The organism is Kribbella sp. NPDC050459 (genome assembly GCF_040655315.1).
Classification (GTDB): Bacteria; Actinomycetota; Actinomycetes; order Propionibacteriales; family Kribbellaceae; genus Kribbella.
In genome coordinates this window covers 1-57,671 of sequence record NZ_JBFAJQ010000007.1, presented here as the reverse complement: position 1 = coordinate 57,671, position 57,671 = coordinate 1, and the positions used below count along the sequence as shown (strand labels likewise).

Genomic DNA, 57,671 nt, shown 5'->3' with positions numbered 1-57,671 from the left:
AGTATTGGCCCACCATTGGCCGCGTCGAAGACGTGTGCCCCGAGTGTTCGGTCCGCCTCCAGCACCAGCAGCGCCGCCGCCAGGATCGGGAACGCGATCAGCACGAGGATCGAGGTGACCAGGATGTTCCAGGTGAAGATCGGCATCCGGAACATCGTCATACCGGGCGCACGCATGGTGATGATCGTGGTGATGAAGTTGACCGCACCGAGGATCGTGCCCAGACCGGCCATCCACAGGCCCATGATCCACAGGTCACCGCCGATCCCCGGCGATCGGACCGCGTTCGACAGCGGGGCGTAGGCGAACCAGCCGAAGTCGGCCGCGCCGCCGGGGGTGAAGAAGCCGCTGATCGTGATCAGGCCGCCGAACAGGAACAGCCAATAGCTGAACATGTTCAGCCGTGGGAACGCGACGTCCGGGGCGCCGATCTGGATCGGCATGATCTCGTTCGCGAAGCCGACGAACAGCGGGGTCGCGAACAGCAGCAGCATGATCGTGCCGTGCATGGTGAAGAGCTGGTTGTAGACCTCTTCGTTCACGATCTGCAGACCCGGCTTGGCCAGCTCCGCCCGGATCAGCAGCGCCATCACGCCGCCGATCAGGAAGAACGCGAAGGACGTGACCAGGTACATGTGCCCGATCAGCTTGTGGTCGGTGGTGGTCAGGTACTTGACCAGCAGCTCGCCCTTGGTGCGCCGCCGGGGCAGCGTGGTGGTGCTGCCGATGGCGCCGGTGCGCTCGGCGAAGTCCGTCACTTCTCGCCCCCTGTGCCGGGAATGGTGGTGGCGTCGCCGCCACCGGTTGCGGCGCCGGTCTGGCCCTTGGCGGCCAGCTCGCGCAGGTGTGCGTCGTACTCGTCGCGGTTGACCACCTTGACGCTGAAGATCATCCGGCTGTGGTAGAGGCCGCAGAGCTCAGCGCACTTGCCGGCGAAGGTACCGGTCTTGGTCGGGGTCAGCTCGAACTTGTTCGTCTTGCCCGGGATGACGTCGAGCTTGAAGTAGAACGACGGGACCCAGAAGGAGTGGATGACGTCCGGCGAGGTCAGGTCGAAGTGCACCGACTCGTTCACCGGGAGCCACAGCGTCGCGGGCTTGTCCAGCGTGCCGGTCTCCCAGACGCCCTCCTGCCCGTCGACGGTGTCCTTGTAGTTGAAGGTCCACTGCCACTGCTGGCCCACCACGTTCACGGTGTGCTGCGCGTCGGCGCTCATCTTCGTGACCTGGTTGCCGTGCTCGACGGTGTAGAAGAAGAGCACGCCGATGATCGCGAACGGCGCCAGGGTGTAGAGCACCTCGAGCGGCAGGTTGTAGCGCACCTGCCGGGGTGCGTCGTCGTTGCGCTTGCGGTACCGCACAACGACCCACAGGATCAGGCCCCAGACCATCACGCCGACGATCAGGGCGGCGATCCAGGCCCCGATCCAGAGGCTGCGGATGGCCTCGGTCCGGTCCGATGCGCCCTCGGGCAGGCCGAGTCGTTTCCACTGCTCAGTGGTCGCCGTCGAGCAACCGGTCAGCAGCAGGGTGCCCAGCACCACTGCACTGCCGACCAGCAGGCGACGCTTCGCCGGCCGTGTGGCGCCGGCAAAACCTGCCGGTCGCTCCTCCACTCCGGGCGTGCCGTTCGAACCCACGGGGCGCCTTTCCCTTCCCAAGTGAGACTGACGACCAAACACTACTGGACACCATTCGCCGTCCTGCGCATAGGTAGGGCTTAGCGTTTCCCGTGTGAGCGAGCGTACGTATCTGGACGCCGCGTCGGCCGAGCCGATGCACCCCGCGGCACGGGAGATGTTGCTCTCGGCAGTGGATTCCGGATGGGCCGATCCGGTGCGTCTGCACCACGAGGGCCGGACCGCGAGATTGCTGCTGGACAACGCCCGGGCGGCGCTCGCCGAGGCGATCGGCGTACGTCCGGACGAGCTGTACCTGACCACCTCGGGCACGGCGGCGATCCAGGCCGGTCTGACCGCTCTCCAGGCCGCCCGCCGCCGCGTCGGGACCACGGTTGTCTACACGGCCGTCGAACATTCAGCGGTCCTGCACAGTGTCGGCGCCGACGGCATCGAGGTCGGGGTGGACGTTCAGGGCCGGGTGGATCAGGAGGCGTTCAAGGACGCGGTACGGCGGCCCGGCGTGGCGGTGGCCGCGGTCCAGTCCGCCAACCACGAGGTGGGTACCAGGCAGCCGATCGCCGCGATCGCGCAGGACTGTGGCAGCGTGCCGCTGTTCGTGGACGCCTCGGCGTCGGTGGGGCACGACGCGCTGCCGGACGGGTGGTCGGCGCTGGCCGCCAGTGCGCACAAGTGGGGCGGACCGGCCGGTGTGGGGTTGCTCGCTGTGAAGAAGGGCACGCGGATCGCGCCGGCGTGGCCGCTGGACGAGCGGGAGGACGGCCTCTCCCCCGGGTTCCCGAACGTACCCAACGCGCTGGCCGCCGCCGCTGCGCTCCAGGCCCGGCTGGCCGAGGCCGAAGAGCTCGACAAGCAGCACAGGGCCTGGATCGACGAGGTACGGCGTCGTGTCGCGGCCGACATCCCCGACGTGGAGGTCGTGGGTGACCCGGCAGACCGCCTGCCGCACATCCTCACGTTCTCCTGTCTCTACGTGGACGGCGAGGCCCTGGTGACCGCACTGGATGCCGAGGGGTTCGCCGTCTCCAGCGGTTCGGCCTGTACGTCGAGCACGCTCCGGCCCTCTCACGTACTCGCGGCGATGGGCGTCCTCACCCACGGCAACGTCCGGGTCTCTCTCGGGCGCGACACCAGCTACGACGACGTCCAACGGTTCTGTGCGGTCCTGCCGGCGATCGTGCGGCGGATCCGGGCGGAGGTGGGGATGTGAACGTGGACCTGGACTGCACCGGCCTGCTCTGCCCACTCCCGGTGATCAAACTGGCCAAGACGCTACCGACCGTTGCCGTCGGCGACACGGTCACCGTGCTGGCCGACGACCCGGCCGCGGCGACCGACATCCCGGCCTGGTGCCGGATGCGGTCCCAGGAGCTGGTGTCTGCCGGGGAAAACCAGTACGTCGTCCGGCGGGTCAGCTGACACACTGCGCCGCGTGACCGACTTCGCGCACAAGCCGACGCTGACCGGGGACCTGGTCGTCCTACGACCTGTGGACGAGGGTGACTACGAAGCACTCGCCGTCGCGATGGCGGACCCGGACGTCGTCCGTCTGACGGGCAGCCACGGCGAGATCGGCGAGGAGAAGGCCCGTGAGTGGTACCGCACCCGCCAGGACCAGACCGATCGGCTGGACCTCGCCATCGTCGACAAGGCCGCAGGGGTCGTCGTGGGCGAGGCCGTGCTCAACGAGTGGGACCCTGACAACCAGAGCTGCAACTTCCGGATCCTGATCGGGCCGTCCGGCCAGGGCCGCGGCCTCGGGACCGAGGCGACCCGGCTGATCGTCGGCTACGGCATCGAGCAGTTGAGGCTGCACCGGATCAGTCTCGGCGTCTACGCCTTCAACCCGCGCGCCCAGCGCGCCTACGAGAAGGCCGGCTTCACCACTGAGGGCGTACTCCGGGACGCCCTGCTCTGGGACGGCGAGTGGGTCGACGAGGTCGTGATGTCCGTCCTGGCCCAGGACTGGGTACCTTCGGAGGGTGATCCGAGCTGACCGCATCGCTGTGCTGACCGGGGCCGGGATCTCGACGGCGTCGGGGATCCCGGACTTTCGGGGACCGCAGGGGGTGTGGACTAAGGACCCGGCGGCGGAGGCGATGTTCGACATCGACGAGTACGCCGCCAGTCGCGAGGTCCGCGTGGCGACCTGGAAACACCGGCTCTCGGTGCCGGCCTGGACCGTGCAGCCGAACCCGGGCCACCTCGCTCTGGTCGAGCTGGAGCGGCAGGGCCGCCTGACCGGCCTGATCACGCAGAACGTCGACGGGCTGCACCAGAAGGCCGGCTCGTCGCCGGAGCTGGTCCACGAGCTGCACGGCACGGTCTGGTACGTCGACTGTCTTCAGTGCGACCGGCGGATCCCGATGGCCGACCTACTCCCCCGGCTCGAGTCAGGCGACGAGGATCCGGCGTGTCAGGTCTGTGGCGGCATCTTGAAGTCCGCGACGGTCTCGTTCGGCCAGTCACTCGACAGGGTCGTCCTGGACCGAGCCGTCGCGGCCGCCGAGGCAGCAGACCTGTTCCTGGCCATCGGCACGTCGCTGCAGGTCTACCCGGCCGCCGGCCTGTGTGACCTCGCACTGAACGCCGGGAAGCCGCTGGTGATCCTGAACGCCCAGCCAACGCCGTACGACGAGCACGCGACGACAGTGCTGCGCACACCGATCGAGACCACGCTGCCGGACCTCGTGACCTTACCGTGATCTTCGAGCCCTCCTCACGGTAAAGAGCGGCGGCTAGCGTCCCCGGCAGATCAGTTGGCGGGGAGGGGACCGTGATGCGCGGGTTCAGGCGTTGGACGGCAGGTTTCACGGCGGCCGCGGTCGTCGTACTCGGACTGGGTACGGCTGCACCGGCTCCGGCACAAGTGGCTGCGGACCGGGTGATCACCGTGGCGGGCTCGCTGCAGAGTGAGCTCGGGTGCGCGGCCGACTGGGATCCGGGCTGTGACGCGACCAGTCTGGGCGCGAGTGCGCCGTACACGAAGGTGTTCGACGTACCGGCGGGCTCGTACGAGTTCAAAGTCACGGTCAACAAGAGCTGGGACGAGAACTACGGCGCCGGCGGTGTCCTCAACGGCCAGAACATCCCGCTACGGATCGAGGGTCCGGCCAAGCTGGAGTTCAGCTACGACGACACGAGCCACGTCGTCACGGTGAAGCCGGTGAGTCTCGCCGGACCGGCCGTGACAGCCGCGGACCGGGCACTCGCGACGCCGAGCCTGCGGCCGGACCTCACCAAGGAGCGGTTCTACTTCCTGATGGCGGACCGGTTCGCCAACGGCGACAAGTCCAACGACAACGGCGGGCTCACCGGCGACCGGCTGACGACCGGGCTGGACCCGACGGACAAGGGCTTCTACCACGGCGGCGACCTGACCGGTGTGATCCAGAAGCTCGACTACATCAAGTCCCTGGGGACGACGTCGATCTGGCTGACCCCGTCGTTCAAGAACCGCCCGGTGCAGGGCTCCGGCGCCGACGTCAGCGCCGGGTACCACGGCTACTGGATCACCGACTTCACCCAGATCGATCCGCACCTGGGCACGAACGCGGACATGAAGCGGCTGATCGACCTCGCGCACCGCAAGGGCATGAAGGTCTTCTTCGACATCATCACCAACCACACCGCGGACGTGATCGCGTACCAGTCCGGCCAGTACGGCTACATCCCGAAGTCCACCTCGCCGTACAAGGATGCGCAGGGCAACGCCTTCGACGACAAGCAGTACGCCGGCGGCGACACCTTCCCGCAGCTCGACCCCGCCACCAGCTTCCCGAACGTCCCGGTCTTCAGGACGCCGGCCGACGCGTCCGTGAAGGTGCCGGCCTGGCTGAACGACCCGACCCTGTACCACAACCGCGGCGACTCGACGTTCGCCGGCGAGAGCGCGGAGTACGGCGACTTCGTCGGGCTGGACGACCTGTTCACCGAGCAGCCGCGGGTCCGCGACGGGATGATCGACGTCTACAAGACGTGGGCCGAGTTCGGCATCGACGGGTTCCGGATCGACACCGTCAAGCACGTGAACATCGAGTTCTGGCAGAAGTTCTCGCCGCAGATCCTGGCCGCCGCGCAGTCGGCCGGGTCGAAGGACTTCTTCATGTTCGGCGAGGTCTTCGACGCCAACCCGCAGTTCATGTCGACCTACACGACCAAGGGCGCGCTGCAGGCCACGCTGGACTTCGGGTTCCAGCAGAACGCGGTCGCGTACGCGAAGGGCGACCCGAGCACCAAGCTGCAGGACTTCTACGCCGACGACGACTACTACACCGACACGGACTCCAACGCGTACGAGCTGCCGACGTTCCTCGGCAACCACGACATGGGCCGCGTGGGCACGTTCTTGAAGCAGGGCGGCGCGTCCGGCGCCGAGTTGCTGGCACGAGACGAGCTGGCGCACTCGCTCATGTACCTGACGCGCGGCCAGCCGGTCGTGTACTACGGGGACGAGCAGGGCTTCACCGGCCCCGGCGGTGACAAGGACGCACGGCAGGACATGTTCGCGACCCGGACCTCCGACTACGCGGACGACGAGGTCGTCGACGGCAGCGGTACGACGACGATCGGCAGCAAGGACCGGTACGACGTCAACGCCCCGATGTACAAGCACATCGCCGGGCTGGCGAAGCTGCGCGCCACGTACCCGGCACTGTCCGACGGGCGGCAGGTGCATCGGTACTCGTCCAAGTTCAACGGGCTGTACGCGTTCAGCCGCCTCGGCAGCGACAACGTCGAGTACCTGGTCGTCGCGAACAACTCAACGACGGCCGCCTCGGCGACGGTGCCGACGTACGGCTCGAACACCTCGCTGAAGCCCGTCTACGGCGGCTCCAAGGCGGTGAAGACCGACCGTGAGGGCAGGGTCGTCGTCAGCCAGGCCCCGCTGTCCGTGACGGTGTACCAGGCCCAGAACAAACTCCCGGCGCGTACCAAGGCTCCCAGCGTCTACATGAGCTCGCCCGAGCTCGGTGCGACGGTCGGTGGGCGCGCTGAGATCGCTGCGGCGGTTCCCGCGAACACCCCGGCGACTGTGACATTCGGGTACCGGCCCGTGGGTACGACGGCGTGGCAGCGGCTCGGCGCGGACGACAACGCGCCGTACCGCGTCTTCCAGGACGTGTCCGGGCTGCCGAAGGGGACGCTGCTCGAGTACCGCGCTGTCCTGCGGGACGTCTCGGGCAACTACTCCGTCTCCGGCTCGTACGGCGTGGTGGGTGACGCGGCCGCACCTGGGGGCGGCGGTGGCGGCACTGGTCCCGTCGTCCAGCCGGCGAACGTGTCTGTGCCAGGTGACCACAACAGCGAGATGGGCTGTCCTGCCGACTGGTCGCCGGACTGCGACCAGGCCCAGCTGACGCTGGACCCGAAGGACAAGGTCTGGAAGGGCACCTACACGCTCCCGGCCGGTGAGCACGCGTACAAGGCGGCCATCAACAAGACCTGGGACGAGAACTACGGCGCCGGTGGCGTCAAGAACGGTGCGAACATCTCGTACACCGCACCGACCGGGCCCGTCAGCTTCTACTACGAGCACGGCCGCCACTTCGTCACGTCCACTGCGCAGGGGCCGATCATCACGGCACCCGGGTCGTTCCAGACCGAGCTGGGCTGCCCGGCCGACTGGGACCCGTCCTGCATGCGACCCTGGTTGACCGACGAGGACGGCGACGGGACCTACACCTGGTCCACCAGCGAGCTGAAGGCGGGCACCTATGAGGCGAAGGTCGCGCACAACCTGTCCTGGGACGAGAGCTACCCGGCGAACAACGTGCCGGTCTCGGTGCCGAGTGACGGTCTGGTCGTCACGTTCTCGTACGTGCTCGCGACCCACCAGTTCACGGTGACGACGGCCAAGCCCGGTGCACAGCCGGACCTCAGCCAGGCGAAGGCGTACTGGATCGACCGCGACACCCTCGCCGTACCCGCGGTCGCGCACCCGGAGCGGTACCGGTGGCGGCTGCACTGGTCGGACACCGGCTCGCTGAAGATCGACGCGAACGACATCGGCGGCTCGTCGGCCGCCCTGCGCTACGACACCGCCGAGGTGAAGCCCGGCTACACGACGCTGCGCCTCGACCAGGCCGACGTCCAGAAGATCCTCACCGGCCAGCTGGGCCTCGCGCAGTACGACGACACCGGCCGCCTCCTCGACGCGACCGGCGTCCAGATCCCCGGCGTCCTCGACGACGTCTACGGCGGAGCGACCGGCCGCTCGTACGGCGTCACGTGGCAAGGCGCCGCACCGGCCTTCACGCTGTGGGCCCCGACGGCTCAGGACGTGAAGCTGCTGATCGGGTCTTCGGCGATCCGCATGCGGCGCAGCGACGACGGCGCCTGGTCCGTCGTCGGGCGGCCGTCGTGGAAGAACGCGCCGTACCGCTATCAGGTGACGGTGTACGCACCCAGCACCGGCAAGGTGGAGACGAACGTCGTCACAGACCCGTACTCGGCCGCGCTGACCACCGACTCGACGTACTCCGTCGCAGTCAACCTCAACGACCCGGCAGGCAAGCCGGCGCTCTGGACGTCCACCCCGTCGCCGAAGCTCGCCCGCGGTGTCGACTCCACCATCTATGAGCTGCACGTCCGCGACTTCTCCATCAACGACAGCACAGTGCCGGCAGCGCACAGAGGCACCTACCTGGCCTTCGCCGACGAAGGCGACGGCACCAAGCACCTGCGCACCCTCAAGGCAGCAGGGCTGAACACCGTGCACCTCCTGCCGACCTTCGACATCGCCTCGATCCCCGAGACCGGCCAGCAGACACCCGCGTGTGATCTGAAAGCACTACCGCCCGACTCCGACCAGCAGCAGGCCTGCGTGACGGCAGTGGCTGCCAAGGACGGCTTCAACTGGGGCTACGACCCGTTCCACTGGCTGGCGCCGGAAGGCTCGTACGCCACCCAGAAGGACGGCCTGACCCGGGTCTCCGAGTTCCGCACGATGGTCGGCGGGCTGCACAAGTCCGGTCTGCGCGTCGTACTCGACCAGGTCTTCAACCACACCCCGGCCGCCGGCCAGGCCCCGACGTCGGTGCTGGACCGCATCGTGCCCGGGTACTACCAGCGGCTGAACGCGACCGGGAAGGTGGAGACCTCGACCTGCTGCAGCAACATCGCGACCGAGCACGCGATGGCCGAGAAGATCATGGTCGACGGCACGGTGAGCTGGGCGCGCAACTACCACGTGGACGGCTTCCGGTACGACCTGATGGGTCACCACTCCAAGGCGAACATGCTGAAGGTCCGGGCCGCCCTGGACAAGCTGACGCTCGCCAAGGACGGCGTGGACGGCAAGTCGATCTACCTGTACGGCGAGGGCTGGAACTTCGGCGAGGTCGCGGACGACGCGCTGTTCGTCCAGGCCCGGCAGGGTAACCTCGGCGGCACCGGGATCGGCACGTTCTCCGACCGGCTGCGCGACGCGGTCCGCGGCGGCGGCCCCTTCGACGACAACCCGCGGATCCAGGGCTTCGGCTCCGGCGAGGCGAGCGACCCCAACGGCGACCCGGTGAACGGTACGCCGGCCGAGCGCGCCAAGCGGCTCGCTCACGACACCGACCTGGTCCAGCTCGGGCTGGCCGCCAACCTCCGGTCGTTCAGCTTCACGTCGGCGGAGTCCGGACAGGCCGTCCGCGGTGACCAGGTCGACTACAACGGCCAGCCGGCCGGGTACGCCGACCAGCCGGACGAGGTGATCACGTACGTCGACGCGCACGACAACGAGACGCTGTGGGACACGCTGACGTACAAGCTGCCGACCGACCTGCCGATGCCGGACCGGATCCGGATGAACACGTTGTCGCTGGCCACGACCGCACTGGCGCAGACGCCGTCGTTCTGGCACGCCGGCGCGGACATGCTGCGCAGCAAGTCGCTGGACCGCAACTCGTACGACTCCGGCGACTGGTTCAACACGCTCGACTGGACCGGCGCCGACAACGGCTTCGGCCACGGGCTGCCGCCGAAGCCCGACAACGAGGCCAAGTGGCCCTACATGAAGCCGCTGCTGGCCAACCCCGCGCTGAAGCCGTCAGCGACCGACGTGGCCACGGCCTCGGCCGCGGCAGCCGACCTGCTGAAGCTCCGGTTCTCGACGCCGCTGTTCCGGCTCGGTTCGGCCGCGCTGATCAACCAGAAGCTGAGCTTCCCGCTGAGCGGTACGACGCCCGGTGTCATCACCATGCGCATCGACGACACGGTGGGGGCTGACGTCGACCCGTCGCTGAAGGGCGTCGTGGTCGTCTTCAACTCCACCAACGCCGCGGTCACCCAGCAGGTCCCGGGCCTGACCGGCGCCAACCTGTCCCTGTCCCCCGTCCAAGCAGCCGGCTCCGACCCGGTCGTCAAACAAACCACGTGGTCGTCCGCGACGGGCACAGCGACCGTCCCGGCCCGGACGGTCGCCGTACTGGTGCAGCGTTAGGGCACGCGGACGACGAGGGCCGCCGGGTCGACCTCAGCGGTCAGCGACGTGCCCTCGTCGATCGCGTCGCCGTCGAGCTGACGGCGTACCACCCGGTCGGCGCGCAGCTGGATGCGCCAGCCGGTGAAGCGCTCGACGTGACGCTCGCGCCAGGACTTCACGACCAGGCCGAGCGCGAGCCGCGGCCAGTGCGTGATCCGGCGCGGCGCGAGGACGACCACGTCGATCGTGCCGTCGTCGGGTACGGCGTCCGGCAGCAGCGGGATGTTCGCCTGGAGCGTGCCGACGTTGCCGATCACCACGGTGCGCGCCCGCCGGCGGACCGGCGGCTGGTCGTCGACGGTGATCGTGACCCGGACCGACGGATGGTTCAGGTTCTTCAGCGTCGACACGACGTACGCCGCCCAGCCCACCCGTTTCTTCAGGTCGTCGGGCGCGTCCTCGATGATCGCGGCGTCCAGTCCGAGCCCGGCCATCACGACGAACCGGTCGGTGGTCAGCTGGTCCCCTTCGACCAGCACGCTGTCGATCCGCCGCTCGGAGCCGTCCAGGAGCTCGGTCAGCGCGACGTCGAGGTCGAGCGAGATGCCGAGGTTGCGGGCGAGCAGGTTCCCGGTGCCGCCGGGCAGGACGGCGACCGGGATCGCGGTGCGGGCCAGTTCGGCGCACACCACCCGGACCGTGCCGTCGCCGCCGGCGACCAGCACCAGGTCGACCTGCTCGTCGATCGCGCGCCGGGCCATGGTGACGCCGGCGTCGTCCTCGGTCGTCTCCAGCCACAACGGCTCGTCGAGGCCCCGTTCGGACAGGGCCGTCTCGACGATCCGGCGGAACTTGTCGCCGTCGACCTTCACCGGGTTCACGATCACGGCTGCCCGCTTGGCAGAACTCACCTGATATTTGTCCGTTTCTGGAGATAGCGTCTTGGGTGTGAGCAGACTTCCACGGAGTACCCCAGAAGCCCAGGGCTTGATCACCGCAGCACTCGACAGTTTCGTCGCGGCGCTGGACGCGGCCGAGCCGGAGATCCAGACTGTCATGCTGCTGCGGCACGGCCAGGTCGTGCTGGAGGAGGCCTGGGCGCCGTACCGGCTCGACGACCGGCACCTGCTGTTCTCGGTGTCGAAGAGTTTCACGTCGACGGGCGTCGGGCTGGCGATCGACGCAGGGCTGCTCTCGCTCGACGACCAGGTCATCTCGTTCTTCGACGCGGACGAACTGCCGGAGACGGTCAGCGACAACCTGGCCGCGATGAAGGTCCGGCACCTGCTGACGATGACGACCGGGCACTCGAAGGACACCGTGGACGCGCTCAGCCGGGACCGCCGGATGGTGAAGATCTTCCTCGGCCTCGACGTGGAGCACGAGCCCGGCACGGTGTTCGTCTACAACAGCGGCGCGACCTACATGCTGTCGGCGATCCTGCAGCGGCTCACCGGCGAGCGCCTGCTCGACTACCTCCGGCCGCGGCTGTTCGAGCCGCTCGGTGCGACCGAGGCGACCTGGCAGGTGTCGAGGGAAGGCATCACGGTCGGCGGCTGGGGCCTGAGCATCAACACGGAGTCGCTGGCCGCCTTCGGGCAGTTGCTGCTGCGGCACGGTGAATGGCAGGGCAAGCAGCTTGTCCCGGCCGAGTGGTTCGAGGCGGCAACGTCGAAGCAGGTCCCGAACGACACCGAGGAGAACCCGGACTGGAAGCAGGGCTACGGTTTCCAGTTCTGGCGCGGCCGCCACAACACGTATCGCGGTGACGGCGCGTTCGGGCAGTTCTGCCTGGTGTTGCCGGACTACGACGCGGCGCTGATCATCACGAGTTCGACGACCGACATGCAGGGGATCCTGAACACGGTGTGGGAGCACCTGCTGCCCGCGCTCGAGGGCAAGGAGGTGCCGGTCGTCCCCCGGCCCGAGCAGCTGCGGCTGGTGCCACCGACGGGTGCCGCACCGACCGCCGGGGACGGCCGGACGTACCGTTTCGCGGCGGCCAACCCAGCCGGCCTCACCTCGGTCCGACTCGACGCGGACGGGTCGGGCACCTTCACGTTCAGCGACCTGGGCGACGGCAGAACTCACGAGATCCGGTGCGCGGCCGGTGACTGGCAGGAGCAGGCAGCGCCGGGCACGGTCGACGACGCCGCTCCGGAAGCCGGCGAGCGCGTCCTGACCAGCGCGTACGGCGACGGCGACGCGTTCGTGGCGACCTTGCGCTGGGTGGAGACCCCGTTCGTCGCAACCCTCACGTGCCGCGTGGACGGCGGCACGATGACGGTCGACGGCAAGCTCAACGTCTCCTTCGGCCCGACCGAATTCCGGCTTTCTTCGGAGCCGATGTCACAGGACTGACGCGGCGCGTGTCCTCTGGGTCGTAATCACGGACGACGGAGGATGACATGAAGATTTTGGTGGCAGGAGCGACCGGCGGACTGGGCCGGTCACTGGTGCCGCAGCTGCTCGCGGCCGGGCACGAGGTGACCGGGATGACCCGGTCCGAGTCCGGCGCGGCCGGCGTGCGGTCGTTCGGCGCGGACGCCGTGCTCGCGGACGGGCTGGACGCCGCCGCGGTGCGCGCGGCCGTGGAGTCGGTCCGGCCCGAGGTCGTCGTACACCAGATGACCGCACTCAAGGGCGGGATCGACTTCAAGCACTTCGACGACAGCTTCGCGACGACGAACCAGCTGCGAACGGTCGGCACGGACAACCTCCTGGCCGCCGCCAAGGCTGCCGGCGTACGACGGTTCGTCGTCCAGTCGTACGCCGGCTGGAACCTGCAGCACGGCGGATCCGCGGCGAAGACCGAGGCGGACCCGCTCGACCCGGACCCGGTACCCGCCCAGCGGCAGACGATGGCGGCCATCAAGTACGTCGAGTCGGCGGCGGTGAACACCGAAGGGATCGAGGGCGTCGCGCTGCGGTACGCGAACTTCTACGGCCCGACCGCCGACCTCGGCAAGGGCGGCTCGATGGTGGAGCTGATCCAGAAGCGCCGGCTGCCGATCATCGGCGACGGCACCGGGGTCTGGTCGTTCATCCACTACGACGACGCCGCCGCGGCAACGGTGAAGGCGGTCGAGAGCGAGGCGACCGGGGTGTTCCAGATCGCCGACGACGACCCCGCACAGGCGGCGGTCTGGCTGCCCGAGCTCGCCAAGATCCTCGGCGCCAAGGCCCCGCGGCGCATCCCGGCGTGGCTCGGACGGCTCGCGGTCGGCGACGTCGGCGTGGCGGCGTTCACCGAGATCCGCGGCGTCGACAACTCCCTCGCCAAGGGGACCTTCGAGTGGCAGCCCGGGTACGCGTCCTGGCGCGACGGGTTCCGCCAGGGGCTGTGATCTCCGCTCGCTCACAGCCGCGCGAGCCGGTGAGAGGATTCCTTTACTTCCGCGTTACATGCGATGACGACCGCTGAAACCGGCGGGTCCTGAACTGGAAAGGACCCGCCGGTACGGCGGGGCGCCCCTAGGGTTCCGCTGCTGGTCGAGCCGATGGCAGGTCTGGTCCGAGAGGGGAGGCGGTGCTGTCGCCGGCGTTGTGCGGCGGCACCGTTCCACGGCGGGACAAAAGTCCGGGAGGCCTTGAAGGCCCCGGGTTGCCGTGTGCGCATTCCGGGCCCGATCCAGCGGAGGCCGGACATGTCAGCACCCCCCGAAACCCTGACCACCGATGAACTGGGAGCGCGCGACCTCGGCCGCTTCGGCTACTCCCAGCAGCTCTCGCGCCGCGTCGGCAGCTACGCGTCGTTCGCGGCCGGTTTCTCGTTCGTCTCGATCCTCACCACCGTCTTCCAGCTGTTCGGTCTGGGCTTCGGCTTCGGCGGTACGGCGTTCTTCTGGACCTGGCCGGCCGTCCTCGCCGGTCAGCTGATGGTGGCGTTGTGCTTCGCCGAACTCGCCGCGCGGTACCCGCTGTCCGGCGCGATCTACCAATGGGCCCGCCGCCTCGGCGGCGCGGTCGCCGGGTGGTTCGCGGGCTGGACGATGGTGATCGCGCAGATCATCACGCTGGCCACGGCCGCGATCGCGCTGCAGGTCGTGCTGCCCGCGGTCTGGCCCGGGTTCCAGCTGGTCGGCACGGATCCGGCGCTGGCGTCGCGGGACGGCGCCGCGAACGCCGTGGTGCTCGGGTGCCTGCTGCTCGTCGCGACGACGGTGCTCAACGCGACGAGTGTGCGGATCACCGCGATCGTCAACTCGGTCGGCGTGACCTGCGAACTGGTCGGCGTCGTGCTGATCGTCGTCCTGCTGACCAGCAAGGCGGAGCGCGGGCCGTCCGTCGTCCTGCACACGACGAATCTCGACAGCACGACCGGGTACGTCGTACCGCTGCTGGTCTCGGCGCTGATGGCGGCTTATGTGCTGGTCGGGTTCGACAGTGCGGGCGAGTTGTCGGAGGAGACGCACAAGCCGCGCGCGACGACGCCGCGGACGATCCTCCGGGCGGTCATCGCGTCCGGGATCGGCGGCGCGTTCCTGATCGTCGCGGCGTTGATGGCCGCGCCGTCGGTGACTGACGGGGATCTCGCCACGCAAGGGCTTCCCTACGTGCTGACGAGCCGGCTGGGTACGACGCCCGGCAAGCTGCTGCTGCTCGACGTCGCGCTCGCGGTGTGCGTGTGCACGCTGGCGATCCAGACCGCCGCGGCGCGGATGATCTTCTCGATGGCGCGCGACAACGTGCTGCCGGGATCGCGTCAGCTCCGCGAGGTGTCGCCGCGGACCGGTACGCCGGTCGCCGCGACCGTGGTGCCCGGCGTGCTGGCCGGTGTCTGCCTGGTCGTCAACGTAGGGAACGCAGGCCTGTTCCTGGGGCTGGCGAGCGTCTGCATCATGCTGCTCTACGTCGCGTACCTGATGGTCACCGCGCCGTTGCTGGTACGGCGCCTGACCGGGCGCGGGTTGTCCGCCGGGGTGGACGAGAACGGGCGGCCGCTGTTCTCGCTCGGCCGGTTCGGCGTGCCCGTCAACTTCGTTGCCGTCGGCTACGGACTCGCGATGGCGATCAACCTCGGCTGGCCGCGCGCCGAGGTCTACGACCCGGCAGGTGAGGGCTGGTACCTGCACTACCTTCCGCTGATCACCCTTGCCGTCGTCGCCGTCGGCGGCCTTCTCGCGTTCCGGGCTCAGCGGAGCGCCTACTACGCCTCGATCGGCCTGCCGCTGCGCACTGCCGCACCGGTTGTCGAGGTCGAAGGAGCCGGCGCATGACACATACCCACGACATGCCTGGTGACGCGGCGTGGTCCGCGCCGGTGCGGGCCGGACGCGTCATCACGCTGACCGCGCTAAACGACGGCGCGAACGCGTCGGTGCTGATCATCGGCGCCGACCGTCTCGATCGGCTGAACATCCCCGACACGCTCAAGGCGCAGATGTCGGCGCGCATCAAGCCCGGCATGGTGCTGATGTCGGACCGCGGGCTGGCGCTGGCGACGGTTCTGGCCTCGAGCCTCGACTGGCACGACTGCCTGACCGGCGCGGCGCCCGACCGGTTGCTGCTGCTCGAACTCGTCAAGCACGGTTTCGGTGCGGTCGATCTGCACGGCTGCATCAACTTCTTCAGCAAGGTCGGCGTCGCGGACGACGCCCGCGTGTCGCTGGCCTTCGTCCCCGGCCATGCTCGCGCGGGTGACACCGTCACGCTCCGCGCGGACCAGGACCTGCTGGTCTTCGTGTCGACCGCGGCTCATGCGCTGTCCGATCTGCCCGCGGTCGGTGTCGCCGTACAGATCGAGACGCCGGAACACACCGAGGATCCCGACCTGCGGGAGGAAGCGGTCCGCGCACTGCGTCTGACCCGGGAGTTGATCGCATGACCGTGACCCAGACGACAACTGGCCTCGACACCGTCGTAGCTGCGGGCGACGGCGCCCTCGTGACCGTTCCGGCCGGCGGGCGCCTGCGGATCGTGGACCTGCACGGGAACCAGGCCGTCGACACGTTGTTCTACGACGCCCACGACATCGAGAACCGCTACTCCGCCTTCGACACGATCCGTGAGCAGCGAGCGGTGTTCCTGACCACCGGGTCACGGCTGCTGTCGACCCGGCTCGACGAGCTCGCGGTGATCACCGACGACACCTGCGGCCGGCACGACACCGTCGGCGGCGCGTGCTCACAGGAGAGCAACGTCATCCGGTACGGCGAGTTCACACGGCACCAGCATGCCTGCCGGCAGACCTTCCTGCGGTACGGCGCCGCGGCCGGCATCGGTCAGCGTCAGCTCACGCACAACATCAACTTCTTCATGAACGTGCCGGTGACGGCGAGCGGAGGGCTGACGTTCGAGGACGGTCTGTCGGCGCCGGGCAAGTACGTCGAGGTCACCGCGAGCCGTGACCTGTTCGCGCTGATCAGCAATTGTCCGCAGGTCAACAATCCATGCAACGGCTGGAACCCGACGCCGATCCAACTGCTGGGCCGGTGGTGACCGGTGGCCGTGATCATTGTCAACAATCCTGGTGTCCAAACGACGGTGCAGGATCTCGCCGGGCGGCCGGGGCTGTGGGACGTCGGCGTGCCGCCATCCGGCGCCGCTGACGAGCTGACGTTCGCCCTGCTGAACGCTGCGGTCGGCAATCCGGACACGGCGGCCGGCCTGGAGTGTGTGCTCGCCGGGCCCGTGCTGACGTGCGACGAGGACCGGCTGATCTGCGTCGGCGGCGCGGTTCGCCGTGCGACTGTCGACAATCTGCCGATCAGGCCGGGGATGGTCGTGCTCTGGCCGGCCGGCTCCGTGCTGGATGTCGGCCCGCTCGACGGTCCCGGGATGCGGGGCTATGTGGCGGTCCAGGGCGGACTGGACGTGCCGCGCGTGCTCGGGAGCCGGTCCACGTTCATCCTCGGCGGGTTCGGCGGTCACGACGGTCGCCCGCTGGCGGAGGGCGACCGGATTCCGCTGGGCCGGCAGGAGAACCTGCTGACCCCGTTGTCGGTGGAGCTGCCGTCGATGTCCGGCTCGTGGCAGATCCGCGTCATCCCTGGGCCGCACGGTGCGCCGGAGCATCTCACCGCGGACGGTGTCGACGCGTTCTTCGCCAACAACTGGATTGTCGACCATCGCTCCGATCGCACCGGGGTCCGGTTGCTCGGTCCGACTCCCGGCTGGGCCCGCACCGACGGCGGCGAGGCAGGCCTGCATCCGTCGAACGTCCACGATTCGGCGTACCCGGTCGGCGGCATCATGCTGTCCGGCGACACCCCGGTCATCGTCGGCAAGGACGGCCCGTCGCTCGGCGGTTTCGTCGTACCGGCCGTGGTGATCGAGGCCGACCGGTGGATGCTCGGCCAGCTGCGCGCAGGCGATTCCGTGCAATTGGTCCCGGTGACGCAGGAAACGGCAACCGAAGCGATCCGGTCCCGCCGCCGCTGGCTGACCGACCTACGCCAGGAGCCGACCGCGGTCGCCGTGTCGGCCGCTGCACCCGAACGCCCGAACACACTGCACCGAGGCGATCCGGCCGGCACTACGCCGGCGTACACGATCAGATGCGCCGGCGAACGGCACCTGCTGGTCGAAGCCGGGCCGGCCGAACTGGATCTCACCGTCCGGGTGTGGATCCACCTGCTGGCCCAAGCCCTCCGGGACGACCGCCCGGCCGGCGTGACGGAGATCGTCGAGGGCGTGCGGTCGCTGCTGGTCGCGGTCGACTCGGCCCGGATCGCCCTGACCTCGCTCGCGCAACAGCTCGCGTTCCTGGCGGCCGGACTGGCTGATCCCGAGACCGTGGTGCTGCCGATCGCGTTCGACCATCCCGAGGCGCACGAGGCGATGCGCCGGTACGCGACGTCGGTGCGCCCGGACGCGCCGTGGTGCCCGGACAACGTCGAGTTCATCCGGCGGGTGAACGATCTCGGCGCGCGCGACGACGTGTTCGAGATCGTGCAGGCCGCGACGTACCTGGTGGTCGGTCTCGGCGACGTGTACCTCGGCGCCCCGGTCGCCGTACCGGTCGATCCGCGGCACCGCCTCGTCACGACGAAGTACAACCCGGCCCGGACCTGGACGCCGCAGAACGCGGTCGGGATCGGCGGGATCTACCTGTGTGTGTACGGGATGGAAGGCCCGGGCGGGTACCAGCTGGTCGGACGCACCGTCCCCGTCTGGCGGCTGTCCCCCGCCGACGAGCAGCCCTGGCTCCTGCGGCAGTTCGACCTGATCAGATTCACCCCGGTGAGCGCGGAGCAACTCGCCCACGAGCGGGCCGAGATCGCTGCCGGGCGAGCCGATCTCAAGACCGCGCCGGCGACGTTCTCGCTCGCCGACGTCCGCAAGATCGAGCAGGAGGCACCTGTGGAAATCGCGACCGTGCGGGCCGGACGCCGCGCCGCGTTCGAGGCCGAGAGGGCACGGTGGGGAGCATGAACAACGAGTGGATCACCCGGGTCGACCCGATCGTGCCGCTCCCCGGAGTCCTGAGCGGGCTGACGATGGCGCTGAAGGACAACATCGATCTCGCCGGGGTGCCGACGACGGCCGGCGACCCGCGCAACGCACGGCCCGCGGAGCGCAACGCCTTCGTCGTCGACCAGCTGATCGCGGCCGGCGCCGTACCGCTGGGGAAGACGAACCTCGACCAGTACGCGACCGGGCTGGTCGGCACGCGATCGCCGTACGGCGCGTGCCACTCGGTCTTCTCCGACCGGCATGTGTCCGGCGGTTCGAGCTCGGGCAGTGCCGTCGCCGTCGCGAGTGGTCAGGTCGACTTCGCGCTCGGCACCGACACGGCCGGCAGCGGACGGGTACCGGCTGCCTTCAATCGGATTGTCGGCATCAAACCGAGCCGCGGGCTGGTCTCGGCGCGCGGCGTCGTACCGGCCTGCCGGTCGCTCGACTGCGTGACCGTCATGGCGAGGACCGTGGCGACCGCGCGGGCGGCGTACGAGGCGATGGCCGCGTACGACCCGGACGACGCATGGTCGCGGCGCGCCTCCGACCTGCCCCGGCGGCGGCGGCCCGCCTCCGGCGGCGTGATCGGCGTACCGGACATCGGGCTCGATCTGGATCCGCTGCACGAGGCGGCCTGGCAGGAGACGCTCGCCGAGGCGCACCGGCTCGGCGAGGTCGTGAAGGTGGATGTTCGGCCGCTGCTCGAGGCCGCGGACCTGCTGTACTCCGGACCGTGGCTGGCCGAGCGCTGGCTCGCCTTCGGGGACAAGCTGGACGACGATCCGGCAGTCGACCCGACTGTGCGGACGATCGTGCGGGGCGGTGCGTCGCTGACCGCGGCCGCTGCATTCGCGGGCTTCGACCGGCTCGCGACCCTGGCCCGCGCGAGCGAACACCTGTGGACGAAGCTTGATGCGCTGCTGTTGCCGGTGACGCCCGCGCATCCCACGTTGGCGGAGGTCGCGGCCGATCCGATCGGCGCGAACAGCCGCCTCGGCCGGTTCACGAACATGGTCAACCTCCTTGATCTGTGCGCGGTGGCGTTCCCGGGACCGGATCGCGCCGACGGGCTGCCGTTCGGGATCCAGCTGCTGGCGCCGGCCGGGCATGATCTCGAGCTCATCGACTTGGCGGCTGCGTGGACCGGCGAGGACGTGCCGGCGTCGGGCGGCGACGTGCTCCTCGCGGTCGCGGGCGCGCATCTGTCCGGCCAGCCGCTCAACGACCAGCTGGTACGGCGTGGTGCGCGGCTGGCGTTCGCCGCGCGGACCGCGTCGTCGTACCGGATGTACCTCGTCGACGGGCCGCGTCCGGGACTCACCCGGACACTGACGGGTGCGGACGGTCCGGGCATCGAGGTCGAGGTGTGGAGGCTGCCCGCGGCCGAGCTCGGTGGTTTCGCGACGACCATCGATCCGCCGCTGGCGATCGGGCCTGTGGAACTGTCGGACGGGCAGCAGGTGCTCGGGTTCGTCTGTACGGCGGATGCCGCGGACCCGGCGCGGGACATCACGGCCGCGGGCGGCTGGCGGGCGTACCTGGCCGGGAGCTGACCCTATGGTTGGTGGGCATGAGCCTGACGCCCGCCGAACAGACAGTGCTGGACCGGATCGACGAGGACCTGCTGGTCCGGGTGACGCAGGACCTGCTCCGGGCACCCGGCCAGAATCCGCCCGGCGAGGAGAGCGCCACCGTGGCCGCTCTCGCCGCGGCGGCGCGCGAACTCGGCCTCGACGTCCGGACGACACCCGTCGAGCGTGACCGGGACAACGTCTCGGTCACGCTTGCCGGAGGCAACGGTCCCGGCCTGTTGCTGCTCGGGCACACCGATGTGGTTCCGGTCGGCGACGGCTGGACGGTCGACCCTTTCGGCGGTCTCCTGCGCGACGGCCGGATCTACGGCCGCGGCGCCTCCGACATGAAAGGCGGCCTCGCCGCAGCCCTAGTCGCGCTGGCCGCCCTCCGAGGCACCACTCTCAGCGGCGCGGTCGAGCTACTCGCCGTCGTAGACGAAGAAGAAACCGGCAAGGGCATCCGCGCCTACGTCGAAGCCACCCAGCCTGCGCCTGTGGATAACCCAGCCGTGCCCGGCCCGCCGTTCGATAGACTTGAAGCGGAAAGGACAGGGGCGAGACACAACCCACCAGCACCCGGTCCCGTCGGTATCTCGGCTGCATCACCGCCGAGCCCACCGACCTGCAGACGATCATCGCGGCGCGCGGCGACTCGTACCTGCAGGTCTCGGTGCACGGTCGCGCCTCGCATGCCGGCAACCCCGACGGCGGGGCGAACGCGATCTACGGCGCGGCCGCGGTGGTCGCCGAAATCGAACGCCTGCATCACGAACTCGCCGCCGCACCGCATCCTTTGCTCGGCCCAGCGACCTGGAGCGTCGGCCAGATCAACGGCGGCACCGGCGGCTCGATCGTCCCCGCCGAGTGCGTGGTCGTCGCCGACCGCCGGCTCCTGCCGGGCGAATCCCCCGCCGACGTCCTCGTCGACCTCGGCCGCCGCATCGCCGCCCTGCACCTGGAGGATCGCGGCCTCACGGTCGAGCTCGCGATGCCGATGGAGATGCCCGCCTTCGAGACCCCCGAGGAGCACGAGTTGGTCCGGGTCACCGAGGCGGCCCGGTTCGACGCCGGCGGACCACCGCTCCCCCTGGCCGGCTGGACCGCGGCCTGCGACGGCGGGTACGTCGCCCGCGACCTCGGCGTACCGGTGGTTGTCCTCGGCCCCGGCTCGGTCACCACCCAGGCACACCGCGCCGACGAATCGGTCGCCGTGGCCGAACTCGTCATCGCGGCACGCGCCTACGCGCTGGCCGCGCTGAGGTTGCTGTGACTCGCCGGGTGCTGCTTCGGGGTGGGTCGGTTCTTGATGTTGCGTCCGGTGAGGTGCGGCGGGCTGATGTGGTGCTGGCCGGTGATCGGATCGTCGAGGTCGGGATCGGGTTGGACGGTGACGAGGCGGTCGACTGCGACGGCGGGCTGCTGGTTCCTGGGTTCATCGACTGCCACACGCACCTGTGCATCACGCAGACGCGGATCGATCCGTTCGGGCTGCCGCGATCCGTTCGGCCGCTGTCCGCCGTACCTGTGCTGCGAACACTCCTCGGCCTCGGCGTCACCACCGTGCGAGACGCGTGGGGCGCGGACGCCGGCGTACGGATGGCCGTCGAGAAAGGCTGGATCGACGGACCGCAGGTGCTGCTCAGTCTGCGGCAGGTGGGGACGACCGGCGGCATCGGCGACCTCTGGGCGCCGCGGACCGGACCGCTCGACTTCTTCGAGGATCCGTCGCTGCCGGACCCGATCTTCAACGGGGCCGACGAGGCGCGGGCCGTCGTGCGGCGGATGATCCGGGCCGGCGCGGACTGGATCAAGGTGACCGCCACCGGATCCCTGGCGATCGGCAAGGGCCTCACCGACCTCGAGCTGACCGACGACGAAATGACCGCGCTCGTCGACGAAGCCCGGCGGCGCGGAGGGCGGCGCATCATGGTGCACGCGCACGGAGCCCGGGCCGCGGAGCTCGCAGCACGCGCCGGCGCGGGCAGCATCGAGCACGGCACGTACCTCGACGAATCCGCCGTACAGGCAATGGCGGACTCAGGGACCTGGTACGTGCCGACGCTGTCGGTCACACAGTCCGACCCGACAGCCGTACCGGACGGCGCCGCCGAGGCTCATCGCGAATCGATGCGACTCGCGATCGCCGCGGGGGTGAACATCGCGATGGGCACCGACAACCCGGTCCGGCCGCACACCGAGGTGCTGTGGGAGCTGCGGCATCTGGCTGCCGCCGGCCTCGGTGATGCGGGTGCACTGCAAGCGGCGACGATCGGCGCGGCGAGACTGCTGGGTCTCGCGGACGACCGCGGCGAGATCGCGGTGGGCAAGCGTGCCGATCTGGTCCTGCTCGACGGCACCGAGCTGGACTGCACCGCGCTCGACGGCCGGATCCGGCGGGTCTTTCACAACGGAGCCGAAGTCGGGCGTTGACCCTGACACCGTGTCAGGTCGTAGACCGGCCGCATGATGAGTGCAGGAGAGATCGCGGACCGGATCCGCACAGGTCAGGTGTCGTCGCGTGAGGTGACCGAGGAGCTGCTGGCGCGGATCGCGGACGACCAGGACGTCAACGCGGTCGTCGAGGTACGCCGGGAGTACGCCCTGGCGGCGGCCGATCGGGCCGACGCGATGGTGGCGGCGCGCGGATCGCTCGGGCCGCTCGGATCGCTGCACGGTGTGCCGATGACGGTCAAGGACTGCTTCGACATCGCCGGTCTGCACACCACGTGGGGCAATCCGGCGTTCGCCGAGCACGTCGCCGACCGTGACGCGGCAGTCGTCGAGCGGCTGCAGCGCGCGGGGGCAATCGTCGTCGGGAAGAGCAACGTGCACGCGATGCTCGCCGACTTCGGCCAGACCGCGAACGAGATCTACGGCCGGACGAACAACCCCGCCGATCTCACTCGGACGCCGGGCGGATCGAGCGGCGGCGGCGCCGCGGCAATCGCCGCCGATCTCACCTATCTGGAGTACGGCTCCGACCTTGTCGGCTCGATCCGCCTGCCGGCGGCGTACTGCGGCGTGTACGGACTCAAACCCACGAACGGCCTGGTCCCGCAGCGCGGCTTCCAGGTCCCCGGTACGCCGTACCTCCCGAGCGAGCTGCCCAACTTGTCAACAATCGGACCACTCGCCCGCACCGCCGGCGACCTACGGCTCGCCCTCCACGCCACCGCCGGCCCCGAGGCACCGTACTCGTACGCGCTGCCCCGCCCCCGGCACACCGGTCTCGCGGACTATCGCGTCGGCGTGGTCCTGGACCACCCCGCGGCCCCGGTCACCAGCGAGGTCGGCGACGCACTGTCCGACACGATCGACCGACTCGCCCGCAGCGGCGCAAAGATTGTCGACAACTGGCCGGACGGCGTAGACCCCAACGAGCAAGCCGAACAGTTCGGCCGCCAGGTAGAACTCTTCTTCGCCCTCCACGCCACCTCCGACGGTGACCCCGGCGGCGACTCCGACCATGACCCCGCCGGCGGCCCCCGTAGCGGCTCCGACGGCGGCCCCAGCAGCGGTTCGGGCGGCGTGTCCGGGAGTGGTCTGACGCTTGAGGAAGTGCGCGGGCTGGATCGGCGGCGGATGGCGGCGCGTGGGCGGTGGCAGCGGTACTTCGAGGATGTCGACGTCTTCCTCTGCCCGACCAGCTTCACGGTCGCGTTCCCCCACGGATCGTCGACAATCGACGGCCTGCCGTACGAAACGCAGGTCTTCTGGATCGCCCACGCCGCGCTGACCGGGCACCCCGCGCTCAGCATGCCGATCGGACACACGCCGGCAGGGTTGCCGATCGGCGCTCAGGTGATCGGTCCGTGGCACGAGGACGACACCGCGATCATGCTCGCGGAACTCCTGGCTGGTTGACTGCCGTCATGTTCGCGATCGGTGAATTCGCCCGCCACGGCCGGGTGTCGATTCGGATGCTGCGGCATTACGACGCCATCGGCCTGCTGCGCCCCGCCTACGTCGACCCCGCCACCGGCTACCGCAGCTACACCGCCGCCCAGCTCGCCGACCTGAACCGGATCGTCGCACTCAAGGACCTCGGCTTCTCCCTCGACCAGGTCAACACGATGATTGCCGACAATCTCAGCCTGTCCGAGCTCCGCACGATGCTCACCATGCGACGCGCACAACTGGAGACCACGCTCGCCGAGAGCCAGGCCCAGCTCGCGCAGGTCGAGTCGCGCCTGCGCGGTCTCGAGAGCGACGTTCCGACCGCGGACGTCGTGGTCAAGGAACTGCCCGCTGTACGACTCGTCGGCCTGACCGCGACGGCGGCGAGCTTCACGCCCGACGACATCACTCCCGTGGTCCATCCCCTCTGCGCGGAACTCGGTCGGAGACTGCCGGATGTAGACGTCCGCCCCGCCGGCCGGCTGACCTGTCTGTACGCGCAAAGCTCCGAGGACGAGGTCGACGTACGTGCGACAGTCCCAGCCGCGGTCGATGCCGGCGGCAACCTCAACGGCCTCGAGGTGATAGACCTGCCGGCAACGCAGGCAGCGACGCTCGTGCACCGCGGACCGATCGATCAGGTGCTGCCGTCCTGGCAGGCGCTGGCGCGCTGGCTCGACGACAACGGCCGGCGCGCCGCCGAGCCGGCCCGCGAGCTCTACCTCGACACCCCGGAGAACCCGGACGACTGGGTCACCGAACTGCAGCAGCCCCTCACAAGCGGCTGAACGACAGCGTCTCCCCGCGGGCGCCGCCCATCCACAGGTCCTGGCAGGCGGCGGCGAACTCGTCGAGGTTCTCGGTGATCGCGCCGAAAACGTTTCCCGGCACCCATCCCTGGTCGCCGTTGATCAGCAGGTTGTTCCGGCCGTAGAACACGGCGAGGTCGACGATCGCGCCGGTCGTACCGGTGCCGGTCGTGTTCTCGTACCCGTAGGCGGGATTTCCCAGGTCGTCGGAGTCGAACGAGAACCAGCACAGGTCCCCGGGGATCGGCGTGACGGTGGTGTTCTCCTTGCCCGGATCGGGCGCGAACGCCGGAACCAGCGTGTAGATCTCGTTCCGCGCGTATTTTCCGTGGAACACCGGCGCCGACAGCGGCAGCGCATCCCAGACCGCCGCGCAGGTCCGGGGCGCCACGTCGTCGAGCAGCTTCGCCACGCAGCTCACGCCGCGCTTGTCCAGGCTGACCGTGATGTGCTTCATCGTCTCTCCAAGGTCGGGGTCCGGCGGTGCCAGTCGGTCGCGGCCTGATACGCCTGGCCGACCCGCAACGTCAGCGCGTCGGCATGCCGCGGTCCGACGACCTGCAGCCCCACGGGCAGACCGTCGCTCGTGAAGCCGCACGGCACGCTCAGCGCCGGCTGTTGGGTGAGGTTGAACGGATACGTGTACGGCGTCCAGTCGGTCCAGTCCGGCGACGACGACCCGTCCGGCACGTCCTGGCCGACCGGGAACGCGGTGATCGGCAGCGTCGGCGTCACGAGCACGTCGTACTGCTGGTGGAAGCGGCCCATCAGCGTCCCGAGTTCCATCCGGACGTTGGTCGCGTCGAGGAAGTCCGACGCCGAGAAGGCCGACCCCTGCGCGGCGACCCGGCGCAGCCCCGGGTCGACGCGATCGTCGACCGCGTACGCCGACAGCACCTTCGCGGCACCGGACCACCAGAGCACGTTGAACGCGTCGATCGGATCCGCGAACCCGGGATCCACCTCCGTCACCTCGGCGCCGAGCTCCGCGAGCACGCCGACCGCGGCGCGGACCAGCGCGTCGACCTCCGGATGATTGTCAACAAAACCAAGATCGGACGAGAAACCGATCCGCAGACCGGCCACGCCGTCGTCGAGGCCGTCCAGGAAGGACCGGGCCGGTGTCGGCATCGCGGACCAGTCGCGCGGGTCGAACCCGGCGACCACGTCGAGCAGGGCAGCCGCATCGCGTACGGTCCGGGTCATCGGCCCGGCGTGCGACAACGTCCCGAACGCGCTCGGCGGGAACAGCGGGATCAGCCCGTACGTCGGTTTCAGCGCGACCGTTCCCGTGAACGCGGCCGGGATCCGGACCGATCCGCCGCCGTCGGTGCCGAGCGACCACACGCCCATCCCGAGGCCGACCGCAGTCGCCGAGCCGCCGCTCGAGCCGCCCGACGTCCTCGCCGGATCCCACGGGTTGCCGGTCGCGCCGTAGGTGCACGAGTCGGTGACGCCCTTCCACGAGTACTCCGGTGTGGTCGTCTTGCCGAGGATGACTGCGCCCGTCTCGCGCAGCCGGGCGACGGACGGCGCGTCCTCGTCCCACGGCCCGGCCGGGTCGATCATCGTGCTGCCACGCAGTGTCGGCCAGCCTTTTGTCCACAATGCGTCCTTGATGGACGTCGGCACACCGTCGCCGGGTCCGAGCGGGGTTCCGGCGTGCCAGCGGGTCTCCGATTCCTTCGCGGCGGCGAGCGCGCCTTCGGCGTCGACCAGGACGAAGGCGTTGACCTGGTCGTCGTACCGCTCGATCGCGTCCAGCGCCTGCTGCGTCGCCTCGACGGGCGACAGTGCGCCGGTCCGGTAGCCCTCGACCAGCTCGGTTGCCTCGGTCATCGATCTCCCGTCGGAACGTAGCCAAGCTTCTTGTCGACAATGTTCAGGAGCGGTTCGCCGGCCAGCCAGCGCCGCACATTGGTCGCGAACTGCGCCGCCAGGGTGTCGCGCCAGCCGACGACGTCGCCCGACATGTGCGCGGTGACCGTGACGTTCGGCGCGTCCCAGAGCGGATGGTCCGGCGGCAGCGGCTCGGTGTCGAACACGTCGAGCGTTGCGGCGATCCGTCCACTGCCGACAGCGGCGAGCAGTGCCGTTTCGTCGACAATCGGACCGCGGGCAATGTTCACCAGGTGCGCTCCCGGCCGCAGCGCGGCGAGGACAGCGGCGTCGACGAGCCCGCGGGTCGCCGCGGTCAACGGCGCCGCGATCACGAGATGGTCGGCCCAGCCGGCCTCGGCCGACAGGTTGCTGCTGGCAACGATCGTGCCGAAGTCCGGGTCGCCCCCTCGCGCAACCCGGCCGGCACCCCGGACCTCCAGACCGGCCGCGCGCAGCAGCCGGGCCGTCTCCCGCCCGATCGCACCGGTCCCCACGACCAGCGCCTTCGCGCCCAGCACGCTCCGGGTCTCGCGGTGCTGCCAGCGCCGCTCGCGCTGCAGGTCGAAGCTGCGGAGGCTGTCCTTGGCGTGCGCGATCACCGCGCCCAGCACGTATTCGGCGATCGGCCGGTCGAACACGCCATGTGCGTTCGTGACCACGACCGCGGAGTCGCGCAGTTCGTCGAAGAGCAACGTGTCCACACCGGCCGCGGTCACATGGATCCATTCGAGCGCGTCGGCCTCCGCCCAGACGTCCCGGACCGCCGTCGAGAAGAAGTCCCAGAGCATCAAGGCGCGCGCACCCCGAACCGCGGCGGCCAGCCCGTCCGCGGCGCAGTACCGGAAGTCGACCGGCAGACCGTCCAGCCCCGGCGGCCGGTCGGTCGCGCGCTCACAGAGCACCGCGACCACGGGGCGCTCGGTGCTTGCTGGCGGGAGGGCTGGCACGTGATCGAGGCTAGGAACTCGCTAGTAGGATTGTCAACAATCTGCCTCGCGCCGCACACTGACTGGCATGAGCACGCGTCCCTCCACCCACCCGCTGCCGGCGGCGGTGCCGCCACTGCTGCAGACCGGGATCGGCGTCATCGCGCCGTACGACTTCGCGCTCGACCGCGAGCTGTGGCGCTGGGTGCCCGACGACGTCACGCTGCACGTCACGCGCACGCCGTACGCACCGATGGCCGCCACGGTCGAGATGGCCGTGCACATCTCGGATCCGGAGCTGATCGCGCGGACGACGTACGACGTCCTGCCGGTCGGTCCGCTCGTAGTCGCGTACGCCTGCACGTTCGGCAGCTTCGTAGGCGGACTGACCGGTGAACTCGCCCTCGTGGACGCGATGGTCGGCGCGGGGGCGCCAGCTGCGGTGACCACCAGCGGCGCGCTGCTCCTCGCACTGCGCCGGCTCCGGGTCAACCGGATCGCGACGGTCACGCCGTACACCAACGACCTGACCGCGGGCCTGAGCGCGTTCCTCGCCCAGGCCGGGGTCGAGGTGGTCGCGACCGCCGGGCTCGGGCTGATCGCGCAGATCTGGGCGGTCCCCTACGAGACGACGGTCGAGCTGGTCCGCAGCGTCGACAGCGACGCGGTCGAGGCGATCTTCATCAGCTGCACCAACCTGCCGACGTACGACGTGATCGCCGGGCTGGAGGCCACGCTCGGCAAGCCGGTGCTGACCGCGAACCAGGTCACGATGTGGTCGGCGCTCGAACTCGCCGGCCACGAAGGAGTCGGTCCGGGACAACGATTGTTGACAATCCGATGAGCGAATACGCCGCCCGGCTGACCCGGGTTCGCACGGTCCTGGCGGAGCGCGGCCTCGGTGCGCTCGTTGTCAGCGATCCCGCGAACCTCTTCTACCTCACCGGCTACGACGCCTGGTCGTTCTACACGCCGCAGTGCCTGCTCGTCCCGGCCGACGGTGACGTGCAGTTCTTCGCGCGGGCGATGGATGCGGCGGGTGCGTCGTACACCTCCAACCTGCGCGCCGACCAGATCCATGGGTATCCCGAGGTGCTGGTGCACCGGCCGGACGTCCATCCGTACGACTGGATCGCGAACATCTGCCACGAGCTGATCCCAGCCGGTGCGGACGTCGCCGTCGAGAGCGATGCGCACTACTTCACCGCCCGCGGCTACCTTGCTCTCAGCAACGGCCTGCCCGGCCGCAGGCTGGTCGACTCGGCCGAGCTGGTGAACTGGGTCCGGCTGGTCAAGTCGCCGCACGAACTGGACCACCTCCGGATCGCCGGCGCGATCGCGGAGCAGGCGATGCGGGTCGCGCTCGACCGGCTCCGGCCCGGCCGGCGGCAGTGCGACGTCGCCGCCGAGATTCTCGCCGCGCAGGCGACCGGAACACGGGAGCACGGGGGCGACTATCCGGCCATCGTGCCGATGCTGCCGACCGGCGACGCCGCCGGGACGCCGCACCTGACCTGGAGCGATCGTCCATTCGTCGACAATCAGGCCACCACGGTCGAACTGGCCGGCGTCCACGGCCGGTACCACGCGCCGCTCGCCCGCACCGTGATGCTCGGCGACCCGCCGCGACGGCTCCGCGAGACCGCGAAGATCGTTGCCGACGGCATGCAGGCGACGTTGTCGACAATCCGGCCAGGCGTCACCGGCAGCGCGGTGCACGCCGCGTTCAACGCGGTGATCGCGGCGCACGGTCTGGTGAAGGAGTCGCGGATCGGGTACTCGATCGGTATCGGGTACCCGCCGGACTGGGGCGAACGCACCGTCAGCCTGCGCTCCGGGGAGACCACCGTGCTGACCGCGGGAATGGCGTTCCACGTCATCCTCGGAATGTGGATGGACGGGTGGGGCTACGAACTGTCCGAACCCGTCGTGGTCAGCGCCGACGGAGTGGAACGACTGACCGGCCTGTCGCACGAACTGACCATCAGGAGGTAGCCCCCTTGTCAGCACGCCCAGCACCCTCAGCGCTCCCGTACGCCGCCCGCGCCACCGGTCTGGTGGGTTCGGTGATCGACTCGAGTACGTCGCTCCTGCACAAGCAGACCCACGACATCGTGCGGTTCGCGATGGGATCGCCCGCGGCGGAGGCCGTCCCGGCGCGGATCCTGTCCGCGATCGCGGCCGAGGAGCTGAGCCGTCCCGCCGCCTTCGACTATGCGGCGACCGAGGGCGACCCGCCGCTGCACGCGGCGCTGCTGGAGATGCTGCGCGGGACCAGCGACCAGACCACCGCCGATCGGCTCACCGTCACGGCCGGCGGCATGCAGGGCCTCGACCTGTTCTGCAAGATCTTCGTCGACCCGGGCGACCTGGTCGTCGTCGAGTCACCGACGTACACCAATGGCAGCGCGACGGCGCTCTCGTACGGCGCGGAGCTGCTCGAGGTACCGGTCGACGACGACGGCATGATTGTCGACGATCTACCGCGACTGCTCGACGGGCGAACGCCGAAGGCCATCTACACGATCCCGACGTTCCAGAACCCGTCCGGCGCGACACTGTCGCTCCACCGGCGGCAGCGTCTGCTGGAGCTGGCCCGCGAGTGGGGGTCGATGGTGATCGACGACGACCCGTACGGTCTGCTCCGGTTCGCCGGCGATCCCCTGCCCACCCTGCGGGAGCTCGGCGCGGGCGATCCGCTGGTGTTCGCCGTACGGACGTTCTCGAAGATCGTCGCGCCCGGTCTGCGCGTCGGCTGGGTGGACACGGATCCCGAACTTCAGCCGCTGCTGATCAACGCGAAGCAGGCAATGGACACCTGCACGAACCTCCCGGCGCAGCGGCTGCTGACCGGATTCCTGACCGGCGGGCATCTCGAGGAACACCTGGTCCGGCAGCGCCGCGAGTACAAGCGGCGCAAGGAAGCGATGCATGCCGCGCTGACGGAACACTTCGGCGACATCGCGCACTGGACGGATCCGGAAGGCGGTTTCTTTCTCTGGGTGACGCTGGAGAACGGCGTCGACACCGAGGAACTGTTCGAGGTCGCACTCGCCGAAGGCGTCGCCTTCATCCCCGGACCGGCGTTCTCGCCCACCGGTCGTTTCCGAAACGCTTTCCGGCTCTGTTTCGCGTCGACCGACCCCGACCGGATCCACGAAGGCGTCGCCCGCCTCCGCCGCGCCACCGACAAGCTGATGACGACCTAGTTTCGCGGTGTGGTTACCAGGGGACTGTTCCGGCGTCGTCGAAGAATCCACCGGTCGGTCCGTCGTCGGGCAGGGTCGCGAGGTGAATCGCGATGGCCGCGCCCTGCTGTGGCGTGCGGACGCCGCGGAAGCCGTTGAGGTCGGTGGCGGTGAAGCCGGGGCAGCCGGAGTTGATCAGGATGCTGGTGTCACCCAGTTCCTTCGCGTATTGGATGGTGAGGGCGTTGAGGAAGGTCTTCGAGGCCAGATAGCCGGCGGGAACCGGGCCCATGTCGACGTCGGGTGCGGTTTGCAGGGCGAGCGAGCCGACGCTGCTGGACATGTTGACAATTCGCGGTGATGCCGAGCCGCGCAGCATCGGCAGCATCGCGTTGGTGACCCGGATGACGCCGATCACGTTGGTTTCCACGACGGCTCGCACGGTCGCGGGCTCGACCGTGGTCGGTGTCTGTGGCAGGCGGCCGGTGATCGCCGCATTGTTGACCAGGACATCGAGCCCCCCGGCCTGGCCGGCGATCAACTCGGCCGCAGCGCCCACACTCGCGTCGTCGGTGACGTCGAGCGGCACGGCAAAGGCATCTGTCCCGGCCGCGCGCAGCTTCTCCACCGCGGTCTCGCGGCGTTGCCGATCCCTCGCGCCCACACCGATTCGCCAGCCGAGGGCGCCCAGGCCTGCGGCGATCTCGTATCCGATGCCCTTGTTCGCGCCGGTCACCAGCGCGACTGTCCGTTCACTCATGCCGTCGATCATGGTGCGGACCCGGCCGGGGCGTCCAAGACCGGTCGGGTGGTCGGCGATACCGCACGGGTATTGGTCGTAGTCAGCGCCGGATACGATCGGTCGGTGGAGACGCGGGAGTTGCGATACTTCGTCGCTGTCGCCGAGGAGTTGCACTTCGGGCGGGCGGCACAACGACTCGCGATGGCGCAACCACCGCTGTCGCGGGCGATCCAGCAACTGGAACGGCGGCTCGGCGTCGTTCTGCTGCACCGCACTGCTCGCACCATCGCCTTGACCGAGGCCGGGTCGGTGCTGCTGCGGGAGGCCCGGACCGCACTCGACGCGGTCGAAGCCGCCGAGCGGCGCACCCGCCGCGCCGCGGCCGACCAGCCGGGTGTGGTGCTGGCGGCCAAGGCCGGAGCGTCCACGGAACTGTTGTCGAAGCTCCTGGACGCCTACGCCGCTGAACCGGGCGCCGTCGCCGTCGAGGTGGTGCTGTGCGGGCCCGGCGAGCCGGAGAGTCTGCTGCGCACCGGGCGTGCCGACGTTGCCCTGCTCCATCGGCCGTACGACACGACAGCCGGATTCGACACCGAGGATCTGCACACCGAACAACAGGTGGTGGTCCTGCCCGCGGGTCATCCCCTCGCCGACCGGGCGCATCTGTCATTGGCCGAGATCAACGCCCAGACGGACCTGCCCCTGCCGCGCTGGCCTCAAGGGGATGGCACCTATCCGGACGGCCCGGGCCCGCAGATCCGCGACCAGACCCAACTGTTCCAACTGGTCGCGCTCGGGCTGGCGTGCGTCGTCGCGCCCGAGTCGCTCGGAGACCAACTGGGCGACGACTACGCCGTCGTGCCGGTGCCGGACGCACCGGCCGTCACGACCGTGATCGCCTGGCCACCACACAGCAGATCCGCAGTCGTTGCCGACCTCGTCCACACCGCGACACGCCTCTAGCCGACCGGCGTCACGAGGTCATAGCCGGCAACACCTAGCTCGGGCGCGGTGGGAGCGCCTCGGCGAGAACCTGTGCGAGGTGTGAGGGGGTCCGTGGGGTCGCCTGGGCGATCTGGGTCCGGCAGCTGAAGCCGTCGGCCAGCACAGCGGTTGTCTCGGGCAACGATCGTACGGCGGGAAGCAGCGTGCGTTCGCCTACGGCCTTGGAGACGTCGTAGTGGTCGCGCTCGAAGCCGAAGTTGCCGGCGAGACCGCAGCAGCCCGGCTCCGCGAGACCGGCCTCGATACCGGCCGCCGCCATCAGTTTGCGGTCGGCATCGAAGCCGAGGACAGCGTGCTGGTGACAGTGCGGTTGGACGAACGCCGCTCCGCCGACCTGCGGCGGATGCCAGCCGGATTCGACGAGGAGCTCCGAGAACGTGCGGATGTTCGCGGCCGCCGATGCGGCGAGAGGATTGTCGACAAGCAGAGCAGGCGCGTCGTGGCGGAAGGCCGCCGTACAGCTGGGCTCGAGACCGACGATCGGGGTGCCGGCCTCGAGATGCGGCGCGAGTACGCCGAGGGAGCGGGTGAGGACACGGCGCGCTCGGGTGAGCTGACCGGTCGAGATCCAAGTGAGGCCGCAACACACCGGCTTCGCCGGCACCACAACCTCGAACCCGGCCGCTTCCAGCACAGCCACCGCGGCCCGCCCGATCTCCGGCGCAAGGTAGTTGGTAAACGTATCCGGCCACAACACAACCCGCCCCGCACTCCCGGGCTCCACACTCGCATCCCACGCGCCCGCTAACCCCGCCAGCCCCGTACCTTCCGGTCCCGCACCCTCCAGCCCGGCGCTCCCCGGCCCCGCTCCTGCTGGCCCCGCTCCTGCTGGCCCCGCACCCTCCGGCCCCGCACCCTCCGGCCCCGCTCCTCCTGGCCCCGCACCCTCCGGCCCCGCTCCTGCTGGCCCCGCACCCTCCGGACCCGCACCCTCCGGTCGGGCGCGCTCCTGCTGGGTGGCTTGGTGGGTGAACCAGTGGGTGAAGGTTTCCGGGGCGAACGGTGGGACCTGGCGTTCGGCGGCGATGCCTCCGAGGCGCTTGGTCAGGGGTAGGCGGGCGAAGCGGTTTGCCAGGGCTGGGGCGTGGGACGCGAGGCGTGACCACAGCGGCAGCCAGCCCATCGACCAGTGCGACAGCGGGCGGGCCCACGGGCGGCGCGCGTAGTGGTGGTGGGTGAACTCGGCCTTGTACGTCGCCATGTCGACGTTCACCGGGCAGTCCGACAGACATCCCTTGCACGACAGGCAGAGATCCAGCCCGTCGCGTACCTCGGCCGATCGCCACCCGTCGGTGATCAGGTCGCCCTGCAGCATCTCCCACAGCAGGTGCGCACGCCCACGCGTCGAGTGCAACTCCTCGCGCGTGACCTGGTAGCTCGGGCACATCACGCTGCCGGACGTCTGCCGGCACTTCCCGATCCCCACGCACCGCCGCTGCGCCTGCGCGAAGTCGTGCCCGTCGTCCGGGTAGTCGAAGATTGTCGGCAATCTACGATCCTTGGCCGGCCCGTCGTGCCGGATCGCGAGGTCGAGCGGCGGCGGGTCGACGATCGCGCCCGGGTTCAGCACGGCCGCCGGATCCCAGATCCGCTTCAGCTCGCCGAACAGCGCGACCCCGTCGGCGCCGTACATCTTGCTCAGCAGTTCGCCGCGCGCCCGCCCGTCACCGTGCTCGCCGGACACCGAGCCGCCCAGCCCGACCACCAGGTCCGCGGCCTGCTCGACGAACTCCCGGTACGTCGCGATGCCCCGTGCGCTCAACAGATCGAAGTCGATCCGCATGTGCATGCAGCCCTCGCCGAAATGCCCGTACGACGCGCCGGACAGACCGTGCCGCCCGAGCAACTCGTCGAGGCCGCGCAGGTAGGCGCCCAAACGCTCCGGCGGTACGGCGGCGTCCTCCCAACCGCCCCACGCCTCGGCTCCGTCCGCGCGCCGCGTCGCCAGGCCCGCGGCGTCCGTACGGCACCGCCACAGCACTGCCTGTGCCCGCGGATCGGTCACCAGCGACGCCGTCGCGCCGGAATCCCGCAGTTCGTCGAGCATCGCACGGGCAGCGGCGGCGGCCGCCGTCTCGTCCTCGCCGCCGATCTCGACCAGGAGCCAGGCGTTACCGGCCGGAAGCCCGGCGTGGACTGCCGCGTCCCGCACCTCGGTCGGCAACCTGTCGACAAGCTCGTTGTTGATCGACTCCATCGTGAGCGGCGCGTGCCGCAGGACAACCGGTACGCAGTCCGCCGACGTGATCGAGTCGGCGAACCCGAGCACGCACAGAACCTTTGCCTTGGGCAACTCCACGAGCCGGACGGTGGCGCGGAGGGTCGCGGCGAGACCGCCCTCACTTCCGGCCAGCAGACCGGCCACGTTGTAGCCGTACTCCGGCAGCAGACGGTGCAGCGCGTACCCGGAGATCTGCCGGGTGAACTGCCCGAACCGGCGGCGGATCAGCAACTCGTTCCGGCCGGCGAAGTCCTGCAGAGCCCGATGCAACTCCCCTTCACGCCCCGGCCGACGGGCCAACTCGGCACGCCGATCCTGCCCGGGATCGGCCGCCCCGCCCGATCCGTCACCGGGTGCGTCGAGGGTCAGACGGGTTCCGTCGGCGAGGACGACGTCGAGCGATTGCAGATTGTCGGCAGTCGTACCCCAGGCAACCGAGTGGGCGCCGCACGCGTTGTTCGCGATCATGCCGCCGAGAGTGGCCCGGCTCGCCGACGAAGGGTCCGCGCCGAACGCCAGCCCATACGGCCGCGCGGCCGCCAGCAGATCCGTCAGTACGACGCCCGGCTCGACGACCGCCGTCCGCGCGGCGGCGTCGATGCCGAGGATCCGGCGCACATGCCTGGACGCGTCGATCACGACGCCACCGACCTCGACCCCGCCGACTCCGACCCCGCCGGCCACGTCACGACCGACCCGGTCACCACCGACCCCGACGCCGCCCCTGGCCCCGACGCCGATCGCGTTGCCCGCCATCGACGTACCCCCGCCCCGCAGCACGACCGGCGCGCCGGCGGCTGCGGTCAGCGAGACAGCCGCCGCCAGGTCCTCGGCATCGGCGGGTACGACGACCAGGTCCGGCACCGCGCGGTAGTTCGACCCGTCCGTCGCGTACAGCGCGCGCGTCCGCCGGTCGTCGCCGACCTCGCCCCGGAGCTCCCGGCGCAACGTCGCGACCAGCCGCGCGGCGTCGTACGCCGCAGATCCGGCGCCGGAGCGCTCTGGGGTTAACATTGTCGACAATCTACCTTTCGGTCGTTCGACCAGCCAGGAGGCCAGATGGTCACGGTAGGACTCCTTTACCCCGGACACAGCGCGGAGGACGACTACCCGTCACTCGAGGCGCGACTCGACGGTTCCGTGAAGCTGCCGGTCGTCATCACCTCGGTCGGCGAGGACGCGCACCGGGTCGACGCCCTGCTCGACCTCGGCCGAGCGGAACGGCTGGCCGAGGGCGCCGCCGAGCTCGCACCGTCGCGGCCGGACGCGGTGATGTGGGCCTGCACCTCGGGCAGCTTCGTGTTCGGCCCGGAGGGCGCGAATATCCAGGCAGCCGGCGTGGCGCAGGCGCTCGGCGTCCCGGCGTCCTCGACCTCGATCGCGTTCGTCGACGCGTGCCGGACGCTGGAGCTGAAGCGCGTCGCCGTCGCCGCGTCGTACCCCAAGGACGTCGCGCAGCACTTCGTCCGGTTCCTGACCGCGGGCGGCCTCGACGTGGTGTCGATGGGCAGCAACGGCATCGTCACCGCCGCGGAGGTTGGGACGCTCGCGCCCGAGCAGGTGGTGGCGATGGTGAAGGCGGCCGACCACCCGGACGCCGAGGCGGTGCTGGTGCCGGACACCGCGATGCACACGCTCGAGATCGTCGACGACCTGGAGGCCGCCGTCGGCAAACCGGTGCTGACCGCGAACCAGGTGACGGTCTGGAAGGGGCTCCAGTTGGCCGGGCCTGTACCCTCTCTGCCACATCTGGGGACGTTGTTCGCCACAAGGGGGAATTCGGAGTGACCAGTTACATCGAGCCGCTGGCCCAGGAGTCGACGCCGAGCATCATCGCCGACAAACTGCGCAAGGCCATCGGCCACGGGGAGCTGAAGCCCGGTGCGCAGCTCGGCGAGGCCGACCTGGCCCGCAAGCTCGGCGTCAGCCGCGGGCCGCTGCGCGAAGGTATGCAGCGCCTGACCCAGGAGGGTCTGCTGGTCTCGATCCGCAACCGCGGCCTGTTCGTCATCGACATGACGCCGGACGACATCCGCGACATGTACCTCGCCCGCGAGGCGGTCGAGCGCGCCGCGATCCAGAAGATCCTCTGCGGCGACCACGCGTCCGCGGGGACGGCGCTGTGCGCGGTCGCCGACCGAATGCTGGCCGCCGACGGCGACCCGGCCGCGATCGGCGACCTCGACATCGAGTTCCACGAGCTCCTCGTCCGGCTGGCCGGCAGCCCGCGGCTGTCGCGGATGCACCAGACGTCGATCATCGAGACCCGGATGTGCATCCACGCGCTCGAGGAGACCTACCTCGCCGCCGACGCCCGCGCCATCGAGCACAACAACCTCGGCGAGGCGATCCGCGACGGCGACGCCGAGCGCGCCGAACGGCTCCTGATCGCGCACATGGACGACGCCATCGAGCGCCTCGTCAACCGCTGACCGGACCACCCGTTCAGTCGTTGACCGCGATCCCGATGTATTTGGTCTCGAGGAACTCGTCGATCCCCACCGCGCCGCCCTCGCGACCGAGCCCGGACTGTTTCACGCCGCCGAACGGCGCAGCGGGGTTCGACACGACGCCCTGGTTCAGCCCGACCATCCCGGTCTCGATCGCCTCCGCGACCCGCAACGCCCGCCGCAGGTCGTTGGTGAAGACGTAGGCGACCAGCCCGTACTCGGTGTCGTTCGCCGCCCGCACCACCTCGTCCTCGGCGTCGAACGGCGTCAGCGGCGCCACCGGACCGAAGATCTCCTGGTCCGCCATCGCGGCCTCCCGCGGTACGCCCGTCAGGACCGTCGGCGGGTAGAAGTACCCGCTCCCCGCGGGCACGTCTCCCCCGGTGAGCACGGTCGCGCCGCGCCCGACCGCGTCCGCGACGAGTGACCGGACCTTCTCGCGGCCGGCCTCGTCGATCAGCGGGCCGACGTCGACGCCCGGCTCGGTCCCGCGCCCGACCGTCAGCGCGGCCATCCGCTCCGCGAGCCGTCGGCCGAACTCGTCGATCACGGAGGTGTGCACGAAGATCCGGTTCGCCGCCGTACAGGCCTCGCCCATGTTCCGCATCTTCGCCGCGATCGCGCCGGTCACCGCCTCGTCCAGGTCGGCGTCCTCGAACACGATGAACGGCGCGTTGCCGCCGAGCTCCAGCGACGTCCGCAGTACCTTCTCCGCGCACTGCTCGAGCAGCATCCGGCCGACCCGCGTGGAACCGGTGAAGGACAACTTGCGCGCCAGCCCGGAGCGGATCAGCGGCTCCATCACACCGCCCGCGTCCATCGCGGTGACGCAGTTGACGGCGCCCGCCGGTACGCCGGCCTCGGCCAGGATCCCCATCAACGCCAGCATCGACAGCGGCGTTTGATGGGCGGGCTTGATCACGCTCGTACAGCCGGCCGCGATCGCCGGGCCGAGCTTGCGGGTGCCCATCGCCATCGGGAAGTTCCACGGGGTGATCAGCAGGCACGGGCCGACCGGCTGCCGGGTGATCAGGAAGCGGGCGTTCCCGGCCGGCGCGGTCTGGTACCCGCCGTCGATCCGCACCGCCTCGCCCGCGAAGTGCCGGAAGAACTCGGCCGCGTACGCGATCTCGCCGCGGGCCTCCCGCAGCGGCTTGCCCATCTCCAGCGTCATCAGCAGCGCCAGGTCGTCGGCGCGTTCCATCAGCAGCTCGTACGCCGTCATCAGCATGTCGGCGCGTTCGCGCGGCGAGGTCCGGGCGAAGTCGCGCTGGGCGGCGACGGCTGCCTCGAGCGCGGCCCGGCCGTCCGCCGGCGAGGCGTCGGCGACCGCGCACAGCACCTCACCGGTCGACGGATCGACGACGTCGAACGTCGCGCCGCGGGTCGCCTCGACCCATTTCCCGTCGACGAACAACCGCTTCTCGACCCCGTCGACCACCCTCGCCTCACCCGCCGACCTGTCACCTGGCGTGCTACCCGGCCCGTGCCCCGGCCCGTGGCCTGGCTGGTCGTCCGGCTTGTCGTAGGGCTGGTTGTTCGGCTCGTCGTTGCTCATTCGCACCCCTTCACCGGCCTCGACTGCTGAGATACGCTGATTGTCGACAATCTACCAGTCGACATGTGGAGGGGAAGTCGTGGCCGAGCTCTCGCAGATCCTGAAACAGGCGACCGGCGTGGTCGCTGCCCGCGGCGTGGGCGTCCAGCTGTTCGACGAGGACGACCGGCGGTACCTGGACTTCACCGCCGGAATCGGCGTGACGTCGACCGGGCACTGCCACCCGCGGGTGGTCGCGGCGGCGCAGGAGCAGGTCGGCCGGATCATCCACGCGCAGTACACGACGGTCATGCACCGGCCGCTGCTCACCCTGGTCGACCGGCTCGGCGAGGTACTCCCCCGGCACCTCGACCGGATGTTCTTCGCGAACTCCGGCAGCGAGGCGATCGAGGCCGCGCTGCGACTCAGCCGGCAGGCGACCGGCCGGCCGAACGTGATCGTGTTCCACGGCGGCTTCCACGGCCGGACCGTGGCTGCCGCCTCGATGACCACGTCCGGTACGAAGTTCCGCTCCGGGTTCAGCCCGTTGATGGCCGGCGTCCACGTGTCGCCGTTCCCGGACCCGGGCCACTTCGGCTGGCCGGTCGAGCAGACCACCGACTTTGCGCTCAGCCAGCTCGACTACACCCTGCAGACGCTGAGCACGCCGGCCGACACCGCGGCGTTCTTCGTCGAGCCGGTGCTCGGCGAGGGCGGTTACGTACCGGCGAACGAGCGGTTCTTCGCGGGCCTGCGCGAGCGCGCCGACGCGCACGGGATCCTGCTGGTGGTGGACGAGGTACAGACCGGCTTCGGGCGGACCGGCAAGTTCTGGGGCGGCGACCACTTCGGATCGCACCCGGACATTCTCGTCACCGCGAAGGGCCTGGCCTCCGGCTTCCCGCTGTCCGGGATCGCCGCGTCGTCGGAGCTGATGGAGAAGGCGTGGCCCGGTTCCCAGGGCGGTACGTACGGCGCGAACGCGGTCGCCTGCGCGGCGGCGCTCGCCACGCTCGACGTGATCGAGGACGAGGGGCTCGTACAGAACTCCGCCGACCGCGGCGCGCAGCTGAAGCAGGCGCTGCGGCTGGTCGCGGACAAGCACGAGCAGATCACCGACGTCCGCGGACTCGGGCTGATGATCGGCAACGAGTTCCGTGACGCAGACGGCAAGCCGGACCCGGTGACGGCCGCCGCGGTCCAACAGGAGGCTGCCCGGCGAGGTCTGTTGCTACTCACTTGCGGCGCCTGGGGTCAGGTCGTCCGCTTCATTCCCGCACTGGTCGTCTCCCCCGACGAAGTCGACGAAGCCGCCGGCATCTGGTCCGACGCCGTCACCGCCGTCCTCGACTGACCCCCGACGCAGTCACCGCCGTCCTCCGCTGACCCACCACGTCCAGCAGATCGGCGCCCTCGGCCAATACGCGGCAGGCGCCCCGCGCACGGTCAAGCCGACCGGGCCACCGCCGTCCTCGGCCGACCCCGACCCGATGACCGCCACCCTCGGCCGACCCCGACCCGATCACCGTCAACCCCGGCTGGCCGGCGAGCGAGGGCCGGCCCGCCCTTTCCGGAACACGGTTCGCACCAGGTGGCGATGTGGTTCCGGAAAGCGCGGGCCGGCTTTTCCTGCGTCGACGGGCCTGCGATCAGGCCTTCGCGTGGGCCGGGTCGAGGGCCACGGGCGGCGGGGCGTCCTCGGTCCCCGGGATCTCGGTGCCGTTGAGCGGGCACCGCGACGTCTCGGGTACACGGGCGAGCGCGAGCGCACCCACCAGGCAGGCGGCCATCATGTAGTACGCCGGCACCAGCGAGTCGCCCAGCTTCGCCGTCAGCCAGTCGTTGACCGCGGGCGCCGTCCCGCCGAACAGCGACGTCGACACGTTGTACGCGATCGCGAATCCGGCGTACCGCACGTGCGTCGGGAACATCGCGGGGAACGTCGCGGAAATCGTCGCCAGCTGCGGCACGTACAGCAGGCCGAGCACCGCGAAGCCGATGATCGCGCCGGCCAGGTTCGTCCCCATCAGCAGGAACATCGGCACGCCGAACACGAACAGCCCGGTCAACGACGCCCACCACAGTGGCTTGCGCCCGATCCGGTCGGACGCACGGCCGGCGAACGGCACGAAGACCATCATTGTCAACATTCCGATGATCGGCACGATCAGCGACTGGTCGGCGCTCAGGCCGATCTCCTTCTCGAGGTACGTCGGCATATAGGTGAGCAGCGTGTAGTTCACGACGTTCAGCGCGATGACCATGCCGCCGAGCCGCAGGATCGGGCCCCAGTAGCCGGCCAGCAGGTCCTTGAACTGGGTCGCGGTCTCCTCTTCCTTCTGGCCCTTCGCCTCGAGCTCACGGAAGACCGGGGTGTCCTCGAGCCGGGACCGGAGGTAAACGCCGACCAGACCGAGCGGCGCGGCGACCAGGAACGGCAGCCGCCAGCCCCAGGCGTGCATCGCGTCGTCGCCGAGCACCAGCGAGAAGCCCAGCATCAGCAGCGCGCCGAGCGAGAACCCGGCCAGCGTGCCGAACTCCAGGAAGCTGCCGAGGAACCCGCGCTTGCGGCTCGGCGCGTACTCGGCCATGAAGGTCGCGGCACCGCCGTACTCGCCACCGGTCGAGAAGCCCTGGATCATCCGCAGCAGTACGAGCAGGATCGGCGCCCAGAGCCCGATCGAGTCGTACGACGGGACCAGGCCGGCGAGCAGCGTCGCACCGGACATCATCAGGATTGTGATCGCCAGGACGTGCTTGCGCCCCAGCCGGTCGCCGAGCGGTCCCCAGACCAGGCCGCCGAGCGGGCGGACCAGGAACGAGACGGCGAACGTCATCAGGGCGAGCAGGGTCTGGCTCTCGGTGTCCCCCGGGAAGATGGCCGCCGAGATGTACGTCACGCCGTACGCGTAGATGCCGTAGTCGAACCACTCGGTCGCGTTCCCGATCGCCGAGGCGGCGATTGCCTTCCTGAGCACCCCGGGCGGCTGCTCCTTTTCGGTAGTAGTCACGGGCGGCCGGTCCTGGGCTCGCCCACCACTGGCCGGCTGCGGGCTCACTGGCGTGGTCTCGGCGTCCACGGTCTTCCTCCTGTCGTCATACGGCCTGGTCCGTGTGCCCACCCGCGCGTTCTCCACACGCCCAACAGGCCAAGTCGTAGTTTTGTTGACAATCCGAAGGTTAGCCATGTGCATTCGTGAACCACAAGCAGTCGTACCCGGTTTGCTCTCCGTGTTCACAGCCCCGTCACATGCCCCGGCTCGATCAGCCCGGTCGGTCACCCCAGTCGGTCACACGGCGCGGTCACCCCGGTCGGTCGGCCCAGCTCGGTGAGCGCGGCGTAGCCTGCCCAGCGCGGCTGGGTCGACCCAGCTCGGTGAGCCCCAGCGCGGTCAGCCCGGTCGGTCACACGGCGTGGCCAGTCCGGTCCGGTCAGCCGGCCTGGACAACCTGGTCCGGACAACCCCGTCCGGTCAGCCCAGCCCAGTCAGCCCGCTCGGTCGGCCGAGCTCGGTGAGCGCGGCGTAGCCTGCCCAGCGCGGTCACACGACGCGGCCACACGACGCGGTCAGCCCGGCCGGCCAGCCTGGTCCGGTCGGCCGGCCCGGACAACCCGGTCAGCCCAGCCCAGTCAGCCCGGTTGGTCACCCGGCTCGGTCAGCGCGGCTCGGTCAGCGCGGCTCGGTCAGCGCGGCTCGGTCAGCGCGGCTCGGTCACCCGGCTCGGTCACCCGGCTCGGGCAGTGCGGCTCCGGCAGTGCGGCTCCGGCAGTGCGGCTCCGGCAGTGCGGCTCCGGCAGTGCGGCTCCGGCAGTGCGGCTCCGGCACCGCGGCTCCGGCACCGCGGCTCCGGCAGCGCGGCTCGGTCAGTGCGGCTCGGTCAGTGTGGCTTGGCGAGGGAGGCTAGGCCGGCGGTGATTACTGCGATGCCGAACTCGAATCGCTCGTCGCCGGTCGCGCCGGACGTCATCGGCACTGCGAGCGCCACCGTCAGGGGGAATCGGTCCGCCGGTAGTGACGCGAAGTAGTCGCGCAGCCCGCGGACGAAACCTTCGACGTCCTCGGGCGTCCAGTTGGAGGCGCTCTGCACCGTCTCCTCGAACGCGATCGCGGTGACGTACAGCGGGATCAGGTCGACGGCCCACGCGGCGGCTTGGTCCGGGATGTTGCCGGCCTTCAGCAGCGCCAGGATCCGCTCGGTGCTGCGCAGTGCCCGCTCCCCCAGCGGCACCTGGCCGATCGAGGCGCGCGCGACTCCCGGGTTGGCCCGCAGCACGCGCAGCATCTCGCGCATCATCGACTTGAGCTGCTCCTGCCAGCGCTCCGGATCGACCGCCTCGTCGAAGTCCATCTGCGCGGCGGCCCGCTCGACCAGTAGCTGGTCGAGCTCCCGCTTGTTCGCGACGTGGGCGTAGAGCGACGCCGGGCCGGTGCCGAGCTCCTGCGCGACCTTCCGCATCGAGACCGCGTCGTACCCGTTGCTGACCAGGACGCGCATGGCGGCGTCGACGATCCGCTCGCGGTTGAGCGGCTCCTTCGCGGCGCGGGCGGGCTTCGCGGGGCTGATCGGCTGCCACGGGTGCTGGGTCATACGAACACTGTACTTGACGCGAACACCGTTCGAGAGTAGAACAGTGTTCGTCAACGAACACTGTTCGCCAATCCTGAGGGGGCCAACGATGAGCACCACACTCGACAACTCACCCAACGCCACACCCGGCAGCACGCCCGGCACCAGCACCAGCAGCACATCCGACTCCACGACGGCCGCGCGCGGTACGCCGTACCGGTGGCGGTGGATCGTGCTCGCCACGATCCTGGTCGCCGAGATCATGGACCTGGTCGACGCGACGATCGTCAACATCGCGGCCCCGTCGATCCGCGCCGAGCTCGGCGGGTCGGAGTCGGCCATGCAGTGGATGCTGGCCGGCTACACGCTGGCCTTCGCGATCGGCCTGATCACGTTCGGCCGGCTCGGCGATCTGGTCGGCCGGCGGCGGCTGTTCGTGGTCGGGGCCCTCGGCTTCACGGTCGCGTCCGCGGTCTGCGGGCTGGCGACCAGCCCCGAGCTGCTGATCGGCAGCCGGGTCGCGCAGGGTCTGCTCGGCGCAGTGATGATCCCGCAGGGCTTCGCGATCCTGAAGTCGATCTTCCCGTCCGAGGAGCTCGGCAAGGCGTTCGCGATGTTCGGCCCGGTGATGGGACTGTCGGCGGTCGCGGGCCCGATCCTGGCCGGCGTCCTGATCGACGCCAACTGGTTCGACGCCGGCTGGCGGACCATCTTCTTCATCAACGTCCCGGTCGGCATCGCCGCACTGGTCGGCGCGCTCCGCTTCATGCCCGAGGTCAAGACGCCCGGCGCGTCCCGGCTCGACGCCGCGGGTGTCGTCCTGGTCAGCCTCGCCTCCGGCCTGCTGATCTACCCGCTCGTCCAGGGCCGTGAGCTCGGCTGGCCGTTGTGGACAATCCTGATGTTGATCAGCTCGGTCGCGGTCTTCGCCCTGTTCGGCTGGCGTGAGCGCCGGTCCGGCAACCCGGTCATCGACCCGTCGCTGTTCTGCAACCGCGGGTACGTCGCCGGTCTCGGCGTGATCACCACGTTCTTCCTCGCGATGAACGGCTTCATGCTGGTGTTCAACCTGTTCACCCAGCTCGGCCTGCACTACAGCCCGCTGAAGGCCGGCCTCGCGATGGTGCCGTTCTCGCTCGGCATCGCGATCGGCGCGCCGCTGTCGGCCGCGCTGCTCGCCCCGAAGCTCGGCCGCAAAGCACTGCAGCTCGGCATCGCGGTGATGACGGTCGCGATGGCCGGCGTCTGGTTCACGCTGCACACCCAGGGCGACGCGACCACGATCTGGAACCTGGTCCCCGCGACGCTGGCCACCGGCATCGGCGCCGGCATGGTGTTCGCGCCGCTGTTCGACATCATCCTGGCCTCGATCGACGACCAGGCCGCGGGCTCGGCGTCCGGCGTCCTGACCGCGATGCAGCAGTACGGTGGCGCGATCGGCGTCGCGGTGATCGGCACGATCTTCTTCCAGCTGCTGCCGAGCCACGCGTTCCTGGGCGCGACCAAGACGTCGGTCCTGGTCGCGATCGGCCTCTTCGTCGTCAGCCTCGCGGTGTCGTACCTACTGCCGAAGCGGGCCCGCGAGGAGAGCGTCAGTCACGGCTGACGAAACCTTCCTTCACCAACCAGTCCATGGCGACGTGAAGATCTCCCCGAACCGGCAATCCCCCTTGTCGGTGGCGGCGTACACCGCGCCGGTGTCGAGCGTCCGGATGTTGTCCCGCGGTACGCCGGAGCCCGGCGGGATCCCGTAGTGCTTCAGCATCTGGCTCGAACCCGTCGTTGCGGTTGGCGAACTCGGACTCGACGCAGAACGTCCGCTCTTTCACGGGCAACGACTCGACCTGCGACAGCTTGGTGATGTGCAGCCGCTCGGACTCCTTCCGGGTCATCGCGAAGCCGTAGCTGTTGTTCATCGGGGCCGGCTTCAACCAGATCAGCCCGTACTTCGCGGCGTCCTCCGCCCGCACCGCGTCGTACTGCTTCTGCTTGTCGGGATGACCAGGCTGAGGTGCTGATAGCTCTGGTAGAGCAGCTTGGAGTGACGCTCAGTTATGTAGTCCCACACACAGCGACCAATACCCAACAAGCGTTGGATTCACACAGTCGCTTCCGAAGTCCGGGCACGCCGAAGCCCCCGGTCACCGCGCGGTGACCGGGGGCTTCGGGTGCTTCAGCTTCAGCTCAGTTGAACGAATCGCCGCAGGCGCAGGAGCCGGTGGCGTTCGGGTTGTCGATCGTGAAGCCCTGCTTCTCGATGGTGTCGACGAAGTCGATCGTCGCGCCCTTCAGGTACGGCGCGCTCATCCGGTCGGTGACGACGCTCACGCCACCGAAGTCGGCCACCACGTCGCCGTCGAGCTGACGCTCGTCGAAGAACAGCTGGTACCGCAGTCCGGAGCACCCGCCCGGCTGCACGGCGACCCGCAGCGCGAGGTCGTCGCGGCCTTCCTGGTCGAGCAGCGCCTTCACCTTGGAGGCGGCCCCGTCGGTGAGGAGAACACCCGTGGCCACGGCCTGCTCGGTCTGCGCTTCAGTCATCCCTGACTCCAGTCATCTACTCAAGTGCCGGGCCTACGGCTGCCCCGGCACGGAAGTCTCTTGTCAACACGTGCCAACGTCGGCCGGCGCGCGCTCATTCCCATGGTCGCACACCAATTTCACAGATCAACGATCCCGGGTCACGAGGTGATCAACCAGTCACCGCGCACCGATCACCGGGCCCAGGTCCGGGCGACCCGCTCCGCGACCGTCGCGAGCGACCCCTGCGGATCCGCGAAGGCCTGCTCCTCGCCGACCACGTCGACCAGCGCGTACGCCGACTCGACGCCCATCGTGCGCATCTCGCGGGATCCGATCAGGACCTTCCCGGCCAGCACGACACACGGCCGCATCGCGTCGTTGGCCACCTTCGCGACCCCCGCGATCACCTTGCCGTCGCGGGACTGGAAGTCGAACGCGCCCTCGCCGCTCAGCACCAGGTCGACCTGCGACGCCTTCTGCTTCAGCCCGGTCAGCTCGGCGACCAGGTCGATGCCGGAGACCCGCTCGGCACCGAGCAGGAGCAGCGCGTACCCGAGGCCGCCCGCCGCGCCGGCGCCCTTCTGGTCCGCGGTCTTCCGGCCGGCCAGCTCGGCGAAGTGCGTCAGCCAGCCGTCGACCACCGGCTTGCGCTCGTCGGTGATGCCCTTCTGGGCGCCGAACACGCTGGTCGCGCCGCGCAGCCCGAGCATCGGGTTCTCCACGTCGCTCGCCGCCACGAACTCCACCCCGGCGACGCGCTCCCGGGCCGGCGCGAGATCGACCGAGGCCAGCTCGGCCAGCCCCGCGGCACCCGCGTCCAGCCGACCGCCCTCGGCCGTCGCTCCGAGCGCGGCGAGCAGACCCGCGCCGGCGTCGTTCGTCCCGGAGCCGCCGAGGCCCAGGATGATCCGCCGCGCGCCGGCGTCCACGGCCGCGGTGATGAGCTGGCCCACGCCGTACGTCGTCGCGTCCTCGGGGCGGCGCTGCTTCGGCTCCACCAGGTGCAGCCCGCACGCCTGCGCGGTTTCGACGTACGCCGTCTCCCCCGCCAGCAGCACCGTCGCCGGGGTCTCCTCGCCGAGCGGTCCGCGGACGGTGACCGACAGGAGCTTGCCGTCGACGACGGCGGACAGCACGTCGATGAAGCCCGGGCCGCCGTCGGCCATCGGCGCCACGAGCACCTCGGCCTCCGGATCCCGCCGCCGCCACCCTTCCTCGATGGCCGCCGCAGCCTCCACGGCCGTCAGCGTCCCCGCGAACTTGTCCGGCGCAATCAGAATCCGCATGCGCACATCCTCTCCCACCCGCTGCGGTTGACGGCGTCCGGTGCCACCAGTTGGATCGGCGGATGAAGACGATCCTGTTCGCGGTGCGGGTGAGTGACCTGGAGCGGTCGTTGAGGTTCTACGCCGCGGTCGGGTACGTCGAGCTGAGCAAGATCCCGTTCGACGACGGGTCCAGCCTGGTCTGGCTCCGGCTGCCGGGTGAGTCGTCGGTGTCGCTCGAGCTCGTCCACCGGCCCGCCGACGGGCCGGTCGAGGTGCGCGGCTTCGAGCACTTCGCGATCGAGGTCGGGTCGCTCGCCGAAACCGTCGACCACCTCACCGCCGGCGGCCTGCAGCCCGGCCCGGTCGAACTCCCCGGCGGCGCGGACGGCCCGAAGACGTCCTGGGTGGTCGACCCCGACGGCTACCGCATCGAACTCGTCGAGTGGCCGCCCTCCGGGGCACCGGCCTTCGACTGATGGACTGGCCGACGACCGAGACCGAAGCGATCGCCGTCCAGGACGACCTGCGGTCACAGGTCGATCCGACCGACTCCTCCGGCGTCGTGCGGTACGTCGCCGGCCTCGACGTGGCGTACGACGGTGACCGGCTCGCGGCGGCGGTCGTCGTACTCGACCGGGCGACGCTGGACGAGGTCGATCGCGCCGTGCTCGTCGGGGAGACGACCTTCCCGTACATCCCCGGTCTGTTCGCGTTCCGCGAGGTGCCAGGCCTGCTCGCAGCACTCGATCAATTGAGAACCGCGCCGGACCTCTTGGTGTGCGACGGCCAGGGGCTGGCGCATCCGCGGCGCTTCGGCCTGGCGTGTCACCTCGGCGTACTGACCGGGATCCCGTCCATCGGCGTCGCGAAGAACGCGTTCGTCGGGACGCACGCGGAGCTCGGCCGGGAGCGAGGTGCCACGGCCGCGCTGGTTGACAACGGCGAGGTGGTCGGGGCCGCGTTGAGGACACAGGACGGGGTGAAGCCGGTCTACGTTTCCATCGGGCACCGAGTCAGCCTGGCGACCGCCGTCGCGCACGTACTGCACCTGGCACCCCGGTACCGCCTGCCCGAGACCACGCGCCTGGCCGACCGAGCCTGCCGCGACGGACTTTGACATCCCGCCCGGTGGTACCGCCGAGGCGGCCTGAGCTGTCAGCGGCTGAACAGGCGGCGTAGGAGTAACGCCACGGCGGCTCCGATCAGGTACGGCATCGCGCGCCGGGCCAGTGCCGGCAACAGGGTGCTGCCGAGGTCCAGGGCGACCGCGTCGGACTCTGGTGTGGTCGATGGTTCCTGCACTGGTGTCTCGGTCGCGGGTTCGGGCTGGGCTTCCGCGGTGGTGTCCAGCTTGGTCTTCAGGCAGGCGGTGAACTGGTCGAGGAGTTTGTCCGAGACCTCCTGGATCAGGCCGCGGCCGAACTGCGCGGGACGGCCGGTGATGGTCAGTTCGGTGTCGACCGACACCTCGGTGGACCCGTCCGCCGTACCGGTCAGCTTCGTGGTGACGTGCGCGCTCGCCGTACCGTTGCCGCGCCGGTCCTTGCCCTTGGCCTCGATCACGGCATGGTGATCGCTCTCGTCGCGCTCGACGAACGTGCCGGTGCCCGTGTACTGCAGGGACACCGGCCCGAGCTTCACCTTGCACGACCCGGTGAAGTCGTCACCCTCGTACGACTCCAGGGTGGCGCCGGGGAAACACGGCACCACCCGTTCGAGGTCGTTGAACGCCGACCAGGTCTGCTCCACCGGCGCCGGTACGACGAACTTGTGCTCGAGCTTCACGCCGTACCTGCCGCTGCCAGGACCGCGCGCCTCGTGAGCACCGTGGCGAGGTGCCGGCGGTAGTCGGCGTCACCGTTGAGGTCGGTCACCGGCGACGTCCCGTCCGCCGCCCGCGCCGCGGCCTCCCGTACGGCGTCGGCGGTGGCGGGCTGCCCGACCAGGGCCGCCTCGACCGCGGTCGCCCGGACCGGGGCCGGCCCCATGTTGCCGAGTCCGACCCTTGCCTCCGCGATCGCCCCGCCGTCGACTCGCACGGCCGCGCCGACCGACACGATCGACCAGCCCTGCGCGACCCGGCTGAACTTCTCGTAATGCGCACCCCATCCGGTGTACTTCGGCACCCGGACCTCGACGAGCAGCTCGTCGTCACCGAGCGCCGTACTGAAGATGCCCTCGAAGAAGTCCGCGGCCGGCACGGTACGCCGTCCGCCGGCGCCCGCGATCACGAACGACGCGTCCAGCGCCACCGCGACGACCGGCAGGTCCGCCGCCGGGTCCGCGTGCGCCAGCGACCCGCCGAACGTGCCGCGGTGCCGGATCTGCGGATCGCCGACCGTTGCCGTCGCCAACGAGATCAGCTGGGCGTGTTCGGCGACCAGCGGATCCGTCTGCACCGTGCTGTGGGGGGTCATCGCGCCGATCACCAGCGCGTCGCCGTCGTCGCGCACGCCGCGCAGATCGTCGATCTTCCCAATGTCGACAATCGTCTCGGGCGCCGCCAGCCGCAGCCGCAACGCGGGCATCAGGCTCTGCCCGCCCGCGAGCACCTTCGCGTCGGCGTGCTCCCGCAGGAGCCCCAGCGCCTCGTCGATCGTCGTGGGCGCGAAGTACTCGAACGCCGCCGGGATCATGAGTTCCTTCCTTCCTGGATCGCCTTCCAGACGCGGTACGGCGTGCAAGGCATCGGCACGTCCGTGACGCCCATCGGCCGCAGCGCGTCGACAATCGCATTGACGACAGCCGGCGTCGACGCGATCGTCCCCGCCTCACCGACCCCCTTCACACCCAGCTGGTTCGTCGTCGCCGGAGTCTCGGTCCGCGCCGTGTCGAACCCGGGCAGGTCAGGCGCCCCCGGCAGCAGGTACTGGTCGAACGATCCGGTGACCAGCGTCCCGGACTCGTCGTGCACGGCCTCCTCGTAGAGCGCCTGCGCGATGCCCTGCGCGAGCCCGCCGTGCACCTGGCCCTCGACGATCAACGGGTTCACCACCACGCCGACGTCGTCGACGGCGACGTACGACCGGATCTTCGTCCCGCCGGTCTCGGTGTCGACCTCGACCGCGCACAGGTGCGTGCCGTGCGGGAACGAGAAGTCGTCCGGGTCGAGCGTCGCGTCCGCGTCCAGACAGCCCTCGGCGGACCCGTCGAGCTTGTGTCCCTGGAACACCGCGAACGCCAGCTCGGCCATCGTCATCCCGGCTTCCGTACCGCGGACGCCGTACCGCCCGGCGGTGAACTCCAGGTCGTCCGTGTTCGCCTCCAGCAACTGCGCCGCGATCGGTTTCGCCTTCTCGATCACCTTGTCCGCGGCGGCCAGCACCGCCATCCCGCCGACCGCGAGCGAGCGCGACCCATAGGTGTCGAGCCCGCGGACGGCGACCTGCGTGTCGCCGTGCAGCACTTCGACGTCCTCGAACGCCACACCCAGCCGGTCCGCGACGATCTGGCTCCACGCCGTCTCGTGCCCCTGACCGTGCGGGCTCGTCCCGGTCACCACCTCGACCTTCCCGGTCGGCAGCATCCGCACCGACGCGTGCTCCCAGCCGCCGCCGACGTACCCCATCGAGCCGAGCCAGCGCGACGGCGCCAGCCCGCACATCTCGGTGAACGTCGACACGCCGATGCCGAGCTGCACCGGGTCGCCGGACTCCCGGCGCTGCTGCTGCTCGGCCCGCAGGTCGTCGTACCTGAACAGCTCGCGGGCCTTCGCGGTCGCGGCCTCGTAGTTGCCGGAGTCGTAGCGCAGCCCGGACACCGTCGAGAACGGGAACTCCTCGTGCTTGATCCAGTTCTTCTCGCGGATCTCCAGCGGGTCGGCGCCGACCCGGGCGGCCAGCTCGTCTATCAGCCGCTCGATCGCGTACGTCGCCTCGGGACGGCCGGCGCCGCGGTACGCGTCGGTCCACGTCTTGTTCGTGAACACGTTGGTGATGCCGAGGTGGTACGCCGGGAACTTGTAGATCCCGTTGTACATGAACGCGCCGAGCAGCGGGATCGCCGACGTGACCAGACCGAGGTACGCGCCCATGTCCGCGATCAGCTCGACCTTCAGCCCGGTGACCGTGCCGTCGGCGTTCGCGGCGAGCGTGACCTGCTGCCACTGGTCGCGTCCGTGGTGCGCGGCCATCAACGACTCCGACCTGGTCTCGTTGTATTTGCAGGGCTTCCCGGTCCGCCGCGCCGCGATGACCGTGAGCACCTCCTCCGGCGTGAACTGCAGCTTGCCGCCGAAGCCGCCGCCTACGTCCGGCGCGATCACCCGGACCTTGCTCTCCGGGATGCCGAGCACCAGCGCGATGAAGATCTTCACGAAGTGCGGCACCTGCGTCGACGACCACACGGTCATCTGTTCGGTGGTCGGATCGACGACGATCGACCGCGGCTCCATGAACGCCGGGATCAGCCGTTGCTGGCGGAACTCCTCCTCGATCACGATGCCGCCGTCGCGGGCGGCCGCGATCGCCGCCTCGACGTCGCCGCCGGTGCCGGACTCGGCCGAGTCGTACGACCAGACCGCGGACACGTTCGTGCCGAGATCCGGGTGCGCGAGCACCTCGTCGCGGGACGCGGCCTTCAGCTCGAGCGCGGGCGGCAGTTCCTCGTAGTCGACGTCGACGAGGTCGGCCGCGTCGCTCGCCTCGGCCGCGGTGCGGGCGATCACCATCGCGACGATCTCGCCGGCGAACGCGACGTGGTCGACCGCCATCGACGGGTGCACCGGCGCCTTCTGGTCGGGGATGACCGCCCAGGCGTTCGGCAGCGCGCCCTGTTCGTCGGCGATGTCGGCGCCGGTGATCACCGCGACGACACCGGTCGCCGCTTTCGCCGCCGCGGTGTCGATCGACGTGATCCGGGCGTGCGCGAACGGACTGCGCACCATCGCGAGGTGCTGCAGCCCGGGCAGCACGATGTTGTCGGTCCATCGGGTCCGGCCGGTGACCAGCCGGGCGTCCTCCTTGCGCAGCCGCGCGGTGCCGACCTCGGCGGCCGGGCGTTCCTCGGTGGCGGTCATTGCGCACCTCCGGCGGCGGCGCGGACGGCCTTCACGATGTTCTGGTAGCCGGTGCACCGGCACAGATTGCCTTCGAGTCCGAGCCGGATGTCCTCGTCACTGGGATCCGGATTGTCGGCAATCAGATCGATGGATTGCATGATCATCCCGGGCGTGCAGAAACCGCACTGCAACGCGTGGTTCTCGTGGAAGGCCTGCTGCATCGGGTGCAGCTGACCGTTCGTCGCGAGACCCTCGATGGTGGTGATCTCGTGACCGTCGGCCTGGACCGCCAGCAGCGAGCAGGACTTCACGCTCCGCCCGTCCAGGTGCACCGTGCAGGCGCCGCAGTTGCCGGTGTCGCAGCCGACCACGGTGCCCGTCTTTCCCAGTTGCTCGCGCAGATAAAGCACGAGCAGCGTGCGCGGCTCCACGTCGTCCGTGAAGCTGCTTCCGTCGACCTTCACCGTGATCCGGGTCATCGCCCCGCCTCCAGATGTCCGCAACCGCCGTCTCTTCGAGAGTGCTCCTGTTGTGATGTGCACCACAAGCTTCAGTGGTGGATGGGTCCCGCCGCGGCCGAAAGTCGTTGCCCAGCGCCACCCCACCGCTGCGCGATGATCTCGGCCGCGATGCTCACCGCGGTCTCCTCCGGTGTCCGCGCACCGAGGTCGAGACCGATCGGGCTCGCCAGCCGGGCCAGTTCCGCCTCGCTCAGTCCGGCCTCCCGCAGCCGCTTCAGCCGGTCGTCGTGCGTCCGTCGTGATCCCATCGCCCCGATGTAGGCGACCTGCGGCAGCCGCAACGCCACCTCCAGCAGCGGTACGTCGAACTTCGGGTCGTGGGTCAGCACGCAGACCACCGTCCGGTCGTCGATCCGGCCGGCCTCCGCCTCACCCGTCAGGTACCGGTGCGGCCAGTCGACGATCACTTCGTCGGCGAACGGGAACCGCGACGCCGTCGCGAACACGGCGCGCGCGTCGCACACGGTCACCCGGTACCCGAGGAACGAGCCGAGACGTGCGACCGCGGCCGCGAAGTCGATCGCGCCGAACACGAGCATCCGCGGCACCGGCGCGAACGACGACACGAAGACCCGCATCCCCTCCCCGCGCCGCTGCCCGTCCGGGCCGTACTCGAGCGTCTCCGATCGTCCGTTGGCCAACAATCCGCGGGCATCGTCGACGACCGCGTCGTCGGCACGGTCCGATCCCAGGCCTCCGCTCGCCAGCACCGCACTCGCCTGCTCGGCGCCGGGGGCAGAGGCCGGGCGGACGACGAGGCGCCGTCCGATCCGCGCCGGATCCGGATGCGCCACCACGGTCGCGACCGCGACCGGGCGCCCCGCGGCGATGTCGGCGGCGACCTCCCCGAGCTCGGGGAACGACTCCCGGTCGACCTTCTCGACGAACACGTCGATGATCCCGCCGCAGGTCAGGCCGACCGCGAACGCCGACTCGTCGCTGACGCCGTACCGCTGCAGCACCGGCTCGCCCGAGGACAGGATCTCCTCGCCCAACTGGTACACCGCGCCCTCGACGCAGCCGCCCGACACACTGCCGACCGCCTCCAGCCCGGGACCGACCAGCATCACCGCACCCGGCGGCCGCGGCGCCGAGTCGAACGTCGCGACAACGGTGCCGACGGCAACCGATTCACCGGCCTGCCACCAGGTCAGCAACCGGTCGAGCACATCACGCATCGGCGACCACCTCCAGAAGTTCGGCGAAGCTGGCCAGGCTGTGCCCGGCGACGAGGTCGTCCAGGTGCGGCAGGACGGCGACGATGCCCGACTGCACAGGCTCGTAGCCGCGCTTGCCGCGATGCGGGTTCAGCCACACCACGCGGTGCGCGAGGGCGGCCAGTCGCTGCAGCTGTGCCCCGAGCAGCGCCGCGTCGCCGCGTTCCCACCCGTCGCTGCACACCACGACAACCGCCCGCCGCGCCGTACCGCGCTGGCCCCAGCGGTCCAGGAACACCTTCAGCACCTCGCCCAGCCGCGTCCCGCCCGACCAGTCCGGTACGACGTCACCGGCTACCCGCAACGCGAACTCGGGATCGCGGTGCCGCAGGGCCGGCGTCACGCGCGTGAGTCGCGTGCCGATGGTGAAGACCTCGACCGACCGCGGCGCCTGCTGGACCATCACGTGCGCGAGACGCAACAGGCTGTCGGCGTACGGACGCATGGAACCGGAGACGTCGATCAGTACGACGACGCGCCGCGGCCGGACCCCGCGACGCCGGTAGCGGACGCGGGCCGGTTCGCCGACCTGGCGGAGCTGGGCGCGCAGCGTACGGCGCGGGTCGATCTCGCCGCGATGCGACGGGCGGCGGCGGTTGGCGCGACGGGTCGGGACGTGCGGGCGGAGCGAGCCGAACAGACGGGCGAGTTCGGCGCGGTCGGCGGCGGACAGTTCGGCGACGTCGCGGTGCCGGAGGACTTCCGTCGGACTCGCGGAGACGTTCAGCGTGTGGTTGCCGTCGGCCTCCTCGGGGGCGTCGCCGAGGTTGGCCTGGACGGACGACTGCGGGGTGCGGCTGGGGACGACGCCGCGCGACCGGCTCCCGGTGAACCAGGCCGCGAACACCTCGTCGTACCGAGCCGTGTCGTCGGGGCCGCTGCAGAGCGCGGCGCGGCCGGCCCAGTAGACGTCCGCGGTCGAGGTGACGTCCAGAGCGGCGACCGCCTGCAGGAAGAGGTGCACGCGGTCGGCGGTGACCGCGAGCCCGGCGTGGCGCAGGGCGGTGGCGAAACCGGCGAGCGCGAGATCGGGCCCCGACATGGCGATCAGCTCGCCAGCAACCGGTCGAGGGATTCGCGGACCCGGTCGGTGTCCTCCCGGTACTTCAGCACGGCGCCGAGCGTCGCGGCCGCGGTCTCGACGTCGAGGACATCGGTACCGAGCGCATCGAGGGCACGCGCCCAGTCGAGCGTCTCCGCGACACCGGGCGGCTTGAGCAGGTCGAGGTCACGCATCCGCTGCACCGACCGCGTGACCTGCTCGGCGAGCCGCGCCGACACCTCGGGCAGGCGGGTGCGGACGATCTCGATCTCGCGGGCCAGGCCGGGATGGTCGATCCAGTGGTACAGGCAGCGGCGCTTGAGCGCGTCGTGCACCTCGCGGGTGCGGTTCGACGTGAGCACCACGATCGGCGGCACCTCGGCCTTGATCGTGCCGAGCTCGGGGATCGTCACCTCGTACGTCGACAGCACCTCGAGCAGGAACGCCTCGAACTCGTCGTCGGCACGGTCGATCTCGTCCACGAGCAGCACGGCGGGACTCTCGCGGAGCGCCCGCAGGACCGGGCGGGAGAGCAGGAACCGCTCGTCGAACAGGCTCTTCTCCACCTCCTCGGCGGCCGCGTCGGTGCTGGTCGCCTCGACGGTGCGCAGGTGCAGGATCTGGCGCGGGAAGTCCCAGTCGTAGAGCGCCTGCGAGGCGTCGATGCCCTCGTAGCACTGCAGCCGGATCAGGTCGAGATCGAGCGCTTCGGCGATCGCGGACGCGAGCGAGGTCTTGCCGGTGCCGGGCTCACCCTCCAGCAGCAGCGGGCGATGCAGCGCGAGCGCGAGATACCCGACCGTGGCCAAGCCCTCGTCGGCTAGGTACCCGGTCGTCCGCAGACACTCGGCCAGCTCCGCCGCCGAGCCGACGGCACTCACTCCTTCAGCATTCACCTACTTCCGGCCGTTGCCAACCCTCATCCGTGTCCCGGCGGCAGATCCTCCGGCGTGTCGACGTCGGCACCGTCACTCACGTCCCCGCACTCCACCAGCACCGTCTCGTGCTCGCGCAAGTACCCCCGCGCTCCTTCGTCCCCGCGCGCCGACGTGATCACCCCGGCCCAGTGCTCCCGCCCGATCACCACCGGATGCCCCGGCGCCCCGCCGTACGTCGCCCGCACCAGCGCCTCCGGCCCCGCTCTCTCCACGACCCGCCGCACCGCCGCCGAGGTCAGCCCCGGGACGTCCACGGGCACGACAACCACCGCCTCGACGCCGGGGGCGAAGGTCTTCAGGCCGGCTCGGAGGGAGGCGCCCATGCCCTCCGCCCAGTCCGTTGCTTCGACGACGTGCACCGGCTCGGCCGACAGTTCGGCGCGGACCTCGTCGGCGGCGGCTCCGATCACCACCACGACCGGTGCGCAGCCCGAGGCGGCGAGTAGGCGGGACGCCCGGACGACCCACGGGGCGCCGTCGGCGTCGCGGACGAGAGCCTTCGGCGTACCCATCCTGCGGCCCGCACCGGCGGCCAGCACGAGACCCGCGTTCTTCACACCGGCAGCGTACTGATTTCACACTCTGAGCAATGACACGTGCCACGCGGAGTGCGGCGGTGGGCGTGCGACGATATCCGACGTGACGACGATCGCAGACGGCTCGAAGTCCCTTCCGTTGCTGTTCCTCGGGCAGAACACCGACCCGCACTCCGAGCGCGGCGTCGAGTGCCCGGGCGCGCTCCCGCCGGCGTCCGACCCGGACCTGGTCGAGCGGGCACTGAAGGCGAAGGCGGCGCTCGGCGACCAGGTGTTCGTGCTCGGGCACCACTACCAGCGCGACGAGGTGATCCAGTTCGCGGACGTCACTGGTGACTCGTTCAAGCTCGCCCGCGACGCGGCCGCCCGGCCGGACGCGCCGTACATCGTGTTCTGCGGCGTGCACTTCATGGCGGAGTCGGCCGACATCCTCACCAACGACCAGCAGACCGTGATCCTCCCCGACCTCGCAGCCGGGTGCTCGATGGCCGACATGGCCCGCATCCAGCAGGTCGAGGCGGCCTGGGACGCGCTCGCCGACGCGGGTGTCGCCGACGTGACGGTGCCGGTCACGTACATGAACTCCAGCGCCGACATCAAGGCGTTCTGCGGCCGCAACGGCGGCGTCGTGTGTACGTCGAGCAACGCGGAGACCGCGCTGAACTGGGCGTTCGAGCAGGGCGAGAAGGTGCTCTTCCTCCCCGACCAGCACCTCGGCCGCAACACCGCCGTCCTGGAGCTCGGGCTGTCGCTCGACGACTGCGTCGTATACGACCCGCACAAGCCGAACGGCGGCCTGACGAACGAGCAGCTCGCGGCCGCGAAGATGATCCTGTGGCGCGGGCACTGCTCGGTGCACGGCCGGTTCACCGCCGAGTCGGTCGACGACGTCCGCACCCGGGTCCCCGGCGTGAACGTGATCGTGCACCCCGAGTGCCGCCACGAGGTGGTCACGAAGGCGGACCAGGTCGGCTCCACGGAGTACATCATCAAGGCGCTCGAAACCGCCGAGCCCGGCACGTCGTGGGCCGTCGGCACCGAGCTCAACCTGGTCCAGCGCCTCGCGAAACAGCACGCCGACAAGAACATCGTCTTCCTCGACAAGACGGTCTGCTACTGCGCGACGATGAACCGCATCGACCTCCCGCACTTCGTCTGGGCCCTGGAGAACCTGGTCGCCGGCCACGTCGTCAACCCGATCAAGGTCGACCCCGACACCGAGAAGTACGCCAAGCTCGCCCTCGACCGCATGCTCGCCCTCCCCGGCAAAACCGCCCGCGACTAGGTCGTGTCTGTTAATTGGTGATGCGGTGGTGGGTGACTATGGCGGCGAGGAGTACGCCACCGAGGTAGGTGAGGGCGTACTTGTCGTAGCG

Annotated in this window: 50 protein-coding genes and 1 pseudogene (1 of these 51 running past the window's edge); 28 read left to right on the top strand and 23 right to left on the bottom strand. The window is 70.1% G+C overall.

Annotated features, from left to right (window positions below; genetic code table 11):
- Positions 1-758, bottom strand: partial view of a cytochrome c oxidase subunit I gene (gene ctaD, locus AB0I12_RS23125; RefSeq protein ID WP_359933214.1) — the 5' end (the start) only. It extends 1,021 nt beyond the left edge of the window; the window shows 758 of its 1,779 coding nt (coding positions 1-758); its start codon is at positions 756-758; the stop codon falls past the left edge of the window.
- On the bottom strand, positions 755-1,540 hold the full coding sequence (gene coxB, locus AB0I12_RS23120) for a cytochrome c oxidase subunit II (RefSeq protein WP_359933212.1): 786 nt from the start codon (positions 1,538-1,540) through the stop codon (positions 755-757). Before coxB ends, ctaD begins: the two co-directional genes overlap by 4 nt.
- Before the next feature lie 193 nt (positions 1,541-1,733).
- Here coxB and AB0I12_RS23115 point away from each other — a divergent pair, with 193 nt between their 5' ends.
- From AB0I12_RS23115 to pulA, 5 genes are all read left to right on the top strand, one after another.
- A complete protein-coding gene (locus AB0I12_RS23115; protein WP_359933210.1) occupies positions 1,734-2,849 on the top strand; it encodes an aminotransferase class V-fold PLP-dependent enzyme in 1,116 nt (371 codons plus the stop codon).
- The gene (locus AB0I12_RS23110; RefSeq protein WP_355480309.1) at positions 2,846-3,058 is read left to right on the top strand and encodes a sulfurtransferase TusA family protein; all 213 of its coding nucleotides are present in this window, start codon (positions 2,846-2,848) and stop codon (positions 3,056-3,058) included. The genes AB0I12_RS23115 and AB0I12_RS23110 overlap by 4 nt, the downstream gene beginning before the upstream one ends.
- A gap of 13 nt (positions 3,059-3,071) precedes the next feature.
- Positions 3,072-3,635, top strand: coding sequence for a GNAT family protein (locus AB0I12_RS23105; RefSeq protein WP_359933208.1), 564 nt, complete (start codon positions 3,072-3,074; stop codon positions 3,633-3,635).
- On the top strand, positions 3,622-4,344 hold the full coding sequence (locus AB0I12_RS23100; RefSeq protein WP_359933206.1) for a Sir2 family NAD-dependent protein deacetylase: 723 nt from the start codon (positions 3,622-3,624) through the stop codon (positions 4,342-4,344). Before AB0I12_RS23105 ends, AB0I12_RS23100 begins: the two co-directional genes overlap by 14 nt.
- Positions 4,345-4,418: 74 nt before the next feature.
- The gene (gene pulA, locus AB0I12_RS23095) at positions 4,419-10,070 is read left to right on the top strand and encodes a pullulanase-type alpha-1,6-glucosidase (RefSeq protein WP_359933204.1); all 5,652 of its coding nucleotides are present in this window, start codon (positions 4,419-4,421) and stop codon (positions 10,068-10,070) included.
- Here the strand turns inward: pulA and AB0I12_RS23090 are convergent.
- A complete protein-coding gene (locus tag AB0I12_RS23090) occupies positions 10,067-10,963 on the bottom strand; it encodes a diacylglycerol kinase family protein (protein WP_359933202.1) in 897 nt (298 codons plus the stop codon). The two genes, pulA and AB0I12_RS23090, sit on opposite strands and share 4 nt — an antisense overlap.
- A gap of 37 nt (positions 10,964-11,000) precedes the next feature.
- Between AB0I12_RS23090 and AB0I12_RS23085 the strand changes: the two genes are divergently transcribed.
- From AB0I12_RS23085 to atzF, 7 genes are all read left to right on the top strand, one after another.
- On the top strand, positions 11,001-12,413 hold the full coding sequence (locus tag AB0I12_RS23085; RefSeq protein ID WP_359933200.1) for a serine hydrolase: 1,413 nt from the start codon (positions 11,001-11,003) through the stop codon (positions 12,411-12,413).
- 47 nt (positions 12,414-12,460) lie between these two features.
- Entirely contained in the window at positions 12,461-13,399 is a 939-nt protein-coding gene (locus AB0I12_RS23080) for an NAD(P)-dependent oxidoreductase (RefSeq protein WP_359933198.1), read from the top strand.
- Positions 13,400-13,699: 300 nt separating this feature from the next.
- Positions 13,700-15,271: an amino acid permease gene (locus tag AB0I12_RS23075; protein WP_359933196.1), complete on the top strand. Its 1,572-nt coding sequence runs from the start codon at positions 13,700-13,702 to the stop codon at positions 15,269-15,271.
- Positions 15,268-15,879, top strand: a complete 612-nt coding sequence (locus AB0I12_RS23070; protein WP_359933194.1) for a DUF1989 domain-containing protein — start codon at positions 15,268-15,270, stop codon at positions 15,877-15,879. The genes AB0I12_RS23075 and AB0I12_RS23070 overlap by 4 nt, the downstream gene beginning before the upstream one ends.
- The gene (locus tag AB0I12_RS23065) at positions 15,876-16,493 is read left to right on the top strand and encodes an urea amidolyase associated protein UAAP2 (RefSeq protein WP_359933192.1); all 618 of its coding nucleotides are present in this window, start codon (positions 15,876-15,878) and stop codon (positions 16,491-16,493) included. The genes AB0I12_RS23070 and AB0I12_RS23065 overlap by 4 nt, the downstream gene beginning before the upstream one ends.
- A 3-nt stretch (positions 16,494-16,496) precedes the next feature.
- Positions 16,497-18,428 carry a 5-oxoprolinase/urea amidolyase family protein gene (locus AB0I12_RS23060; RefSeq protein WP_359933191.1) on the top strand — a complete coding sequence of 644 codons (1,932 nt, stop codon included), beginning with the start codon at positions 16,497-16,499 and terminating at the stop codon, positions 18,426-18,428.
- Entirely contained in the window at positions 18,425-20,005 is a 1,581-nt protein-coding gene (gene atzF, locus AB0I12_RS23055) for an allophanate hydrolase (protein ID WP_359933189.1), read from the top strand. Before AB0I12_RS23060 ends, atzF begins: the two co-directional genes overlap by 4 nt.
- A gap of 2 nt (positions 20,006-20,007) precedes the next feature.
- Here the strand turns inward: atzF and AB0I12_RS23050 are convergent, their stop codons facing one another.
- A complete protein-coding gene (locus AB0I12_RS23050) occupies positions 20,008-20,277 on the bottom strand; it encodes a hypothetical protein (RefSeq protein WP_359933187.1) in 270 nt (89 codons plus the stop codon).
- Positions 20,278-20,283: 6 nt separating this feature from the next.
- Between AB0I12_RS23050 and AB0I12_RS23045 the strand changes: the two are divergent.
- From AB0I12_RS23045 to AB0I12_RS23025, 5 genes and pseudogenes are all read left to right on the top strand, one after another.
- Positions 20,284-20,466: pseudogene (locus AB0I12_RS23045) on the top strand (M20/M25/M40 family metallo-hydrolase); the annotation flags it as partial.
- 161 nt (positions 20,467-20,627) lie between these two features.
- The gene (locus AB0I12_RS23040) at positions 20,628-21,296 is read left to right on the top strand and encodes a M20/M25/M40 family metallo-hydrolase (protein WP_359933775.1); all 669 of its coding nucleotides are present in this window, start codon (positions 20,628-20,630) and stop codon (positions 21,294-21,296) included.
- A gap of 53 nt (positions 21,297-21,349) precedes the next feature.
- Positions 21,350-22,456: an amidohydrolase family protein gene (locus AB0I12_RS23035; protein ID WP_359933185.1), complete on the top strand. Its 1,107-nt coding sequence runs from the start codon at positions 21,350-21,352 to the stop codon at positions 22,454-22,456.
- Between the two features lie 33 nt (positions 22,457-22,489).
- Entirely contained in the window at positions 22,490-23,890 is a 1,401-nt protein-coding gene (locus AB0I12_RS23030; protein ID WP_359933183.1) for an amidase family protein, read from the top strand.
- A gap of 8 nt (positions 23,891-23,898) precedes the next feature.
- On the top strand, positions 23,899-24,711 hold the full coding sequence (locus AB0I12_RS23025; RefSeq protein ID WP_359933181.1) for a MerR family transcriptional regulator: 813 nt from the start codon (positions 23,899-23,901) through the stop codon (positions 24,709-24,711).
- On the opposite strand, the gene AB0I12_RS23020 is transcribed toward AB0I12_RS23025, so the two are convergent.
- Genes AB0I12_RS23020 through AB0I12_RS23010 form a run of 3 tightly spaced genes read right to left on the bottom strand, consistent with a single transcriptional unit; the run spans position 24,698 to position 27,560 of the window.
- Complete coding sequence (locus AB0I12_RS23020; RefSeq protein ID WP_359933179.1) at positions 24,698-25,189, bottom strand: DUF3830 family protein; 492 nt, start codon at positions 25,187-25,189, stop codon at positions 24,698-24,700. The genes AB0I12_RS23025 and AB0I12_RS23020 overlap by 14 nt on opposite strands.
- Positions 25,186-26,571 carry an amidase gene (locus AB0I12_RS23015; protein ID WP_359933177.1) on the bottom strand — a complete coding sequence of 462 codons (1,386 nt, stop codon included), beginning with the start codon at positions 26,569-26,571 and terminating at the stop codon, positions 25,186-25,188. The genes AB0I12_RS23020 and AB0I12_RS23015 overlap by 4 nt, the downstream gene beginning before the upstream one ends.
- Positions 26,568-27,560 (bottom strand): D-2-hydroxyacid dehydrogenase, encoded by a 993-nt coding sequence (locus tag AB0I12_RS23010; protein ID WP_359933175.1) that lies wholly within the window; start codon positions 27,558-27,560, stop codon positions 26,568-26,570. The genes AB0I12_RS23015 and AB0I12_RS23010 overlap by 4 nt, the downstream gene beginning before the upstream one ends.
- A 67-nt stretch (positions 27,561-27,627) precedes the next feature.
- On the opposite strand from AB0I12_RS23010, the gene AB0I12_RS23005 reads away from it, so the two are divergent.
- Genes AB0I12_RS23005 through AB0I12_RS22995 form a run of 3 tightly spaced genes read left to right on the top strand, consistent with a single transcriptional unit; the run spans position 27,628 to position 30,748 of the window.
- Positions 27,628-28,383, top strand: coding sequence for an Asp/Glu racemase (locus tag AB0I12_RS23005; protein WP_359933173.1), 756 nt, complete (start codon positions 27,628-27,630; stop codon positions 28,381-28,383).
- The gene (locus tag AB0I12_RS23000) at positions 28,380-29,534 is read left to right on the top strand and encodes a M24 family metallopeptidase (RefSeq protein ID WP_359933171.1); all 1,155 of its coding nucleotides are present in this window, start codon (positions 28,380-28,382) and stop codon (positions 29,532-29,534) included. Before AB0I12_RS23005 ends, AB0I12_RS23000 begins: the two co-directional genes overlap by 4 nt.
- A gap of 5 nt (positions 29,535-29,539) precedes the next feature.
- On the top strand, positions 29,540-30,748 hold the full coding sequence (locus tag AB0I12_RS22995; RefSeq protein WP_359933169.1) for a PLP-dependent aminotransferase family protein: 1,209 nt from the start codon (positions 29,540-29,542) through the stop codon (positions 30,746-30,748).
- Between the two features lie 13 nt (positions 30,749-30,761).
- On the opposite strand, the gene AB0I12_RS22990 is transcribed toward AB0I12_RS22995, so the two are convergent.
- Positions 30,762-31,499, bottom strand: coding sequence for an SDR family oxidoreductase (locus AB0I12_RS22990; RefSeq protein ID WP_359933167.1), 738 nt, complete (start codon positions 31,497-31,499; stop codon positions 30,762-30,764).
- A 93-nt stretch (positions 31,500-31,592) separates the two neighbouring features.
- Here AB0I12_RS22990 and AB0I12_RS22985 point away from each other — a divergent pair, with 93 nt between their 5' ends.
- Positions 31,593-32,432, top strand: a complete 840-nt coding sequence (locus tag AB0I12_RS22985; protein WP_359933165.1) for a LysR family transcriptional regulator — start codon at positions 31,593-31,595, stop codon at positions 32,430-32,432.
- Between the two features lie 34 nt (positions 32,433-32,466).
- On the opposite strand, the gene AB0I12_RS22980 is transcribed toward AB0I12_RS22985, so the two are convergent.
- Complete coding sequence (locus AB0I12_RS22980) at positions 32,467-35,709, bottom strand: FAD-binding and (Fe-S)-binding domain-containing protein (protein WP_359933163.1); 3,243 nt, start codon at positions 35,707-35,709, stop codon at positions 32,467-32,469.
- Between the two features lie 45 nt (positions 35,710-35,754).
- Here AB0I12_RS22980 and AB0I12_RS22975 point away from each other — a divergent pair, with 45 nt between their 5' ends.
- Positions 35,755-36,483 carry a maleate cis-trans isomerase gene (locus AB0I12_RS22975; RefSeq protein WP_359933161.1) on the top strand — a complete coding sequence of 243 codons (729 nt, stop codon included), beginning with the start codon at positions 35,755-35,757 and terminating at the stop codon, positions 36,481-36,483.
- Complete coding sequence (locus tag AB0I12_RS22970) at positions 36,480-37,127, top strand: GntR family transcriptional regulator (RefSeq protein WP_359933159.1); 648 nt, start codon at positions 36,480-36,482, stop codon at positions 37,125-37,127. Before AB0I12_RS22975 ends, AB0I12_RS22970 begins: the two co-directional genes overlap by 4 nt.
- 13 nt (positions 37,128-37,140) lie before the next feature.
- On the opposite strand, the gene AB0I12_RS22965 is transcribed toward AB0I12_RS22970, so the two are convergent.
- A complete protein-coding gene (locus tag AB0I12_RS22965) occupies positions 37,141-38,703 on the bottom strand; it encodes an NAD-dependent succinate-semialdehyde dehydrogenase (protein ID WP_359933157.1) in 1,563 nt (520 codons plus the stop codon).
- 79 nt (positions 38,704-38,782) lie between these two features.
- Here AB0I12_RS22965 and AB0I12_RS22960 point away from each other — a divergent pair, with 79 nt between their 5' ends.
- Positions 38,783-40,036 carry an aspartate aminotransferase family protein gene (locus AB0I12_RS22960; protein WP_359933155.1) on the top strand — a complete coding sequence of 418 codons (1,254 nt, stop codon included), beginning with the start codon at positions 38,783-38,785 and terminating at the stop codon, positions 40,034-40,036.
- Positions 40,037-40,331: 295 nt separating this feature from the next.
- Here the strand turns inward: AB0I12_RS22960 and AB0I12_RS22955 are convergent, their stop codons facing one another.
- Both AB0I12_RS22955 and AB0I12_RS22950 read right to left on the bottom strand, forming a co-directional pair.
- Positions 40,332-41,693: an MFS transporter gene (locus AB0I12_RS22955; protein ID WP_359933154.1), complete on the bottom strand. Its 1,362-nt coding sequence runs from the start codon at positions 41,691-41,693 to the stop codon at positions 40,332-40,334.
- Between the two features lie 868 nt (positions 41,694-42,561).
- Complete coding sequence (locus AB0I12_RS22950) at positions 42,562-43,272, bottom strand: TetR/AcrR family transcriptional regulator (protein WP_359933152.1); 711 nt, start codon at positions 43,270-43,272, stop codon at positions 42,562-42,564.
- An 88-nt stretch (positions 43,273-43,360) separates the two neighbouring features.
- Here AB0I12_RS22950 and AB0I12_RS22945 point away from each other — a divergent pair, with 88 nt between their 5' ends.
- The gene (locus AB0I12_RS22945; protein ID WP_359933150.1) at positions 43,361-44,857 is read left to right on the top strand and encodes a DHA2 family efflux MFS transporter permease subunit; all 1,497 of its coding nucleotides are present in this window, start codon (positions 43,361-43,363) and stop codon (positions 44,855-44,857) included.
- On the opposite strand, the gene AB0I12_RS22940 is transcribed toward AB0I12_RS22945, so the two are convergent.
- The 3 genes from AB0I12_RS22940 to AB0I12_RS22930 all read right to left on the bottom strand — a co-directional run bounded on the left by AB0I12_RS22940 (position 44,844) and on the right by AB0I12_RS22930 (position 47,060).
- Positions 44,844-45,221: a glycine betaine ABC transporter substrate-binding protein gene (locus AB0I12_RS22940; RefSeq protein ID WP_359933148.1), complete on the bottom strand. Its 378-nt coding sequence runs from the start codon at positions 45,219-45,221 to the stop codon at positions 44,844-44,846. The two genes, AB0I12_RS22945 and AB0I12_RS22940, sit on opposite strands and share 14 nt — an antisense overlap.
- Positions 45,222-45,435: 214 nt before the next feature.
- On the bottom strand, positions 45,436-45,792 hold the full coding sequence (locus AB0I12_RS22935) for an iron-sulfur cluster assembly accessory protein (protein ID WP_355688408.1): 357 nt from the start codon (positions 45,790-45,792) through the stop codon (positions 45,436-45,438).
- A 173-nt stretch (positions 45,793-45,965) separates the two neighbouring features.
- Positions 45,966-47,060, bottom strand: coding sequence for a glycerate kinase (locus tag AB0I12_RS22930; protein WP_331916997.1), 1,095 nt, complete (start codon positions 47,058-47,060; stop codon positions 45,966-45,968).
- Between the two features lie 62 nt (positions 47,061-47,122).
- On the opposite strand from AB0I12_RS22930, the gene AB0I12_RS22925 reads away from it, so the two are divergent.
- Entirely contained in the window at positions 47,123-47,518 is a 396-nt protein-coding gene (locus AB0I12_RS22925; protein WP_359933145.1) for a VOC family protein, read from the top strand.
- The gene (gene nfi / locus AB0I12_RS22920) at positions 47,518-48,159 is read left to right on the top strand and encodes a deoxyribonuclease V (RefSeq protein WP_359933143.1); all 642 of its coding nucleotides are present in this window, start codon (positions 47,518-47,520) and stop codon (positions 48,157-48,159) included. Before AB0I12_RS22925 ends, nfi begins: the two co-directional genes overlap by 1 nt.
- A 38-nt stretch (positions 48,160-48,197) precedes the next feature.
- On the opposite strand, the gene AB0I12_RS22915 is transcribed toward nfi, so the two are convergent.
- The 8 genes from AB0I12_RS22915 to AB0I12_RS22880 all read right to left on the bottom strand — a co-directional run bounded on the left by AB0I12_RS22915 (position 48,198) and on the right by AB0I12_RS22880 (position 56,316).
- On the bottom strand, positions 48,198-48,827 hold the full coding sequence (locus AB0I12_RS22915; protein WP_359933141.1) for an SRPBCC family protein: 630 nt from the start codon (positions 48,825-48,827) through the stop codon (positions 48,198-48,200).
- Entirely contained in the window at positions 48,824-49,678 is an 855-nt protein-coding gene (locus AB0I12_RS22910; protein WP_359933139.1) for a xanthine dehydrogenase family protein subunit M, read from the bottom strand. Before AB0I12_RS22910 ends, AB0I12_RS22915 begins: the two co-directional genes overlap by 4 nt.
- Positions 49,675-52,059, bottom strand: a complete 2,385-nt coding sequence (locus AB0I12_RS22905; protein ID WP_359933137.1) for a xanthine dehydrogenase family protein molybdopterin-binding subunit — start codon at positions 52,057-52,059, stop codon at positions 49,675-49,677. Before AB0I12_RS22905 ends, AB0I12_RS22910 begins: the two co-directional genes overlap by 4 nt.
- Positions 52,056-52,520, bottom strand: coding sequence for a (2Fe-2S)-binding protein (locus AB0I12_RS22900; RefSeq protein WP_359933135.1), 465 nt, complete (start codon positions 52,518-52,520; stop codon positions 52,056-52,058). The genes AB0I12_RS22905 and AB0I12_RS22900 overlap by 4 nt, the downstream gene beginning before the upstream one ends.
- Positions 52,521-52,591: 71 nt before the next feature.
- Positions 52,592-53,740, bottom strand: a complete 1,149-nt coding sequence (locus AB0I12_RS22895; protein ID WP_359933133.1) for an XdhC/CoxI family protein — start codon at positions 53,738-53,740, stop codon at positions 52,592-52,594.
- A complete protein-coding gene (locus AB0I12_RS22890) occupies positions 53,733-54,821 on the bottom strand; it encodes a VWA domain-containing protein (protein ID WP_359933131.1) in 1,089 nt (362 codons plus the stop codon). The genes AB0I12_RS22895 and AB0I12_RS22890 overlap by 8 nt, the downstream gene beginning before the upstream one ends.
- Positions 54,822-54,826: 5 nt before the next feature.
- Positions 54,827-55,702: a MoxR family ATPase gene (locus AB0I12_RS22885; protein WP_359933129.1), complete on the bottom strand. Its 876-nt coding sequence runs from the start codon at positions 55,700-55,702 to the stop codon at positions 54,827-54,829.
- A gap of 38 nt (positions 55,703-55,740) precedes the next feature.
- Positions 55,741-56,316: a nucleotidyltransferase family protein gene (locus AB0I12_RS22880; RefSeq protein WP_359933127.1), complete on the bottom strand. Its 576-nt coding sequence runs from the start codon at positions 56,314-56,316 to the stop codon at positions 55,741-55,743.
- An 82-nt stretch (positions 56,317-56,398) separates the two neighbouring features.
- Between AB0I12_RS22880 and nadA the strand changes: the two genes are divergently transcribed.
- Positions 56,399-57,580 (top strand): quinolinate synthase NadA, encoded by a 1,182-nt coding sequence (gene nadA, locus AB0I12_RS22875; protein ID WP_359933125.1) that lies wholly within the window; start codon positions 56,399-56,401, stop codon positions 57,578-57,580.
- Positions 57,581-57,671 lie beyond the last annotated feature (91 nt).

Bases quoted from the DNA above. Each gene is read 5' to 3' on its own strand.
- pulA (WP_359933204.1), top strand. From the start codon at position 4,419: ATGCGCGGGTTCAGGCGTTGGACGGCAGGTTTCACGGCGGCCGCGGTC.
- AB0I12_RS23080 (WP_359933198.1), top strand. From the start codon at position 12,461: ATGAAGATTTTGGTGGCAGGAGCGACCGGCGGACTGGGCCGGTCACTG.
- AB0I12_RS23075 (WP_359933196.1), top strand. From the start codon at position 13,700: ATGTCAGCACCCCCCGAAACCCTGACCACCGATGAACTGGGAGCGCGC.
- AB0I12_RS23070 (WP_359933194.1), top strand. From the start codon at position 15,268: ATGACACATACCCACGACATGCCTGGTGACGCGGCGTGGTCCGCGCCG.
- AB0I12_RS23065 (WP_359933192.1), top strand. From the start codon at position 15,876: ATGACCGTGACCCAGACGACAACTGGCCTCGACACCGTCGTAGCTGCG.
- atzF (WP_359933189.1), top strand. From the start codon at position 18,425: ATGAACAACGAGTGGATCACCCGGGTCGACCCGATCGTGCCGCTCCCC.
- AB0I12_RS23030 (WP_359933183.1), top strand. From the start codon at position 22,490: ATGATGAGTGCAGGAGAGATCGCGGACCGGATCCGCACAGGTCAGGTG.
- AB0I12_RS23025 (WP_359933181.1), top strand. From the start codon at position 23,899: ATGTTCGCGATCGGTGAATTCGCCCGCCACGGCCGGGTGTCGATTCGG.
- AB0I12_RS23020 (WP_359933179.1), bottom strand. From the start codon at position 25,189: ATGAAGCACATCACGGTCAGCCTGGACAAGCGCGGCGTGAGCTGCGTG.
- AB0I12_RS23015 (WP_359933177.1), bottom strand. From the start codon at position 26,571: ATGACCGAGGCAACCGAGCTGGTCGAGGGCTACCGGACCGGCGCACTG.
- AB0I12_RS23005 (WP_359933173.1), top strand. From the start codon at position 27,628: ATGAGCACGCGTCCCTCCACCCACCCGCTGCCGGCGGCGGTGCCGCCA.
- AB0I12_RS23000 (WP_359933171.1), top strand. From the start codon at position 28,380: ATGAGCGAATACGCCGCCCGGCTGACCCGGGTTCGCACGGTCCTGGCG.
- AB0I12_RS22990 (WP_359933167.1), bottom strand. From the start codon at position 31,499: ATGATCGACGGCATGAGTGAACGGACAGTCGCGCTGGTGACCGGCGCG.
- AB0I12_RS22980 (WP_359933163.1), bottom strand. From the start codon at position 35,709: ATGTTAACCCCAGAGCGCTCCGGCGCCGGATCTGCGGCGTACGACGCC.
- AB0I12_RS22975 (WP_359933161.1), top strand. From the start codon at position 35,755: ATGGTCACGGTAGGACTCCTTTACCCCGGACACAGCGCGGAGGACGAC.
- AB0I12_RS22965 (WP_359933157.1), bottom strand. From the start codon at position 38,703: ATGAGCAACGACGAGCCGAACAACCAGCCCTACGACAAGCCGGACGAC.
- AB0I12_RS22950 (WP_359933152.1), bottom strand. From the start codon at position 43,272: ATGACCCAGCACCCGTGGCAGCCGATCAGCCCCGCGAAGCCCGCCCGC.
- AB0I12_RS22945 (WP_359933150.1), top strand. From the start codon at position 43,361: ATGAGCACCACACTCGACAACTCACCCAACGCCACACCCGGCAGCACG.
- AB0I12_RS22935 (WP_355688408.1), bottom strand. From the start codon at position 45,792: ATGACTGAAGCGCAGACCGAGCAGGCCGTGGCCACGGGTGTTCTCCTC.
- AB0I12_RS22930 (WP_331916997.1), bottom strand. From the start codon at position 47,060: ATGCGGATTCTGATTGCGCCGGACAAGTTCGCGGGGACGCTGACGGCC.
- AB0I12_RS22925 (WP_359933145.1), top strand. From the start codon at position 47,123: ATGAAGACGATCCTGTTCGCGGTGCGGGTGAGTGACCTGGAGCGGTCG.
- nfi (WP_359933143.1), top strand. From the start codon at position 47,518: ATGGACTGGCCGACGACCGAGACCGAAGCGATCGCCGTCCAGGACGAC.
- AB0I12_RS22910 (WP_359933139.1), bottom strand. From the start codon at position 49,678: ATGATCCCGGCGGCGTTCGAGTACTTCGCGCCCACGACGATCGACGAG.
- AB0I12_RS22905 (WP_359933137.1), bottom strand. From the start codon at position 52,059: ATGACCGCCACCGAGGAACGCCCGGCCGCCGAGGTCGGCACCGCGCGG.
- AB0I12_RS22900 (WP_359933135.1), bottom strand. From the start codon at position 52,520: ATGACCCGGATCACGGTGAAGGTCGACGGAAGCAGCTTCACGGACGAC.
- AB0I12_RS22895 (WP_359933133.1), bottom strand. From the start codon at position 53,740: ATGCGTGATGTGCTCGACCGGTTGCTGACCTGGTGGCAGGCCGGTGAA.
- AB0I12_RS22890 (WP_359933131.1), bottom strand. From the start codon at position 54,821: ATGTCGGGGCCCGATCTCGCGCTCGCCGGTTTCGCCACCGCCCTGCGC.